General features: G+C 31.7%; 58 protein-coding genes and 2 other annotated features (2 of these 60 running past the window's edge). Of the genes, 12 read left to right on the top strand and 46 right to left on the bottom strand.

All coding sequences use genetic code 11. The features are described from left to right. From DMR38_RS10705 to DMR38_RS10650, 12 genes are all read right to left on the bottom strand, one after another. A protein-coding gene (locus DMR38_RS10705) for a DUF3006 domain-containing protein (protein WP_175412986.1) crosses the window boundary here: on the bottom strand, nucleotides 1-116 show its 5' portion. 97 nt of this gene lie to the left of the window's left edge; 116 of the gene's 213 nt are visible here — the first part of the coding sequence; the start codon lies at nucleotides 114-116; the stop codon falls past the left edge of the window. An 85-nt stretch (nucleotides 117-201) separates the two neighbouring features. After that, nucleotides 202-990, bottom strand: a complete 789-nt coding sequence (locus DMR38_RS10700; RefSeq protein ID WP_127721311.1) for an SDR family oxidoreductase — start codon at nucleotides 988-990, stop codon at nucleotides 202-204. Nucleotides 991-1223: 233 nt separating this feature from the next. Continuing rightward, nucleotides 1224-1430, bottom strand: coding sequence for a DUF1657 domain-containing protein (locus DMR38_RS10695; protein ID WP_127721310.1), 207 nt, complete (start codon nucleotides 1428-1430; stop codon nucleotides 1224-1226). Between the two features lie 20 nt (nucleotides 1431-1450). Then, nucleotides 1451-1804: a stage V sporulation protein AE gene (gene spoVAE / locus DMR38_RS10690; RefSeq protein WP_127721309.1), complete on the bottom strand. Its 354-nt coding sequence runs from the start codon at nucleotides 1802-1804 to the stop codon at nucleotides 1451-1453. Nucleotides 1805-1821: 17 nt separating this feature from the next. Further along, entirely contained in the window at nucleotides 1822-2820 is a 999-nt protein-coding gene (spoVAD, locus tag DMR38_RS10685; RefSeq protein ID WP_127721308.1) for a stage V sporulation protein AD, read from the bottom strand. Further along, nucleotides 2821-3300 (bottom strand): stage V sporulation protein AC, encoded by a 480-nt coding sequence (gene spoVAC / locus DMR38_RS10680; protein ID WP_127721307.1) that lies wholly within the window; start codon nucleotides 3298-3300, stop codon nucleotides 2821-2823. 11 nt (nucleotides 3301-3311) lie between these two features. Then, a complete protein-coding gene (locus DMR38_RS10675; protein ID WP_127721306.1) occupies nucleotides 3312-4172 on the bottom strand; it encodes a YetF domain-containing protein in 861 nt (286 codons plus the stop codon). A 16-nt stretch (nucleotides 4173-4188) separates the two neighbouring features. Continuing rightward, complete coding sequence (locus tag DMR38_RS10670) at nucleotides 4189-4395, bottom strand: DUF1657 domain-containing protein (RefSeq protein WP_127721305.1); 207 nt, start codon at nucleotides 4393-4395, stop codon at nucleotides 4189-4191. A 183-nt stretch (nucleotides 4396-4578) separates the two neighbouring features. Then, nucleotides 4579-5208, bottom strand: coding sequence for a HutD family protein (locus tag DMR38_RS10665; RefSeq protein ID WP_127721304.1), 630 nt, complete (start codon nucleotides 5206-5208; stop codon nucleotides 4579-4581). Nucleotides 5209-5275: 67 nt separating this feature from the next. After that, nucleotides 5276-6166, bottom strand: a complete 891-nt coding sequence (locus DMR38_RS10660; RefSeq protein WP_127721303.1) for a potassium channel family protein — start codon at nucleotides 6164-6166, stop codon at nucleotides 5276-5278. Nucleotides 6167-6250: 84 nt separating this feature from the next. Beyond that, nucleotides 6251-7666, bottom strand: a complete 1416-nt coding sequence (gene cysS, locus DMR38_RS10655; RefSeq protein WP_127721302.1) for a cysteine--tRNA ligase — start codon at nucleotides 7664-7666, stop codon at nucleotides 6251-6253. A 93-nt stretch (nucleotides 7667-7759) separates the two neighbouring features. Then, nucleotides 7760-8677: a patatin-like phospholipase family protein gene (locus DMR38_RS10650; RefSeq protein ID WP_127721301.1), complete on the bottom strand. Its 918-nt coding sequence runs from the start codon at nucleotides 8675-8677 to the stop codon at nucleotides 7760-7762. A gap of 141 nt (nucleotides 8678-8818) precedes the next feature. Between DMR38_RS10650 and DMR38_RS10645 the strand changes: the two genes are divergently transcribed. After that, nucleotides 8819-9214, top strand: coding sequence for a hypothetical protein (locus tag DMR38_RS10645; RefSeq protein WP_127721300.1), 396 nt, complete (start codon nucleotides 8819-8821; stop codon nucleotides 9212-9214). 88 nt (nucleotides 9215-9302) lie between these two features. Here DMR38_RS10645 and DMR38_RS10640 read toward each other — a convergent pair whose 3' ends face one another. From DMR38_RS10640 to DMR38_RS10630, 3 genes are all read right to left on the bottom strand, one after another. Further along, the gene (locus tag DMR38_RS10640) at nucleotides 9303-9692 is read right to left on the bottom strand and encodes a hypothetical protein (RefSeq protein ID WP_127721299.1); all 390 of its coding nucleotides are present in this window, start codon (nucleotides 9690-9692) and stop codon (nucleotides 9303-9305) included. A 131-nt stretch (nucleotides 9693-9823) separates the two neighbouring features. Further along, complete coding sequence (locus tag DMR38_RS10635; RefSeq protein WP_127721298.1) at nucleotides 9824-10783, bottom strand: ROK family protein; 960 nt, start codon at nucleotides 10781-10783, stop codon at nucleotides 9824-9826. A gap of 264 nt (nucleotides 10784-11047) precedes the next feature. Beyond that, a complete protein-coding gene (locus DMR38_RS10630) occupies nucleotides 11048-12364 on the bottom strand; it encodes a cation:dicarboxylase symporter family transporter (RefSeq protein ID WP_127721297.1) in 1317 nt (438 codons plus the stop codon). A 306-nt stretch (nucleotides 12365-12670) separates the two neighbouring features. Between DMR38_RS10630 and DMR38_RS10625 the strand changes: the two genes are divergently transcribed. Both DMR38_RS10625 and DMR38_RS10620 read left to right on the top strand, forming a co-directional pair. After that, a complete protein-coding gene (locus DMR38_RS10625) occupies nucleotides 12671-13975 on the top strand; it encodes a sensor histidine kinase (RefSeq protein WP_243124282.1) in 1305 nt (434 codons plus the stop codon). 7 nt (nucleotides 13976-13982) lie between these two features. After that, the gene (locus DMR38_RS10620; RefSeq protein ID WP_127721295.1) at nucleotides 13983-14909 is read left to right on the top strand and encodes a response regulator; all 927 of its coding nucleotides are present in this window, start codon (nucleotides 13983-13985) and stop codon (nucleotides 14907-14909) included. Nucleotides 14910-14970: 61 nt separating this feature from the next. Here DMR38_RS10620 and infC read toward each other — a convergent pair whose 3' ends face one another. From infC to DMR38_RS10605, 3 genes are all read right to left on the bottom strand, one after another. Beyond that, nucleotides 14971-15489, bottom strand: a complete 519-nt coding sequence (gene infC / locus DMR38_RS10615; protein ID WP_063557173.1) for a translation initiation factor IF-3 — start codon at nucleotides 15487-15489, stop codon at nucleotides 14971-14973. A gap of 131 nt (nucleotides 15490-15620) precedes the next feature. Continuing rightward, nucleotides 15621-16466, bottom strand: a complete 846-nt coding sequence (locus DMR38_RS10610) for a purine-nucleoside phosphorylase (RefSeq protein WP_127721294.1) — start codon at nucleotides 16464-16466, stop codon at nucleotides 15621-15623. 45 nt (nucleotides 16467-16511) lie between these two features. Then, on the bottom strand, nucleotides 16512-17147 hold the full coding sequence (locus DMR38_RS10605; protein WP_127721293.1) for a cobalamin-dependent protein: 636 nt from the start codon (nucleotides 17145-17147) through the stop codon (nucleotides 16512-16514). 189 nt (nucleotides 17148-17336) lie between these two features. Here DMR38_RS10605 and DMR38_RS10600 point away from each other — a divergent pair, with 189 nt between their 5' ends. Both DMR38_RS10600 and DMR38_RS10595 read left to right on the top strand, forming a co-directional pair. Continuing rightward, a complete protein-coding gene (locus DMR38_RS10600; RefSeq protein ID WP_127721292.1) occupies nucleotides 17337-18890 on the top strand; it encodes a helix-turn-helix domain-containing protein in 1554 nt (517 codons plus the stop codon). Between the two features lie 49 nt (nucleotides 18891-18939). Then, on the top strand, nucleotides 18940-20793 hold the full coding sequence (locus DMR38_RS10595) for an ASKHA domain-containing protein (protein WP_127721291.1): 1854 nt from the start codon (nucleotides 18940-18942) through the stop codon (nucleotides 20791-20793). Between the two features lie 46 nt (nucleotides 20794-20839). Here DMR38_RS10595 and DMR38_RS10590 read toward each other — a convergent pair whose 3' ends face one another. The 10 genes from DMR38_RS10590 to DMR38_RS10545 all read right to left on the bottom strand — a co-directional run bounded on the left by DMR38_RS10590 (nucleotide 20840) and on the right by DMR38_RS10545 (nucleotide 27646). Beyond that, nucleotides 20840-21952, bottom strand: a complete 1113-nt coding sequence (locus DMR38_RS10590; RefSeq protein ID WP_127721290.1) for a uroporphyrinogen decarboxylase family protein — start codon at nucleotides 21950-21952, stop codon at nucleotides 20840-20842. 1 nt (nucleotide 21953) lies between these two features. Continuing rightward, nucleotides 21954-22580: a cobalamin-dependent protein gene (locus DMR38_RS10585; protein ID WP_127721289.1), complete on the bottom strand. Its 627-nt coding sequence runs from the start codon at nucleotides 22578-22580 to the stop codon at nucleotides 21954-21956. 111 nt (nucleotides 22581-22691) lie between these two features. Continuing rightward, entirely contained in the window at nucleotides 22692-23489 is a 798-nt protein-coding gene (locus DMR38_RS10580; protein WP_127721288.1) for a methyltetrahydrofolate cobalamin methyltransferase, read from the bottom strand. 94 nt (nucleotides 23490-23583) lie between these two features. After that, nucleotides 23584-23802, bottom strand: coding sequence for a uroporphyrinogen decarboxylase family protein (locus DMR38_RS22295; protein ID WP_243124549.1), 219 nt, complete (start codon nucleotides 23800-23802; stop codon nucleotides 23584-23586). Nucleotide 23803: 1 nt separating this feature from the next. Continuing rightward, entirely contained in the window at nucleotides 23804-24430 is a 627-nt protein-coding gene (locus tag DMR38_RS10570) for a cobalamin-dependent protein (protein WP_127721287.1), read from the bottom strand. A 50-nt stretch (nucleotides 24431-24480) separates the two neighbouring features. Further along, nucleotides 24481-25035 (bottom strand): DUF2284 domain-containing protein, encoded by a 555-nt coding sequence (locus tag DMR38_RS10565; RefSeq protein WP_127721286.1) that lies wholly within the window; start codon nucleotides 25033-25035, stop codon nucleotides 24481-24483. A 39-nt stretch (nucleotides 25036-25074) separates the two neighbouring features. Next, the gene (locus DMR38_RS10560) at nucleotides 25075-25527 is read right to left on the bottom strand and encodes a hypothetical protein (RefSeq protein ID WP_127721285.1); all 453 of its coding nucleotides are present in this window, start codon (nucleotides 25525-25527) and stop codon (nucleotides 25075-25077) included. Then, nucleotides 25520-26128: a GTP-binding protein gene (locus DMR38_RS10555; RefSeq protein ID WP_127721284.1), complete on the bottom strand. Its 609-nt coding sequence runs from the start codon at nucleotides 26126-26128 to the stop codon at nucleotides 25520-25522. Before DMR38_RS10555 ends, DMR38_RS10560 begins: the two co-directional genes overlap by 8 nt. Next, nucleotides 26125-26856 carry a DUF1638 domain-containing protein gene (locus DMR38_RS10550; protein ID WP_175412984.1) on the bottom strand — a complete coding sequence of 244 codons (732 nt, stop codon included), beginning with the start codon at nucleotides 26854-26856 and terminating at the stop codon, nucleotides 26125-26127. The genes DMR38_RS10555 and DMR38_RS10550 overlap by 4 nt, the downstream gene beginning before the upstream one ends. After that, entirely contained in the window at nucleotides 26849-27646 is a 798-nt protein-coding gene (locus tag DMR38_RS10545) for a methyltetrahydrofolate cobalamin methyltransferase (protein WP_127721283.1), read from the bottom strand. Before DMR38_RS10545 ends, DMR38_RS10550 begins: the two co-directional genes overlap by 8 nt. A gap of 423 nt (nucleotides 27647-28069) precedes the next feature. Between DMR38_RS10545 and DMR38_RS10540 the strand changes: the two genes are divergently transcribed. The 3 genes from DMR38_RS10540 to DMR38_RS10530 all read left to right on the top strand — a co-directional run bounded on the left by DMR38_RS10540 (nucleotide 28070) and on the right by DMR38_RS10530 (nucleotide 31924). Next, nucleotides 28070-28819, top strand: a complete 750-nt coding sequence (locus tag DMR38_RS10540; RefSeq protein WP_127721282.1) for a DeoR/GlpR family DNA-binding transcription regulator — start codon at nucleotides 28070-28072, stop codon at nucleotides 28817-28819. Continuing rightward, a complete protein-coding gene (gene pfkB, locus DMR38_RS10535; protein WP_127721281.1) occupies nucleotides 28819-29724 on the top strand; it encodes a 1-phosphofructokinase in 906 nt (301 codons plus the stop codon). The genes DMR38_RS10540 and pfkB overlap by 1 nt, the downstream gene beginning before the upstream one ends. A 310-nt stretch (nucleotides 29725-30034) precedes the next feature. After that, on the top strand, nucleotides 30035-31924 hold the full coding sequence (locus DMR38_RS10530) for a PTS fructose transporter subunit IIABC (protein ID WP_127721280.1): 1890 nt from the start codon (nucleotides 30035-30037) through the stop codon (nucleotides 31922-31924). An 89-nt stretch (nucleotides 31925-32013) separates the two neighbouring features. On the opposite strand, the gene DMR38_RS10525 is transcribed toward DMR38_RS10530, so the two are convergent. The 6 genes from DMR38_RS10525 to DMR38_RS10500 form a co-directional block, all read right to left on the bottom strand. After that, the gene (locus tag DMR38_RS10525) at nucleotides 32014-33156 is read right to left on the bottom strand and encodes a uroporphyrinogen decarboxylase family protein (protein ID WP_127721279.1); all 1143 of its coding nucleotides are present in this window, start codon (nucleotides 33154-33156) and stop codon (nucleotides 32014-32016) included. Between the two features lie 244 nt (nucleotides 33157-33400). Next, on the bottom strand, nucleotides 33401-34510 hold the full coding sequence (locus DMR38_RS10520; protein ID WP_127721278.1) for a uroporphyrinogen decarboxylase family protein: 1110 nt from the start codon (nucleotides 34508-34510) through the stop codon (nucleotides 33401-33403). Between the two features lie 4 nt (nucleotides 34511-34514). After that, nucleotides 34515-35138, bottom strand: coding sequence for a cobalamin-dependent protein (locus DMR38_RS10515; RefSeq protein WP_127721277.1), 624 nt, complete (start codon nucleotides 35136-35138; stop codon nucleotides 34515-34517). A gap of 236 nt (nucleotides 35139-35374) precedes the next feature. Then, a complete protein-coding gene (locus tag DMR38_RS10510; RefSeq protein ID WP_127721276.1) occupies nucleotides 35375-36736 on the bottom strand; it encodes a glycoside-pentoside-hexuronide (GPH):cation symporter in 1362 nt (453 codons plus the stop codon). Then, nucleotides 36721-37020 carry a hypothetical protein gene (locus DMR38_RS10505; RefSeq protein WP_243124547.1) on the bottom strand — a complete coding sequence of 100 codons (300 nt, stop codon included), beginning with the start codon at nucleotides 37018-37020 and terminating at the stop codon, nucleotides 36721-36723. The genes DMR38_RS10510 and DMR38_RS10505 overlap by 16 nt, the downstream gene beginning before the upstream one ends. Nucleotides 37021-37240: 220 nt before the next feature. Continuing rightward, nucleotides 37241-37759 carry a DUF2284 domain-containing protein gene (locus tag DMR38_RS10500; RefSeq protein WP_207670784.1) on the bottom strand — a complete coding sequence of 173 codons (519 nt, stop codon included), beginning with the start codon at nucleotides 37757-37759 and terminating at the stop codon, nucleotides 37241-37243. 311 nt (nucleotides 37760-38070) lie between these two features. Between DMR38_RS10500 and putP the strand changes: the two genes are divergently transcribed. From putP to DMR38_RS10485, 3 genes are all read left to right on the top strand, one after another. Beyond that, the gene (gene putP, locus DMR38_RS10495; RefSeq protein WP_127721275.1) at nucleotides 38071-39543 is read left to right on the top strand and encodes a sodium/proline symporter PutP; all 1473 of its coding nucleotides are present in this window, start codon (nucleotides 38071-38073) and stop codon (nucleotides 39541-39543) included. A 160-nt stretch (nucleotides 39544-39703) separates the two neighbouring features. Continuing rightward, complete coding sequence (locus DMR38_RS10490) at nucleotides 39704-40066, top strand: BlaI/MecI/CopY family transcriptional regulator (protein WP_127721274.1); 363 nt, start codon at nucleotides 39704-39706, stop codon at nucleotides 40064-40066. A gap of 2 nt (nucleotides 40067-40068) precedes the next feature. Beyond that, entirely contained in the window at nucleotides 40069-42153 is a 2085-nt protein-coding gene (locus DMR38_RS10485; RefSeq protein WP_127721273.1) for a M56 family metallopeptidase, read from the top strand. 50 nt (nucleotides 42154-42203) lie between these two features. On the opposite strand, the gene DMR38_RS10480 is transcribed toward DMR38_RS10485, so the two are convergent. The 7 genes from DMR38_RS10480 to DMR38_RS10450 form a co-directional block, all read right to left on the bottom strand. Further along, entirely contained in the window at nucleotides 42204-42695 is a 492-nt protein-coding gene (locus tag DMR38_RS10480) for a DUF1097 domain-containing protein (protein WP_127721272.1), read from the bottom strand. Nucleotides 42696-42709: 14 nt separating this feature from the next. Continuing rightward, entirely contained in the window at nucleotides 42710-43477 is a 768-nt protein-coding gene (locus tag DMR38_RS10475) for a 5-oxoprolinase subunit PxpA (RefSeq protein ID WP_127721271.1), read from the bottom strand. A gap of 15 nt (nucleotides 43478-43492) precedes the next feature. Beyond that, on the bottom strand, nucleotides 43493-43711 hold the full coding sequence (locus tag DMR38_RS10470; RefSeq protein WP_127721270.1) for an acetyl-CoA carboxylase biotin carboxyl carrier protein subunit: 219 nt from the start codon (nucleotides 43709-43711) through the stop codon (nucleotides 43493-43495). 33 nt (nucleotides 43712-43744) lie between these two features. Further along, nucleotides 43745-44728, bottom strand: coding sequence for a biotin-dependent carboxyltransferase family protein (locus tag DMR38_RS10465; RefSeq protein WP_127721269.1), 984 nt, complete (start codon nucleotides 44726-44728; stop codon nucleotides 43745-43747). Nucleotides 44729-44756: 28 nt separating this feature from the next. Then, nucleotides 44757-45740 carry a carboxyltransferase domain-containing protein gene (locus tag DMR38_RS10460; RefSeq protein ID WP_127721268.1) on the bottom strand — a complete coding sequence of 328 codons (984 nt, stop codon included), beginning with the start codon at nucleotides 45738-45740 and terminating at the stop codon, nucleotides 44757-44759. Between the two features lie 70 nt (nucleotides 45741-45810). Next, nucleotides 45811-47169, bottom strand: coding sequence for an aspartate aminotransferase family protein (locus DMR38_RS10455; RefSeq protein WP_127721267.1), 1359 nt, complete (start codon nucleotides 47167-47169; stop codon nucleotides 45811-45813). Between the two features lie 611 nt (nucleotides 47170-47780). Further along, nucleotides 47781-48932, bottom strand: coding sequence for a PucR family transcriptional regulator (locus DMR38_RS10450; RefSeq protein WP_127721266.1), 1152 nt, complete (start codon nucleotides 48930-48932; stop codon nucleotides 47781-47783). Between the two features lie 244 nt (nucleotides 48933-49176). On the opposite strand from DMR38_RS10450, the gene DMR38_RS10445 reads away from it, so the two are divergent. Then, a complete protein-coding gene (locus DMR38_RS10445; RefSeq protein ID WP_127721265.1) occupies nucleotides 49177-51138 on the top strand; it encodes a cytidylate kinase family protein in 1962 nt (653 codons plus the stop codon). Between the two features lie 60 nt (nucleotides 51139-51198). Here the strand turns inward: DMR38_RS10445 and DMR38_RS10440 are convergent, their stop codons facing one another. From DMR38_RS10440 to ilvC, 5 genes are all read right to left on the bottom strand, one after another. Then, entirely contained in the window at nucleotides 51199-51465 is a 267-nt protein-coding gene (locus tag DMR38_RS10440; RefSeq protein ID WP_127721264.1) for a hypothetical protein, read from the bottom strand. 248 nt (nucleotides 51466-51713) lie between these two features. Beyond that, nucleotides 51714-52205 carry an acetolactate synthase small subunit gene (gene ilvN / locus DMR38_RS10435; protein WP_207670790.1) on the bottom strand — a complete coding sequence of 164 codons (492 nt, stop codon included), beginning with the start codon at nucleotides 52203-52205 and terminating at the stop codon, nucleotides 51714-51716. A 15-nt stretch (nucleotides 52206-52220) separates the two neighbouring features. Further along, nucleotides 52221-53831: a biosynthetic-type acetolactate synthase large subunit gene (gene ilvB, locus DMR38_RS10430; protein WP_127721262.1), complete on the bottom strand. Its 1611-nt coding sequence runs from the start codon at nucleotides 53829-53831 to the stop codon at nucleotides 52221-52223. Nucleotides 53832-53891: 60 nt separating this feature from the next. Next, nucleotides 53892-54088, bottom strand: a binding site (T-box leader). 172 nt (nucleotides 54089-54260) lie between these two features. Continuing rightward, nucleotides 54261-54459 (bottom strand) — a binding site (T-box leader). 349 nt (nucleotides 54460-54808) lie between these two features. Continuing rightward, complete coding sequence (ilvD, locus tag DMR38_RS10425) at nucleotides 54809-56467, bottom strand: dihydroxy-acid dehydratase (protein ID WP_127721261.1); 1659 nt, start codon at nucleotides 56465-56467, stop codon at nucleotides 54809-54811. 518 nt (nucleotides 56468-56985) lie between these two features. Next, nucleotides 56986-57671, bottom strand: partial view of a ketol-acid reductoisomerase gene (ilvC, locus tag DMR38_RS10420; RefSeq protein WP_127721260.1) — the 3' portion only. Its footprint extends 328 nt past the window's final position; the window shows 686 of its 1014 coding nt (coding positions 329-1014); its start codon lies off the right edge, out of view; it ends in the stop codon at nucleotides 56986-56988.

Here is a 57671-nt window from a genome sequence, read left to right as displayed (position 1 = left end):
ACATATCCCTCTTTTACATCAATGGGTAAATTTATTCGTTTTATATCCATCATAGTTTTATCTTCTTTTTCACAAACGGCATAAGGTCCCTCAAACCTATCTATTATAACTTTCATAAAAATAATCCCCCATTTCATAGTATTATACATTCCCATTATATTACTATTATACTACCTATTTTTTAACTTTAAAGTATTTATTTCAAAAATTTTTAGTTGCATTTTCCTGTATTTTTCTAACAATGGCCGCAGAAACCTTACCTGGCGATAGCTTACAAAATAAAACAGCTATTTTATTAAAAAATCCTGGTATTATAACAGATTTATTTTTCATAAATCCTTTATAAGCTATCTTAGCAGTTTTTTCAGCATTCATAGCAGTTTTTATATCTTTTTTACCTGCATTTTTAGAAAATCCAGTTCTAGTAGCTCCTGGGCACAGAGTACATACTTTTATGCCATAGGGCTTTAGCTCATTTTCAAGGGCTTGAGAAAAGGACAAGACATATGCTTTAGATGCATAATATACCGCAATATAAGGTCCTGGCTCATAAGAACCTGTAGATGCTACATTTAGTATGCTCCCCTTTCTTAACTTTATCATCTCTTTTGAAAATAATTTAGTTAAATAAGTAATAGCTTCAATGTTTAACCCTATTATTTCTTCATCTTTGTCTATACCAATTTCATGAAAAAGTCCACAGTAACCTGCACCGGCATTATTAACAAGAGTAGTTACCCTTATTCCTAGTTGTTGTACTTTTAAAAATAGATCTTTTACACATTCTCGTTTTGAAAGATCTTCTTTTATTATATGTACATTAACATTACATTTTTTTTTTAAATCTTTTGCTATTTCTGTTAATTTGTTTTCATTCCTAGCTACAAGTATTAAATTATATCCATCCTTAGAAAATAGTTTTGTAAGTTCAAGTCCTATTCCATTTGAAGCTCCTGTAATTAGAACAGTCTTTTCATTATTTGAAGTCATAATAAATCTCCATTTTGTTTATTGTTAGTTTATACTTTTTATTTTAAGTAGTTTTGTTTATATTTACAACTGTTGTTTGTTGCTATTTTTAGTTTACTTTATTTTTAATTTACATAATATTTATTATTTAAACATTATACATTGCATTACATTTTTGTTTAAATAAAAGTCATAATTATCATATTAATTGATAATTATGACTTTTAAGTCTTTTCTTAATTATATTTTTATTATTAACATTGTTTATACTGTGGTTCCTCTTGCTGTATGAACTTTTGTCTTCCTTGAAGTATTTGAAGAGCATCATCCAAATTTGCTGCTATTTGGTGGAAATCTTTTTTAGCACTTTTGTCCTGTGTCTCCAGTTCAAATGTCTTCATAGTTGCAGCCGCACTTTGAATTCCTGCTATTGCTTGCTGCATTTGAGTTCCAACTGTCATTTATTATCACCTCCTTTAAATTATCCTTTGGGTTTAAATATTAAAGCCCCTATAAATCCAAAAATCACAGCAGCAGAAATACCAGCACTAGTAATCTCAAAAATTCCTGTTAGCACGCCTATTATTCCATATTCATCTGCTTCCATCATAGCTCCTTTAACTAATGAATTTCCAAAACTACTTATTGGTATAGAAGCACCAGCACCAGCAAATTTTACTAAAGGATCATATAATCCCAATCCTCCAAGAACAGCTCCAACTACTACAAGAGTAGTTGTTGTATGTGCCGGTGTGAGTTTAAATACGTCCATCATTATCTGACCTATTACACATATTCCTCCACCTACTAAAAATGCCCAAAGAAATTTTTCCATATGAATGCACCTCTTTTCTATGCTTCTATAGATACTGCATGAGCCACAGATGGTATACTCTCTTTTTGTTGATATGACATAGGTGACATAAGTGCTCCTGTTGCCACTACTAATATTTTATTTAACTTTTTTTTCTTCATTTCTTTAAAAAAATGTCCATAAGTTACTGTAGCAGAACATGCACATCCGCTGCCACCTGAAAATACAGGTTGATCTTTGTTATATATTAGCTTTCCACAGTCTTTAAATACTCCTTCTTGAAACTTAAATCCATCCTTTTTTAAAATTTCTTCTGCTATATCATGACCTATTTTTCCCAAATCTCCCGTAGCTATTATGTCATAATAAGAAGGATCTCTATTTAAATCTCTAAAATGAGCTTCTATTGTATCTACTGCCGCTGGTGCCATAGCAGCACCCATATTAAATGGATCCGAAATTCCCATATCTACTACTTTACCTACAGTAGCTGATGTAACTTTAGGTCCAGTACCCTTTCCAACTACTGCAGCTCCTGCTCCTGTTACCGTCCATTGAGCTGTAGGAGGCTTCTGCCCTCCATACTCTGTAGGGTATCTAAACTGTTTTTCTGTAGCAGCATTATGGCTGGATGTTCCACAAAGAACGTATTCTGCTGCACCATTATCTACAAGCAAAGACGATATAGCTAACCCTTCCATAGAACTTGAGCAAGCTCCAAATATACCTAAATACGGTATACCTAAAGTTCTAGCAGCAAAACTACTGATAACTATCTGATTCATAAGATCTCCACTTATGAAAAAATTTATACTTTCTTTTTTCACTTTTGCATTTTTTATAGCAATCTGACAGGCTTCCTCCAATAACTTTTTTTCAGATTTCTCGAAGCTATCCTGTCCAAGCCATATATCTTCATGAAGCAAATCAAAATCTTTAGCTAAAGCACCTTTTGCTTCAAACGGTCCTCCTACTGCACCACATCCAAGTATAGCCGGTTTAGATTCAAATACCCATGATTGATGACCTTGAATCATTTACATCCCACCTAACCATTTAATAATTACTTTTATAGTAGCAACTACAAAAGCAGAAAAAACTCCAAAAGTTATTACAGGACCTGCAATTTTAAACATATTTCCTCCTACACCAAGAACGAATCCTTCGCTTCTATGTTCTATAGCAGCGGATGCAATGGAATTTGCAAAACCAGTAACAGGAATAGATGTTCCTGCACCAGCCCATTGTGCAATGTGATCAAATACTCCAAACCCTGTAAGTAATACAGCAATTATTATTATAACTGCAGATGTCGGATTACCAGCATTGGCCTCTGTAAACTTAAAATACTTTATAAATATAATTTGAAGTACCTGACCAAAAGCACAAATACTCCCGCCAACCAAAAATGCTTTCAGACTATTTTTAAGAACATTTCTTTTTGTCTCTTTTGCTTTAGCCAAATTTTGATACTCTTGTTGTGCAGGAGTCAGCTTTTTATTTTTTTTATTGGACATTTTATCACCTTCTATTTCAATAAATAGGGTTTTAACTTTATTAATACATTCTTTAAAACATCAGAATCCTTTTTATACATATCTTTTACCTTTTTATCCTCAGTTTCAAGGGTAAATGACATCAAATCTGCCTGAGCCTTTTCCAGATTGGCATAGAGAATTTTTCTAACATTTGATTGGGGAGTTTGAATTAAATCATCAAATAAATCTATGTAGAGTTCGCCTTTTGAATTAACCTGACCTATAAATACATTATCCAAAGATACACCTTTAGATTCTAACTGTACATCAAGCCATCCTTGATTTAGTCCTAAATTGCTCAAGGATTCATTTATAATATTTCCGTCCAATATTACAGTCTGAGGCGCCCCTTCTTGAGACACTTCTATCTGAAGATCATTTGGAGTAAGTGGCCTTTTATCTGATTTCATGAGTATATTTATATCTCCTGTAGACTCCATCATGGCAAATTCCACATCTGCTAAATTAAATACATTTTTTGAGCGAAGTTCCCTTAATAAGTCTTCACCGCTGCATCCAATTTTACTTAAATTTTCTTCCATTACTTTTCCTTCTTTTACAACTACGACTCCTTTACCCTTTAGCAAATTGCATATAAACTTACTTTTCATAGAAGCATATTCTAAAATTAATGGAAGTAACATCCATACAGCTATGGCCAGAATACCAATTACCCAGTTATATATAACATTCGTGCACGTTAGTGCTATTAAAACCGCTATTACACTATAGTTTATAAAATTAAAAGGAGATATCTTCCTGGGATGCTTTTTTCCCTCTATTGTTATAAAAAACAAGGTAACAAAAAATAATACTGTAGATTTTAACAAAATTATAATCCAAATTTTCATATATTATTCCCCCAAATCAGTTCTGTTTATATTGAGGCTCTTCATATTCTAAATACTTTAATCTATCATTTAGATTTTTTGTAATACCATCTACAGCATCCAGTGCCTCTTTGTACACATTCTTTACTTTTTTATTCTGTTCTTGAAGAGAATATACTCTCAAAGTACTTTCAGCACCTTTAAGAACAGCCAGTGTCTGTTTTACTTGAGATCCTACAGTCAATTTATTAAGCCCTCCCTCATATTTCTTATAAAATTACTAACCAACTTTTCTAATATAGTTTTACCCTGTTTAAATAGAATTATTACATATAATTTATGTAACTTATATGTAAATTTTTTAAATAAAAAAAGACCTAAAAAACAATAATATTTTCAAAGGTCTTTTTCTACTTACTACATATAACTAATATGCTATTTCTGTCTTTATAACTTTAATGTTTTCTTCACCTTTATTGGAAAATTTAATATTAAAAGGATCACCATTAAGCAAAGTGGTTACAGCTAATGTATCTTTATTGTTAAGATACACCTTCATACCGCTAATATAAGTTTCAACTTTTTCACCCAAAATATAAAATACGTATGTAATTTGTTTTATATTCTTTTGCCTATTAATATATTCACCTGGATTAAGTTTTTCTTCATATACTTTTTTACCTTCAAAAGTGTATGTCTTCATTTTTCCCTGGCATCCAGCAGCCATCATTAAGTTAAAATCTGTTACCTTTCCAAAACTTTTAGTATTCCAATCACCCATAAAACTATCCTGTTCAAAAGGCTTTAAATTCTTTTCATAGTGTCCCTCATGATGGAGAGTTAACTTTCCATCTATGCTCATTATGATTCTAGCAATTCCAGGTAAATGAGTGAATACAGATTCTTCATCTATAACCCTAGCGGAGCTTAATCTCCATTTAAAATTTCTATCAGCATATTTTGCTTCATAAGGATATATTAAAAGCTCTGTAGTAGTCCCTCCCGACCATCTGCTTGTCTTATATTCATCCGACCTTATAATTTTTACTGTATTCATCACATTACACATCTCCTCATACGTATAGATTTAATTCTAGGTAAATTATATCACAAAAAATTTTATTTTAATTTCTATTCCAGAATAAACAAGAAGTAAATGTGCCTACTATTATTATTCCTAGTATGGTCTCCATAATTACCATAAAACGCACTATAATAGAATTAGGCAAAATATCACCATATCCCAATGTGGTTATAGTTACAGCACTAAAATATATAAAATTTCCTATTGGATATTTGAAATTTCCACAAACCACTGATTTAAGTACTAGAGGACTATTATCCAAAAATGATATGGAATTTTCAACAAGCTTTGAAAAATAAAAGTTTAGTGGATAATAATAGTATTCTTCTTTAAGAAATTTACTTTTAAGCATAGTATAGTCATTTACCCACATATATTTAGTATCCACTTTTCTTAACTGATTTGCTTGATTTTTTTTATAGCAATTAAAACTTTTATACATTCCATTTTTATTTACTGTATAAAAGCATATTTTCAATTTACAACTGTTAAACTTACTATTAACCCTATCTTCTCCCATATCTTCTAGGCTTATATGGGTTACGCCCTTATCTTTTAACAATGTACTATAATAGTTCGCCCATAATTTTCCTAAAGATTTATCAAAGGAAAATACCTTTATAGAAGAACCTGAATCGTCTACGATTTCTAAATTTGCAAAAGGTCTTTTGTATTCATCAGAACTTATTAAATCTTCCACAGTGTTTTTCAATTCTCTGCTTTTAATTTTAATGTTTAGATTTTTTTTAAATGCATCTACTTTGGTAGTCATATTTACATCTTTTTGAAATACAAAAAAATCTCCCCTAGAAGTATTTGCAATGCTCCAATAGATAAGCCCGAATAGAAATAATACAGTTACATAGGAAAATGCCAATGCAGACAAAATGGTTTTCTTTTTAATTTTATATATACTAATAAACTTCTTCATAAACATACCTCTATCTATTGTATATATATTTATACTTTTCGAAAAAGTTTATTATCACATTTTCCTATTAATTTTCACCATAATCTAACTGTTTCTAACCTTCAACTTAGTCCCTTCTTTTGAATCTATTAAATCTATTCCCATAGATTTAAGTTCATCCCTAATTACATCTGCCTTATGCCAATCCTTGTGGTTTCTTGCATCATTTCTCTCACATATGAGTCTTTTGATATCTTCTGAATCCAACTTTTCTAAATTATGATTGTTGGACTTTAAAAGATCCATTGAAAAAACAGTATCAAAACTTTCTATAAGTAAGCTTTTTTCCTTGTTTGTTAATTCATCATCTTTTATAACTTCAAATAACACGGTAAATGCATTTGGTATATTCAAATCATCACTTATCTTTTCCTGAAACTTATTTTTATAATTATTAACAAGTTCCTCATCTGCCCTTTCATTTTCTTTTACATTTGAAACTATATCTGCAACTTTATCCTTTAATTTTTTATAAGCTAGCTGTGCCTGTCTTAATGCATCAAAACTGAACATAAGCTGTTTTCTATACCTAGATTGAAGACAAAAGTATCTATAATCCATAGGTGAGAAGCCTTCCTTTTCAATTTTAGAAAGGGTTAAAAAATCACCTTTTGATTTAGACATTTTGCCATCAGATAATACCAAAAATTCTCCATGCATCCAATAATTCACCCATTTGTGTCCAAGTGCCGCTTCTGATTCAGCTATTTCATTCGTATGATGTACCGGAATATGGTCTACTCCACCGCAGTGTATATCTATTTTATCTCCTAAGTATTTTATTGACATAGCAGAACATTCTATATGCCAACCAGGAAAGCCTTTTCCCCAAGGAGAATTCCACTGCATTATTTGATCTTTAAATTTAGAATTTGTAAACCAAAGTACAAAATCCAGTGGATTTTTCTTATTCTCATCCACATCTATTCTAGCTCCTGCTTCTAATTCTTCCATACTTAAATTGGCTAGTTTATTATAATCTTTAAACTTATCAATTTCATAATACACATTTCCCTTTGATGTGTAGGTATATCCCTTTTCCTCCAGTGTCTTAATTATATCTATCATATCTTGAATATGATCTGTAGCCTTACAAACTATATCAGGTTTTCTTATATTGAGTTTATGACAATCCTTAAAAAAAGCATTCTCATAAAATTTAGCAATTTCCCATACAGTTTTATTTTCACGTTCAGCCCCTATTTGCATCTTATCTTCACCTGTATCTGCATCAGATTGCAAATGTCCTACATCAGTTATATTCATAACATGCTTAACTTTGTAGTGACCATATTCAAAAGCTTTCTTTAATATATCCTCAAAAATATATGTTCTTAAATTTCCTATATGAGCATAATTATAAACTGTAGGACCGCAGGTATAAATTCCAACTTTCCCTTCATTTACAGGGACAAATTTTTCTTTTTTTCTACTCATTGTATTATAAACGTAAAAATCCATAGTATATCTCCCCTTACCATGCATGAACTGTTAAAATTGTATTATAGATAAATATTATCACAATTTTAATATAATTCAATAATCTGACATGTTCTATTTTACATAATCCCTTATATAATTGTTAAAATTCCAAAGATGTAAAAACCTTTCTGAACTACTATATCCTGATTGAAAAAGTTTCATTCTCATTTTACTGGATATATTAAATTCTGTACTTCTAACTCCTAATGTTGGAATAAATACAGTTCTAACTGCATATTTATCCTTCACATACACTTCCTCATTTTTATCTATCATGGTCCCAAATATATCAAATAAGTAAGAAATAAAATCCATCTTTTTTGATTCTCCATAGCTTATATCCTCTTCCGCTAATTTAAACCCTATTGTAGGAAACTCTGGGATATTTTCCGTATCAAATATCCATATTGGGAAATTACTGAGTATACCCCCATCAACTATATAGCTGCATTCCCCTTTATAATGAAATTTTACCGGTTTAAAATAAAGAGGGATACTTATACTCATTCGAACTGCTTCTGCTATTTCAAACTTCATAGGATCTATACCGTATTCTTTTAAATCATCTGGTAGTATTAGCATTCTCTTTTTAGTTATATCTGATGCTACTATTTTAAGAGGTGACTTTCCATCTACACTTATATCTCCAAAAGTTCTTTTTCCTTTTTTAGATATGAGTTCTCCAATATATTTTTTTACAGCATCTGAAGAATATATTCCCTTATCTTTAAAAAGTGTAAAAGATTTTTTAATTAAGGAAAGTTCTCTTATCCATTTTTTTTTAAAAAATGCATCTCGGTTTAGATTCATAGCTATATCTTTCAATTCTTCTCCACTATACCCTACTGCTAAAAGTGAAGCTATTACCGCTCCAGCAGAAGTCCCCGCAAACTTGTTCCACTTATATCCCATTTTTTCAAAACAACATACTGCGCCTATAAGTCCTATTCCCTTCATACCTCCACCTTCAAATACAGCATTTGCTATCATAAAATCACCTCAATATATAAATATGTAAATATTTATATATTGGATACTTAAAAATCAATTATAGAATATTATTCAAAATAAGTGGGAAACTATAATTATAATTATTGATGTTATATTAAAGAAAGAAGGGAGATTGTCAAAATGCGAATTGAAATTTACTATAAAGGCATTAAAAACGCCAATGAAGCTGTAAAGGAACTTAAAAGTGAAGGATTTAGCCATACCGCTGTGGATTTAAATGACAATTATATAGACCCCTTAAGTTCTAATTCAGATTTTGGTATAAATTTTTCAAATGTAATAAATTCCTCAGGAGTTTCCTATACTTCATCTGGAAGGACTCTTCCATCTACAAGTCCCATGATAAGTGGTTTTGGTAGTTTTAGCGACCTTGAGAACACATCTTATAAAGTAATTGTAAATTCTAATTCTGTAGATAATGAAAATTTGAAAGAAATCATAAAAAAAACTGGTGGGGAAATTAAAAATCATATTTTAAATAGTGAAAGTAAAATTGAAGATAATAATTTACTTTAATTTTAAGTAAACATAATAATTTTTACGTTAATTAAAAACCTCACATAAGTGTCTTAAAATTTTAAGACACTTATGTGAGGTTTTCTTTTTAAATTTTCTCAATATTATTATGTGCAATTTTATCTTTGTCCTTATTTATCTCACCTGCAACAGATTGTCTTAATTGTTCTATTTGAGCAGCAGTCAAATCAGGCAATATTTTTAATATTTCTCCTTCAAATTTTTTTTGTTTGTTAGAAATAGTACTTTCTATGTTTGAATTTATCCTAAAATATTCATCTACAACCCTCCATACTTCTCTGGCAACTTGCAGGCATCCATTATATCTATTAATACGTATTTTTTGTATAACCTCCTCTTTTCTTTTCTCAACTAATACTACAATGGCATCTCCAATAGCTTTAATTGCAGCAACTAACACACCTACTATGACAGTTATAGCTATAGGAACAATTTCATTAATAATACTCTGTAACATTTACAAGTTCCCCCTCAAATTTACTTCAAATATCTGTTACCAATTAGTTTATTAATATAACGTACGTAATGTTCCTATTTATTGTATACGTAAACATATATGTTGATAAAAAATAAGGCAGTTAGCTGCATCTAATTTTCATAACAACTTTCCATAATAGCAAGAGCTGCAGCTCCTATAGCTCCAGAATCTTCTCCTAAACGAGCAGAAAGTATCTTAGTATTTTCACTTATAGATTGAAAACACCTTTTTTGCACAACTTGTTTTACTTTACTTAAAACTATACTTCCACCTTTGCATACTCCTCCACCTATCACAACTACTTCCGGATCAAAGCAAGTGACTACATTTGCAACACATATTCCAAGGTAATTTAAAGCTCTGTCCAATATATTTTTAGATACTCCATCTCCAAGTTCTGCCTCTTTAAATACTTCTTTTGAAGTTATATTCTTATATTTAGAAAGAGAAGTACATTCTCCTATTTTTATTGCTCTTTTTGCTTCTCGTGCTATAGCAGTACCAGATGCAAGTACCTCTGCACATCCATAATTTCCACAGTTACACAGGGGACCTTCTTTTTCTAAAGTCATATGCCCTACTTCCAGTGCATTTTTAGTATTACCTCTATATATTCTACCATTTAATACAGCTCCTCCCCCTATTCCTGTAGAAACTGTTATGAATACCATGTTTTTACTGCCCTTGCCTGCACCAAACATATATTCTCCTAATGCCGCTGCATTTGCATCATTATCCAAATATACTGGAATCTCAAAATTATCCTTTATGGGTTTTACAATACTAAAATTTCTAAAAGGCAAATTTGGGGTACATATTATCTCACCTTTATCTATATCAAGCGGACCTGGAGATCCGATTCCCACGCCTACTATTTTTTTTCTGTCAACTTTACACTCCTCCATTACCTTATCAATAATCTCTATCATTCTATTTAATATGAAGTTTTCCCCTTTTTCCGCTTTCGTTGGCAAAGTAACCTTACATATTACTTGTCCCATGAAGTTTACAACAGCAGCACAAATTTTGGTACCGCCTAAATCAACTCCAACTACATATTTATCTTTCAAGTTATCTTCTCTCCTCTCCATATAATATTTCCATCAAAATATAATATATCACATATTTATATCATTAACTAATTTTTATAAATTTGTATAATTCCTATTGCAAGTTTAAATAAAGCAACATTAAACACTTTACAATATGCTAGGAATATAACACCAGATGTAATAGCTTCAAATGTATCCATTGATAAAACTTCTATAGAAAAACATTAGGTGCCTGTCACCTAATGGGAATATTTTTGTCCCGCTCGGTGACAGGCACCATTACTATGCCTCTACACTTTTTAATTTATCTTTATGATCTTTATGATCTATAATGGATTGGTAATACTTTTCACCCTTTTCTTTGTCATATACATGTTCCCAGTTGGCAACAAATATACTAGCTAAAGAATTTCCAACAACATTTACTACCGTTCTTCCCATATCTAAAAGACGATCAATTCCAGCTATAAAAGCAAGACCTTCTATTGGAATACCACAAGTTCCAAGTGTAGCTAGCAGTACTACAAAAGAAGCTCCTGGGACACCTGCTATTCCCTTTGAAGTTATCATAAGTACTATTACTAAGCTTATTTGAGCTCCAATGGAAAGATGCATACCATATAACTGTGCTATAAATATAGCTGCCATAGATTCATAAAGTGTAGAACCATCAAGATTAAAAGTATAACCTGTAGGAACTACAAAAGATACTGTAGCACTTGGGCACCCGTACTTCTCCATTTTTGTCATCAACCTAGGAAGTACTGTTTCTGAACTAGCTGTACTAAAAGCAAGCAAAAGCTCATCTTTTAATATTCTTATTAATTTGAATATACTATTTCCAACCAATTTTGCTGCTATTCCCATAAATACAAGTATAAAGAAAATCATACCCGCATAAACTAATATCATTAACTTTCCTAACGGAATAAGGGATTTAAGCCCAAAATTGCATACAGTGCAGCCAATTAATGCAAATACACCTATAGGTGCAGTTTTCATAATCTGGTTAGTTACCCAGAACATTGTATCTGCTACACCCTGAAAAAAGTTTAATATAGGTTTTCCTTTTTCTCCAATAGATGCAACTCCAAGTCCAAACATAACAGAGAAGAATATAATTGGAAGCATATCTCCTTTACTTAAAGAATCCATAATATTCGTAGGGAAAATATTTATTATAGTATCTACAAATCCCTTATTAGTAGCCTTTTTTGCAGTGTCAACGTAACTAGCAATGTTTGTCTTAGTCAAGCTGCTCATATTTACACCCGTACCTGGATGGAATACGTTTGAAAATAAAAGTCCAACAATTAATGCAATAGTAGTCATTATTTCAAAATATATTATAGTCTTTAATGCAAGAGCTCCTACCTTCTTCATATCACCTACTCCTGCAACACCTACTATAAGACATGATACTACAATAGGTATAACTATCATTTTAATCAGCCTTAAAAAGATAGTTCCAAAAGGTTGAAGATATTTAGGTAGATTTGGATTACCATAAAAAATAGCACCAACTATAACTCCAAGTATAAGACCAATTAAAATTTGAGTGGCTAGTCCACCTTTAAGTTTTCTTTTCTTCTTTTCCATTCTAATCCCCTTCCCATATTTCAAATAATTATACTGTTATTTTGTAAACGATTAATATATGCACATATTACCAACACCTAAATATTACAACTTAACATACAAAAAACTATATTATTATACTGAAATATATAAAAAATTTTTTATCAATTTTATAAATAAAGAATATATTTGAATACACTAATTTAAATTTCAAACTAATTTAAATATATAATTAATAATATTTTTGTAGAAGTTTGTCAATCTCATTTATTTAATTTATAATATATGGGGTTTTATTTTTATATAATTAAAATGAGGTGTGTTTACTTGAAAAATACTACATCTGCCTTAAAAGAAGATTTATTTATTTTAATATTAATAATAATTTCAGTACCAATAGTTGGAGAATTTAAATTTTTCCCACTAAATAGTACTTTTCGTGTTAGCTTTAGTCCTGTACTATTTTTGTTTTTCTCGTTTTGGGTTAAAAAGATTCCTATACCCATATACGGAATCGTAGCTGGTATATCTACCGTTATATTTAGAATTGTTCTCGACTGCGTACTTCAAAATGGATTTGAATTTCATCAAGCTTTTTTAATAAATTCTCCTGCATTTTTTTACTATTTAGTTTTTTCATGTTTATTTTATTTAACAAAAATAAATAACTTACACAATAATCCTCTTTTGATGGGTATTTTAGCTGCCTGTATAGACATACTTTCCTCAACTTGTGAACTTATAGTAAGGTTTTTAGTACTCAGAAATTCTATTTCAGTTTATGCCTTTGGATTGGTTTCCGTAATTGCAATTATACGATCTTTTTTTGTACTCGGGTTTTTCAACATAATACAATTAAATGAAATAAGAACAGCCGCTACCCAACAAAAAGATCAAAATAGATATATGCTGCTGCTTATTTCAAACCTGTATGCAGAATCTGTACAATTAAAGAAATCACTAACCTTTGCTGAAAGTATTACGAGAGACTGCTATAATTTATATGAATCTCTAAAAAACAATTATTCAAAATTAAATAAAACTGAATTGTCACAAAAATTATTAAAAATTGCAGGTCAAGTGCATGAAATCAAAAAGGACAACCAAAGAATATATTCTGGACTTTCTAAAATGATTTTATCTGAAAATTCTAAGGACTATATGAATGTTGAGGAAATTGGGAATATAATATTAGATACAAATAAAAAATATTCTATAGCTCTTGGAAAAAGCATTGATTTTTCAATAAATATAGCATCTGGCGACATTCCTGATCTTCATATTTATACTGTACTGTCACTTATAAATAATTTAGTATCAAATTCTGTAGAATCCATAGAAAATGCCGGTACTATAAAAATCTATATAGGCAAAATAGAAAACTTAATTAAATTTCAGGTCTCTGACAATGGCATAGGAATACCTGAAAAGAAAAAGGATCTTATTTTTAAACCTGGCTATACAACAAAATATAATAAGCTAGGGAAACCGTCAACAGGAATAGGTCTTTCTTATGTAAAACAAACAGTTACAAATTTAAAAGGACGAATCCTGCTTGAAAGCACATATAGTTCAGGTGAAACTACTTTTACTATTGAGCTTCCAATTAAAAGTTTGATAAAGGAAGGATGATACAAACATGAGATTTTTTATTGTAGACGATGACGAAGCTATTCGTTCAATGTTATCTGAAATAATTGAAGACTACAATTTAGGAGAAGTTGTTGGTGAAGCAGCAAATGGTGTTCCCATATCAACTAGATTTCTATGTAATAAAAAAATAGATATACTTATAATTGATCTTTTAATGCCAATTAAAGATGGTCTTCAAACTATAAGCGAACTTGACCCTTCTTTTAAAGGTAAATCAATAATGTTATCCCAAGTAGAGAACAAAGAAATGATAGGAAAAGCTTATTCTTTAGGCGTACAGTACTATATTACAAAACCAATAAACAGACTTGAAGTAATTGGCATTATAAAAAAGGTAATTGAACAAATAAAGATTGAAAAGTCCATAAATTATATTCGAGACACCTTAAACTTTTTAAAGACGGATACACTTGATAATAAAAATAGTTCAAAATCAAATAAAGGTATTTTAGAATACAGTGAATTTATATTAAGCCAATTAGGTATAATTGCTGAAAGCGGTAGTAAAGATCTACTGTCCATTGTAGAATACTTATATACTCGTGAAAACGAAAAAACTGTTGAAAAGGATTTCCCATCTTTAAAGGAAATATTTATTAAAACCTCTGAAAAAAAACTTGGACAAAATTCTTCTTCAATTGATATAAAAAAAGAGATAAAGGCGTCAGAACAAAGAGTTAGGAGGGCAGTACTTCAGTCACTAAATTATATAGCCTCCCTTGGTCTTACAGATTATTCTAACCCCAAATTTGAAGAATATGCTGCTGAATTTTTCGATTTTACGGAAGTAAGGAAAAAAATGTTGGAACTAAAAAATAATACTCCTCTTAGTCAACCTATACATATAAATGTTAAAAAGTTTATCAAGGTTTTATATATAAAATCAAAAAATTACAAAAGCAATGATATATAAAAAATAGTATCAGAACTTTTACTAAAATTCTGATACTATTGTTCTATTTTTACTAAGTACTCTATTTCTTAGGGGCTAAAATCATAAACATATTATTCCCTTCTAATTTAGGCGCTCTTTCTACTACTGAGCTTTCATCTAATTTACTTAAAAATGTGTCGAAAACTTTCCTACCTAAACTTGTATAATTATTTTGTCTCCCCCTAAACCTTATAGAAACCTTCACTTTATTTCCCTTGGTCAAAAATTTTCTCGCATTATTTGCTTTGATTTCTATATCATTTTCCTCAATAGTAGCACTTAATCTAACTTCCTTTAATTCTACAATTTTTTGATTCTTTTTAGCTTGTTTTGCTTTTTTAGATTGCTCATAAAGAAATTTACTATAATTCATTATCTTGCAAACAGGTGGTTTAGCTTGCGGTGAAACTGCTACTAAATCCATACCCTGCTCTCTTGCCATATTTAAAGCATCTTTAGTATTTACAATCTCACTTTCTTTTTCTCCTACCAATCTAATCTTGTCTGCCCTAATTTCTTCATTTAAGTTATTTTTTTTATTAATAGTATACACCTCCACAAATTAAAGTTTACCTATTTACTATTATATATAAGCATTCAGTCTTGTGCAACCACAAAATATGGTTATTCATCTCATTTTCTCAATATTTTTCAATTATAATAATAAATATGTGTTTTAGTTTCCCCAATCTATATATTTTCTATTATTGCTTTAATCAGTTTTGTAAATTTTTCACTGGCATAGAGGGAATTTTTTATAACTTCTTCATGATTTAGAGCATGTTTCAATATTCCTGCTGCCATATTAGTTATGCAAGATATTCCAATAATTCTCATATCACTGTGATTTGCCACAATGACCTCAGGAACTGTGGACATTCCCACTGCATCCCCTCCTAATACACTTAACATCTTTATTTCAGCTGGCGTTTCATAGCTTGGCCCACTCATGTAAGCATATACTCCTTCTTGAATTGGTATGTGCAATTCGCCTGCCACCCTTTTTACCATTTCTCTAAGACGACTATCATATGCCTCAGACATATCTGGAAATCTAGGCCCAAATTTTTCTAAGTTCTGTCCTATTAAAGGATTTTGTCCTGACAGATTTAGATGGTCCCTTATAAGCATCAGATCTCCACTTCTATAACTTTTATTTATTCCCCCTGCAGCATTAGTTACTATTAGATTTTGAATTCCCAACATTTTCATAACTCTAATAGGAAAAGTCACTTCTTTCATTGAATATCCTTCATAATAATGAAACCTGCCCTGCATTGCAGCTACTACCTTACCTTGAAGCTTTCCTATAACAAGACAGCTTTTATGACCTTCCACTGTAGAAATAGGAAAGTTTGGTATTTCACTATAAGGATATATCTTTTTGTCTTCAATTTCATCTGCAATATGTCCAAGACCCGATCCAAGTATAAGTGCTATCTCTGGTTTTACCTTTATTCCAGAGTTTATATAAATTGCAGCCTCCTCTATATTTGAGTTTAAATTCGTACCATTTTGTTTAAACATTAAATGCATTTCACTTCCTCTCTGCTAAAATTTATTATAGCACAAAATTTTCAACTATTTTATAGATTTCACCCCATATATTTCTTTACAGTATTGTACTGTTTCATGAATTGTTCTAGGAAAAAAGTCTGCCTTTACATATTCACAAACCTGTTTATCCAATACTCCCCCTCCAATTAATATCTTAATTTCTTTTCCAAACTCTGTATTTCTTATAGATTGTATACATTCCTTTAAATTTTCAAAGCAATTCGTCAAAAGACATGAAATGGCTACAACCTTAGGATGGTATTCTTTAATTGCCTTAATAAATTTCTCAGTTGATACATCCGTTCCTAGATCAATTACTTTAAAATCATTACTGCTCATGGCAGTACATACTATGTTTTTACCTACATCATGTATATCTCCATAAATAGTTCCCATAACAAATACTCCATAGTTAGCTGTGCCGGAAGGCATTAAATCTTTAAGTATTTGTGAAACTTCTTTAAATATTTCTCCTGATATAATAAGTTCAGACATAAAGTATCTTTTTTCTTGAAATCTTTTTCCTACAATTTCAATACCCTTTTGCAAATAACCTACAATGTCCATTATAGGTACATTTGCTTTTATAAGAGCATTTACTTCTTCAATGACTAAATCTTCATCAAGTTCTGCCATTGCGTCTATAAGTACTTTGCTCATAAAAAATATCCCCCTCATAATTTATACTTATGTATATAAACTATCATAAATACATCCATAAAGCATCATACAATATGAAGAAATTTTAACGTAAAAGTATACAATATGTATAATATGCTTTTCTAATAACAAATTAGCCCTTTTATTATGTCAAATAATAGGTTATTATGATATTGTGAGGTGTTTAATATGGGAATGAATCTACGTACTTTCCTAGGCAAAATAAAAAATTATAATCCTAGGTTATATATTTCACAAATAGAAGGAATAACAATTAAATATGTTAAACTCCTTGAAGAAAATCAAACTTTATTTGAACCAGACCATTTATATGTATGCGAAACCTTTAATTTTAAAAAAATCCCGTCACAAAAAGGTGCTGTAAATATACTTTGTATTAAAACTGACGATCTTCAATATAAGCCAGATAAAAATTCCATAGTAAATTTAATAGTGTTGAATACTGATATGGATATATTTAAAACTTTCAACGAAATACAAAGCATCTTAATAAAGCATCAGGAATTTAGTATAGCTTCAACAAAATTATTAGATGCTTTAATAAGTGGAAAGGGGCTTGAACATATAGTAAATACGGGATGTGAGATTCTTAAAAACCCTATATGTATCCTAGATCTTAGCTTTAAGCTCATTGCATCTTCTAAAGATATTAAAGTAGAGGATCCCGTATGGATTGAACTTTTAACTAAAGGCTACTGTTCCTACAACTTTGTACCTATGTCAAATGTTCGAAATTTTATTGATGTAGTACACAAAAGCAGTTCTCCTATTTTTATAGGAAAAGATAAATTTAGAATTCCACGTATAATATCAAATATTAAAATTAACGATAAAGTAGTTGGATATGTAACTGCCTTAGAGTGTCAAAAACCATTTTCTAGAAATGACATAGAATTTATCTTTCTTTTATGTAAAGTAGTTGCTTCTGAAATGCAAAAAAACAGTTCCCTGCAAAACATAAAAGGATTGAAATATGAAAATTTTATCATGGATTTACTCAATGGAAAAGAAACCGATACACGAGTTATTGAAGAAAGGTCAAAATTTTTAGATTTACATTTCAAACATAATCTCTATATACTTGTAGTAAATGTACCTCAAAATAATTTTGTAAACATTCCTCTTCACAGAGTAAGAGATGCTATTGAATATATGCTAGTAGGAAGTAAATCTGTCATATATGAAAACTCTGTTGTCATACTAATAAGTCAAAAAAATAAAATATCAGATATTGAGCACAGTTTTAGTAAAGTCATAGACTTCTTTAAAAAAAATAATATACATGGTGGTTTAAGTAGATGTTTTCACGATCTAGCTAATACAAGAAAATACTATGAGCAATCTTTAAAGGCTATTACACTTGGTATGGGACTGAAAATAAATAAGTTTCTTTTTTTCTATGAAGATTTAGCAATATACCACTTATTAGAAACATGTTCGTCAAAAAGTGATTTAAAAAATTTTTGTCATGATTCAATATTTAACTTAATGAGATATGATAAATCCCATAATACCAAATATTTAAAGTGTCTTCGTTTTTATTTATTAAATGAAAAAAATCAGTTGAAAACATCAAAAACTTTAAATATTTGCAGAAGTACTTTAGTTCATCGTATAGAAAAAATTCAAGAAATTATGGGCGTTAATTTAAATGATGTAAAAATTACATTTCGTCTTAATTTAAGTTTTATCATACTTGAATATATTGATGAATTTAAATAAGTTGTTTATATTTATCAATATAAATTTTATATTATTGGGGGTATATTAAATGAACAATTACACAGTTACTTTTAAACCTGAAAACCGCAAAATATCTGTCTGTGAGGGAACTACACTTAAAGAAGCTATCACAGCTGAAGGATTAGATTTTGATTTTCCCTGCGGTGGAATGGGCACCTGTGGTAAATGTAGAATTAAAATATTAGATAAAAACTTAAAGGCTACAGAAAAGGAACTTAAATTTTTAGAAGAAAAAGAACTTAAAGAAGGTATACACCTTGCTTGTGAAATCAAAGTATACAGCGATATAACTGTTCAACTAAATCAAAAGAAAAATGAAGTATATAATATACTACAATCATCCACAGAAAGGACTTTTGCTATTAAACCTCTTATTGAAAAAGTTTACGTAGAAGTAGACTTGCCTTCTTTAGACAAACAGAAATCTGATTTAAAACGTTTAAAAGAAAAATTAGTGCAAAAAAAACCAAATTATAAAAACATTAAAATGAATATTTCTGTTTTAAGGGAACTGCCCGTGAAACTTCGTGAAGCAAACCACCATATAACTGCAGTTATCTATGGCAATGAGATTATTGGTATTGAAATGGGAAACACTGAAAAGAGTATGCTTGGTATAGCTTTTGATATTGGTACTACTACTATTGTAGCTTATCTAATGGATCTATATACTGGAAAGAAACTTGCTGTTTCTTCAGCAATGAACTCTCAAATAAAATTTGGAGCAGACGTAATCTCACGTACAACTTTTGCCAATCAAAATGAAAATGGTGTTAAATTAATGCAATCTACTCTCTTGGATGTATTAAATAAATTAATTGAAGATAGTGTACATAAAGCAAACATGTTAAAGGAAAACATATATGCAATTACCATTGTAGGAAATACCTGCATGCACCATCTATTTCTAGGTCTTACTCCAAAATATATTGCATATATACCTTATGTTCCCGTAATAAGCGAAACACTAGAAGTAAAATCATCAGATCTTAACCTTCACATTAATCCATCAGGTAAGGTATTTGTGCTTCCAAATATCGCTGGGTTTGTAGGCGCAGATACTGTAGGTGTAATTTTAGCCTCAGAAATGGATAAAAGTAAGGATATAAAGCTGGCCATCGACATAGGCACTAATGGCGAAATAGTCCTAGGGTCTTCAAAGAAACTTGTCTCCTGTTCTGCTGCAGCAGGTCCTGCTTTTGAAGGAGCTCAAATAAGCAGCGGTATGAGAGGCGCAAAAGGCGCTATAGATCATGTAAGCTTTGGAGAATCTCTAACCTACACTGTTATAGGGAATGAAACACCTGAAGGTATTTGCGGGTCTGCCCTACTTGATATTGTGGCAGGACTTGTGAGACTTGGAATAATAAATAAAAGAGGAAAGCTTTTATCACCTGCCAACTTTATAAATCCAAATGCACTTCCATTTAAAAATAATATAGTAACTTATGAAGGTGCAAATGCCTTCTTAATAGTTCCTCCATCGGAAACAGCACATGGACGTGCTATCATGCTTACTCAAAATGATATAACTTCACTTCAATTAGCAAAAGGAGCTATATCTGCAGGTATAAACATACTTATAAAAAAGTGTAATATAACTACAACTGATATAAAAGAAGTAATTTTAGCCGGTGCTTTCGGTAACTATATGAATCCACATAGTGCCTGCACAATAGGTTTAATTCCACCAGAGCTTGAAAATAAGATACGGTTAGTGGGAAATGCTGCTGGTACAGGCTCAATGCTTGCACTATTGTCAAATGACGAATATGAGCATTCTAATGCTATAGCTAGTAAAGTAACTTACATTGAATTAGGAGCGCAAAAAGATTTTAACAGGGAATTTGCTCATGGAATGCAATTTCAGTATTATAAATAGAATAAAAAATTCACCAGTTTAATTTAACTGGTGAATTTTTTTATTTCTATCTGCCTGTAGCTGCAGAAATCATTGCTTTTACATTTTCAACTTTTGCATTTGGAGGTATTGAACATCCACTTGCTAAAATAAATCCATCCCCCATATCTTTAACAAGTTTAGAAGCATAATCATACACTTCATCAGGAGTACCAAGAACAAGTTTTCCAGCAGGTACATCTCCTTTAATGCACATATGATCTCCAAGCTTTTCTTTTATTTTATAAATATCTGTTACACCATCTGTTTCAAATACAATCTTTCCTTTTGGAAAATCTTTAAAGTAGTCAAGGTCACGCTCCCAGTTTCCATCAATGTGGATGCTACATATTGTACCTTCTTCTATAACCGCATCTGCTGTCTCCTTAATATATTTCCATACAAAACGCTCCCATAACTTAGGAGAATAGAATTCACTAGCTCCACGTGCTGGAGAAAGGAAAAGTACATCTGGTTTAGTAGCTCTTATTTGCTTTCTTATACCTTCAACTACTTCTGCCTGAATAACATCCAAAGTTTCCCCAACTTTATCAGGCATTCTAAATAAATCCCTCATAAATTTTACCATAGAACGTCCACCACTCAAATATTCATTTACAGTTATAACTGCAGCAGGACTATATACTACAAACCCAGCATCTTTGACATTTTGATCGGCTTGTGGAGCATAAGCTGCATCTGCCATAATTTCATCAACATTAATTCCCAATCTATCTTTTAAGTAACCAGGCATAAAATTGTTCCAGCCTTTATTTATAATGGTATCATAATCTTCTGGCTTCATCATTTCTGCTTCATCAATCTGCCAAAGCATATCATCGGAAAGCTCTCGTCCTGGAAGCTTAACTCTTGACATAAATTCTAATGGAAATAAAGGTCCTACAGAGTAGGATGAATTAACTCCATCCACATCTCCCAAATCTTTTAGAGAATCTATTATAACTTTATTCGATACTTTGACACTATCTTTTCCACAAATATCTGCCAACTTCAATCCCATATGTCTAGCGGCAAAAGAATCATTCATAAGTATAACAGGTGTTCTATCTGTTTTTTCTAATGCTAATGTTTTTCTAAATCTATCTAAACGTTCATTGTATAATTGTTGTGTTGTTTTCATATTAATTTACCCCCATAGCTTTTTTACAGAAATCTACTGTCTGCTGTGCATCTTTGCAAACTAAATCTGCACCCATGTATTTTCCTGCCGCCTCGTCTACAGGACCCCCTCCAACTAGAATCTTTAAATCCTTTCTAAGTCCTGCATCTTCTATTTCCTTTATGCATTGTTTTACATTATCAAAGCAAGTAGTCAAAAGGCATGATATTCCTATTACCTTAGGTCTATATTGTTCTATAGCTTCAATATATTTTGATGTAGGTACATCAACTCCAAGGTCTTTTACGTCAAAGCCATTGCTTTTCATTACAGTAGTTACAATATTTTTCCCTATATCATGTATATCATCATAAATAGTTCCCATTACAAATATTCCATTATTTGGTCCTGCAGCTTCTCCTAATCCTCCAATGATCTCTGATGCCTCATTAAACACTTCTGCTGACATAATAAGTTCAGATAAAAAATATTCCTTTTTTTCAAATCTGTTTCCTACAATTCCCATACCTTCCTGTAAATCTGCTATTATATCTAATACTGGTGTTCCGTTTTCCTTTTGTGCTTTTACCTCTGCTAAAACAACATCTTCATCCAAATCTGCCATTGCATCAACTAATTTTTTACTCATTTTCATATCCTCCCATTAATGCTAAAATAAATATAAGTTTCACTAATTGCCCTATTCAATTATTATTAACTATCCTGTATGCCGCCACAACAGTTTTTATATTACTCATAATTACTCATATAATCCCTCACGGAATGCTTTAATAAACTTTCTTGAGAACCTATCTTGTCCAAGTAATGTTTGTGATGCAAGCAAGGCACCTCTCATTTCTTTGTTTGTCGGATCCATAATGTATGAGTCCATTCCACGAGCCATAGTTTGAACCATAAATAATCTGTTCAATACTTTTCTTGCTGGCAAACTATAGGATATATTACTTAATCCGCAGGTAGTATGTACCCCTGGATAACTTTCCATTATTTTTTGTATTGCAGACAGTACTTCTATTCCATTATTTTGTCCTGCACTTATTGGCTTTATAAGTGGATCTATATATATATCATCAAGAGCTATTCCTTCTCCAGTAAGTTTTGTTATAAGGGAGTGTGCTATTCTAAGCCTGTCTTCCTGTGTCTTTGGCATTCCTGTGTTGTCAATACAAAGAGCTATTATTTTAGAATTAAACTTTTTTACCAGTGGTAGTATTGTATTCCACCTTTCATCCTCTCCTGTTATGGAATTGATCATTGGTTTCCCATTTTTTACTTTTTTTAATCCGGCTTCTAGCGCTAGAGGGTTAGGACTATCTATACATAATGGAAGGTCTGTTGCCTGAAGAATATTTTCAACCAGCCATTCCATGGTTTCCACTTCAGTTTGCATAAATGTTCCACAGTTTACATCTATATAAGTTGCCCCTGCTTCTTCTTGTTTTTTTGCAATTTCCTGTATGTAGTTTCCATCTTTTTTTTCTACAGCTTCACGTATAAGCTTCCTGCTTGTATTTATTAATTCTCCTATTATTAACATATTTTAATCTCCTTTTATTTTACATGATTTTCATAATTTTCTAGCAAACAATTTAATTAAAACATTTACAATTTAACTTATAATAATTATTTTTTTACCTGTCTGTAGCTGCAGAAATCATAGCTTTTACATTTCCAACTTTTGCATTTGGAGGTATTAAGCATCCACTAGCTAGAATAAATCCTGTACCCATATCATCAATAAGCTTTTTACTATAACTATACCTACCATCAGGAAGTTCTCGTCCATGGAGCTTAACTCTTGACATAAATACTAATGGGTCAACATCTCCCAAATCCTTTAATGAATCCAACTTACTTTACCCCCATAGCTTTTTTACAAAAATCTACAGTCTGCTGTGCATCTTTACAAACTAAATCTGCACCCATGTATTTTCCTGCCGCCTCGTCTACAGGACCCCCTCCAACTAGAATCTTTAAATCCTTTCTAAGTCCTGCATCTTCTATTTCCTTTATGCATTGTTTTACATTATCAAAGCAAGTAGTCAAAAGACATGATATTCCTATTACCTTAGGTTTATATTGCTTTATAGCTTCAATATATTTTGATGTAGGTACATCAACTCCAAGGTCTTTTACGTCAAAGCCATTGCTTTTCATTACAGTAGTTACAATATTTTTCCCTATATCATGTATATCATCATAAATAGTTCCCATTACAAATATTCCGTTATTTGGTCCTGCAGCTTCTCCTAATCCTCCAATGATCTCTGATGCCTCATTAAACACTTCTGCTGACATAATAAGTTCAGATAAAAAATATTCCTTTTTTTCAAATCTGTTTCCTACAATTCCCATGCCTTCCTGTAAATCCGCTATTATATCTAATACTGGTGTTCCATTTTCCTTTTGTGCTTTTACCTCTGCTAAAACAACATCTTCATCCAAATCTGCCATTGCATCAACTAACTTTTTATTCATTTTCATATCCTCCCTTTAATTCAAATTGAATATAATATCTTTTAAATAAATCATCCATTAAAAAGTATAAGTCCTACATAAGAAAGTGTATTTAAGCCATTATAATATGGAATTTCTGCCCCTTTTTCAAGTGCCATAACATCAATTCCATAAGCTTCAACAGATGAAAGTGCTTTATCTGGGTATCTGCACTCTTTTCCATCAAGATAGGTACATCTTTTACACACTGTACAACATCCTGCATTTAGAGGTAGAATATCCTCAAACTCATATTTGTCTTTTATACTGTTAACAATATTTCTAAATATTTTTTCATGAACATCTTTAGAAGCAGCCATACCTCTCCAGTCAAAAGAATTAGACAATTTATGAACTGTCTGTATTAAAAGTCCTTTTCTATACTGTTTAACTTTTTCCATTAATTCTGATATAGGGCCAATAGCTGGTGGGCCCATCCAATTGGTGTCATAATTGCCACAAATATTTTTCTCACAGGCTTTTCTGTAATCTTCATGAAATTTAATTTTTGATGTGTCTATAACTGCTGCGTAACTTGCATCTAACTCAAGTACATCTTTGACCAAATCGTCAGAATTAATTTTCATATATTAGTTCCTCCTAAACTATAAAATATTAAAATATGTTTAATTCATATAGCACAAAAGCTCTTCATCTAATTTTTTTAACACTACAGATTTTAAAGTTTCTTCATCAGTCCCAAAAACAATAGCTGTCATATTCACTGTAATATTTTTTATATCATAATCATTATTTTCAGAAAAGGTTTTAAGATTAATCTTCTTTCCTGTAGTAGCAACCCATAGATTAAAATCCTTTTCATCCTTTACAAAGATTTTAATATGACCTATAAAATGTTTATTTTCTATGGACCACTTTCTTAAACTTTCGATCCAATGTACAAAAGATTCCTGTAACTTATCTGCTTTAGCTTCTTTTTTAAGTTCAAAGGACTCTGTATATGAAAAAACAGCTGGTACTTCATTCAATTCTCCATATAAACCTTCTTCAGTTTCATCACAATGATGATGGTGGTGATGTTCCTCACAATGGGAATGGTCATGTTCATGATTATTCATTACTTTTAGCCACCTCTTTCCATATACTATCATTTATATTTTTATTTGCAGATACCTTATATAAGCTAGCCTTTGGATTAACTTCTTTTACAGAATGTTCTATATTTTTTAATTGCTTATCTGTAACTAGATCTATCTTATTTACAAGAATTGTATTTCCATCTGATATCTGTGATTTTATAAGTACCGGTGCTATTTCAGTAAGTTCTTCAAATCGTTCTGCATCAACTACACTTACAATCCGTATGCTTTCTATTCCCTTACCATATTTATTAAGTGTACCTAAAATCTTGCTAGGATAAGCTAGTCCTGTAGTTTCAATAATTACCCATTCGGGATCAACTTTTTCACGAAGATCATTTAAAGTAATTATGAGGTCAGATGAAAGCTGACAACAAATACACCCAGAAAATAATTCTTTTACACTTAATCCTTTACTTTTAAGCACTTTGTCATCAATGCCCGTTTCTCCAACTTCATTTTCAATTATTACAAGATTTTGCTTATTGGGACTTTGCTTTTCAACTAAAAAATGTGCTAGTGATAATATTAAACTTGTTTTACCAGAACCAAGAAATCCTCCAAAAATAATTAAATTCATTTAATTACACCATCCTTTTCATTGGAACTAGAGTTCAAATTATTTTTTTGAGCTTCAGATATACCATATATATGTTCCATTGATACCGTTTCATAGGGGTTAATTACTACAAATTCATCATTATTCCAAGGACCAGTTAAAAGCTTTTTAATATAACTAATTGTTCCAGGAATTACTTCCTGTTTTAATTTTAAATCTGCTGCAACCTGATGAGTTATTTTTATAAAGTCTTCTGATTCATCAGTTTCTGTTTCAATAACTCCAAGTCTTTCATAATTTCCTAGCATTATTTTATATACCTTATCTGCTTTAGCTTTCCCAAATTTTTTTACTGTATCCTTGTACTCAACCCATATGTTTCTTTCAGAATTCAGCCATCCTTTAGTGAGAAAATAAGTTTCCTTTTCTTTTGAAATATTTTTTCGTCTTTCACTAGAACCAAGCAATAAAGTAATACAATCATCTACTCGTGGAAAAATAACTTTATAATCTAATGATTTTAATCCGATGACGGCATTTCCGCAGTAACCAAAAGCTAAAAGCACCTGATCTACATTTGATATACTATCTAATTTTTCTTGTAGACACTTTCTTAATTCCCCTGTATTAAGGTGCAGCCCTGATTCTATCCATAATATAGGATAATCACAATGAATTTCATTAATTACCCTTTCTAATTCCTCTTTAATAGTCCTGCATGCCACCACGACAGTTCTTATATTACTCATATAATCCCTCACGGAATGCTTTAATGAACTTTCTTGAAAATCTATCTTGTCCAAGTAATGTTTGTGATGCAAGTAAAGCACCCCTCATTTCCTTGTTTGTTGGATCCATAATGTATGAGTCCATTCCACGAGCCATAGTTTGAACCATAAATAATCTATTCAATACTTTTCTTGCTGGCAAGCTATAGGATATATTACTTAATCCGCAGGTAGTATGTACTCCTGGATAGCTTTCCATTATTTTTTGTATTGCAGATAATACTTCTATTCCATTGTTTTGTCCTGCACTTATTGGTTTTATAAGTGGATCTATATATATATCATCAAGAGCTATTCCTTCTCCAGTAAGTTTTGTTATAAGGGAATCTGCTATTCTAAGCCTGTCTTCCTGTGTCTTTGGCATTCCTGTGTTGTCAATACAAAGTGCTATTATTTTAGAATTAAACTTTTTTACCAGTGGAAGTATTGTATTCCACCTTTCATTCTCTCCTGTTATGGAATTAATCATTGGTTTTCCACTTTTTACTTTTTTTAATCCAGCTTCTAGCGCTAGAGGGTTAGGACTATCTATACATAATGGAAGGTCTGTTGCCTGAAGAATATTTTCAACCAGCCATTCCATGGTTTCCACTTCAGTTTGCATAAATGTTCCACAGTTTACGTCTATATAAGTTGCCCCTGCTTCTTCTTGTTTTTTTGCAATTTCCTGTATATAGTTTCCATCTTTTTTTTCTACAGCTTCACGTATAAGCTTCCTGCTTGTATTTATTAATTCTCCTATTATTAACATATTTTAACCTCCTCCTATTTTTACCTCATTTTCATAATTTTCTAATAAACAATTTAATTAAAACATTTACAATTTAGGTTATAATTATTATTTCTTTTAATATTAAATAGATGCTTATAAATCATTTATTAAATATAGAATAGCACATATTTTTTTGAAATTCATCTTACATAATGCAGAATTTGACATTGCTAATTTATACACACTGTGTACATACTTAGTTTTCTAGGTAAAAATAATTCATCCTTATTAAATTTGGAGGAAGAATTTCTCTATATGATTGATCTTGAAGTATTTATGAACTATTTTGAATGTTTTTGAACTAAAATGATTGTTTTTTAGAAAATTTTATATTATAATGTTTACATAAAATACATTCAATGATTAATAATAAATTTTATCTAGGAAAGAAGGTGAGCAATTTTGCTAACAGAACAGCGCCATAAGATAATATTAGAGAAATTAAAGCAAAATGGGATTGTAAAGGTTAACGATTTAGTAAACCTTTTAAATACATCTGAATCTACTATAAGACGTGATTTAACTTATCTTGAAAATACAAATGTACTAAAGAGAATTCATGGTGGTGCTACCATGCCAAAAGGCCGTCTCATAGAACCAACTTATAACGAAAAACAAATTCAAAATGTAGAACAAAAAAGAAAAATAGCAAAATTTGCAGCATCTTGTATAGAAGAAGGAGATTGTATATATTTAGATGCAGGAACTTCTACTTTTGAAATGATTCAATATATAAACAAAAAATCTTTGATAGTAGTAACTAATGGATTAAATCATATAAATGCTATTATTGAAAACAATATAAATGGATATATACTAGGAGGAAAAGTTAAAAATAGTACAAAAGCTGTTATAGGATGTGATGCACTTAAAAGTATTGAAAAATTTAGATTTGACAAATGCTTTTTAGGTATAAACGGTATTCATCTAAAATACGGATTTACTACTCCCGACTCTGAAGAAGCTATACTTAAAGAAAATGCCATTAAACATTCAGATCAAAGCTACATCCTTGCAGATGAGAGTAAATTTGGAGAAGTAAGTTTTGTAAAGGTAGGAAATTTAGATCAGGCTTCTATAATTACAGACTGTAAAATAGAAAATTATGAAAAATATATACAAAAAACTAAAGTAAAGGTTGTGACAGATTAATGATATATACAGTAACCTTAAATCCTTCAATAGACTATGTTATACAAACTGATAACTTAATTTTAGGCTCCATAAATAGAGTTGTAAATGAAAAAAAATATGCCGGTGGAAAAGGAATAAATGTGTCCAGAGTTCTAAGCAATCTTGGAACACCAAGTAAAGCATTGGGATTCATAGGTGGATTTACTGGCAAGTTTATAGAGGATTTTCTTAAAGATTCTGGCATTCTTACAGATTTTATACAAGTTAGTGAAGATACAAGAATAAATATAAAACTTAAATCCAATCAAGAAACTGAAATAAATGCTGCAGGACCACATATAGATAGTTGCAATTTAAATGAACTATTCAAAAAAATAGAAAATTTAAAACCGGAAGATTTTATAGTACTTGCAGGAAATGTACAAAAATCTATACCATCCAATATATATTCTATAATTCAAGAAAAATGTAAAAACAGTAAAGTTATAGTAGATACTACCGGAGGTGCTCTTACTTCTACATTAAAATATAAACCATTTCTAATAAAACCTAATATACATGAACTTGGAGACATATTTGATGTAGAAATTAAAGATATGAAAAATTGTATTTATTATGCCAATAAATTAAAAGATATGGGTGCCCAAAACATAATAATTTCAATGGGAAAGCATGGTGCTCTGCTTTTATGTGATGAAGGCATTTACACTGCTTCTGCACCAAAAGGAGAAGTAAGAAATTCCGTAGGTGCTGGTGATTCCGTTGTAGCTGGTTTTCTTGCCCAATATACAAAAAGTTTTAACATAGTTGAAAGTTTTAGATATGGTGCTGCTTCCGGAAGTGCAACTGCTTTTTCTAAAGATTTATGTAAAAAAGAGGATGTTGAGAATTTACTTTCTAATGTACAAATAGCTAAACTTTAACAGTTTAAAAGCTTTGCAAAGCTTCGTAAGTTAAAAATTAAGAATGAAAAATTAATAGTGAAGGATGATTTTTAGCTGTCGCAAAAAATCTTTAAATTTATATAAATAAGCAATGTTTCGCTTTAGCAAAACGAGTGATGAAAAGCTTAATCAAAGATTTTTTGTAGTGTAACGGAAAAAAATCCACCTTCACTGCCCACTATCAATTGTCAATTTTCAACTAATTAAATTGTTTCACAATTTTTTATATTAAACCAAAATTTTTATATGTGCAAAAGTTGAAATATTAATTTACAATGGAGGTAAAATTATGAAAATCACTGAACTTTTAGAAGAAAGTACAATAAAACTTAAATTAGAATCAAATAGCAAATTAGAAGTAATAGACGAACTTATAAGTATACTCGATTCAGCTGGGAAATTAAACAATAAAGAGGAATATAAAAAACAGATACTTAAAAGAGAATCTGAGTTCTCTACAGGAATAGGAGAAGGTATAGCAATTCCCCACGCAAAAACAGCAGCCGTAAAAATTCCTTCCTTAGCTTTTGGAATAAAAAAAGAAGGATTAGACTACGAATCCTTAGATGGAACCGATGCCCAATTATTTTTTATGATAGCAGCAAGCGAAGGTGCCGATAATGAACATTTAGATACCCTTGCCAGATTATCCAGTATGCTTATGAATGAAGAATTCAAAAACAAACTTATAAATGCAAAATCTAAAGATGAAGTATTAAATCTCATAGATAAACAAGAAGCTGAATATGTAAAATCTAAAAATCATAGCACTACATCTAAAGAAAACAATATAAGTAAATCACCTAGTAAATTAGTATTAGCAGTTACAGCTTGTCCTACAGGCATAGCACATACATATATGGCGGCAGATGCTTTAAATAACAAAGCTAAAGATATGGGAATTGAAATTAAGGTAGAAACAAATGGATCTACTGGTGTAAAAAATAAGCTTACTGATGAAGACATACAAAAGGCAGATGGCATAATTGTAGCTGCAGATAAGCAAGTTGAAATGACAAGATTTAATGGCAAAAAATTAATCCAGGTATCCGTATCTGATGCAATTAAAGATCCTGAAGGACTTATAAATAAAGCTTTAAGAGATGATCTTCCTACATATCATTCAGATAAAAAAGTTGAAGGATCTAAATTAGATAAAAAACAGCGAACAGGTTTTTATAAACATCTGATGAATGGTGTTTCAAATATGCTTCCCTTCGTCGTAGGTGGAGGTATACTTATAGCTATATCATTTATGTTTGGCATTAAAAGCTTTGATCCTAAAGATCCGTCTTTTAATGTTGTGGCCAAGCTATTACATGATATAGGCGGTACTTACGCATTTTCTCTTATGGTACCTGTACTTGCTGGTTTTATTGGAATGAGTATAGCAGATAGACCTGGTTTTGCACCTGCTATGGTTGGAGGTTTTATAGCAGCTAATAATGGAGCTGGATTTCTAGGTGGATTAATTGCTGGATTTTTAGGTGGTTATGTTGTTATATTACTAAAGAAAGTCTTTTCTGGACTACCTGCTTCACTTGAAGGTATAAAGCCTGTACTTCTATATCCCTTATTTGGAATATTAATTACCGGAGCCATAATGCTTTTGTTTATTGTAAATCCTGTAAAAGCTATAAATACAGCTCTAGAACAATGGCTTGGATCAATGGGAACAACCAATAAAGTTATTTTAGGAATTATATTAGGTGGAATGATGGCTGTAGACATGGGAGGCCCTGTAAATAAAGCAGCTTATACTTTTGGAATAGCCATGATAGCTGCAGGTAAATTCACCCCTCATGCTGCAATAATGGCAGGTGGAATGGTTCCTCCTCTTGGAATTGCTATTGCTACTACATTTTTTAAACATAAGTTTACAAGAGAAGAAAGAGATGCAGGAAAAACTTGTTATATAATGGGAGCTACTTTTATAACCGAAGGTGCTATACCATTTGCAGCTTCAGACCCTGCAAGAGTAATCCCTGCATCTGTAGTGGGAGCTGCTGTTGCTGGAGGATTATCCATGATGTTCAACATAGGACTTCCTGCACCTCACGGCGGCATATTCGTAATACCAATAGTTAGCGGTAATCCACTCTTATATGTATTTGCTATATTAATAGGTTCTTTTATAACCGCATCCTTATTAGGCTTTATGAAAAAAACCTTGGATTAAAAATTACAATTATTATTTTTTATAGAAGATGTTTCTGGGAACCTCCCAGAAACATCTTCTATTTTTAAAATTAAATATTCTAATTCAAATTACTTACCAAGAGTTGCTAAAATAACAGCTTCTATATTTTTTCGTTTTGCATTAGGTGGAACACTGCAAGCTGAGTTCATAATAAAGCCATCATGATCTTTAAATAATTCCACAAGATCCTTAGCATACTTGTAACAGTCTTCAGGTGTACCAACTGATGTAAATGCTGGAGGCACGTTGCCGGTAATACACATCTTGTCTCCCAGTATTTCTTTAATTTTTCGAATATCAGTTACATGATCAGGATCCCATATACACTGAGCTTTAGGGAATTCCCTAAAGTAAGGTAAAAATGCTTCCCAGTTACCGTCCATATGGAACCACGTTTTTACATTATTTTCCTGCATTACAGGCACTAGCTTTTGATGATATGTGAAATAGAATTTCTCAAAAATTTTGGGTGATATAAAGTCACATCCGCATCGGCTTCCACCTATGAATCCATATACACCAGGAATAGCTTTCATAGCTTTAACCGTATTTTTTAATTCTGCCTCTTCCATAACATCTAATGCTGCCCTAACTTTGTCAGGCATACGATATAAATCCCTAAAGAACTTAGACAATTTACGTGCACCACTTAAAGTTTCAAATGGTGGTATAGGTAATAATCCACCGGACATGCCAACCGTTGTTTTTCCAAGAGAAGCTATTCTTTTTTGAAGTTTTCCAACATACCCCATATCCATTTGAGGAAGCTCTTCTGGATGATATCCAATTCTATTATAGAGTTCTTTCTTCATATATTCCCAGCCTTTGTCTATAATTGTATCATAGTCTTCTTCTGTCATAGGTCCTTGTTCATCAATCTGCCATAGTACATTATCACCTAATTCACGTCCAGGCACTTTCATCTTTGCAAACCACATAGCTGCAAAACTTTGCAGAAAAGTTTCCATAGGTATTCCTGTACATGTGGGAGCTGAATCCATTTCATCGAGTATAGGAAGCTCTGCAGCCTCTATAAGTTTTTCATCCACTAATTCAGGTCTTCTCCAATAATCAGCAATAGTCATTGTAGGATCTATAAAATTATAATACATCTGTCCAGAAAGAAATATTGGAATTCTATCTGTTTTCTCCATATTAAGTGCAGCCATAACCCTTTTATTACGTATTTCAGTCATTTTTTGTGGTATCATTTTATTACACCCCCATATTTTTTACATTTCATATACAATTAGTTGTTCATTATTTTTCATTTCAATTGACTCTATTATAATTTTAGTTATTGACACATTTAATTTACTTTGAGTATAATTTATCTGAGTACTTTAACTGATATTATTAATTTAGAATAAGTCTGGCAGGATTTATACCAAATCGTATCAGTATGTACTCTTTTTTAATAACATTTGTATATAAAACACATCCCTATCTTTTGTATTATTTTCCACAAGTTGCAGAAAGCATAGCTTTTACATTTTCTACTTTAGCATTTGCAGGAAGCATACACCCTGCAGCCATAATAAATCCGTCAGGACCAATTTCTTTCATAAGGCGCATACAGTAAGCATGTACTTCATCTGCTGTACCTAACGTTAAAAGCGATGGAGAAACATCTCCCATAATACACATATGACCATCTAAAACTTTTTTTGCCTTAAATATATCTGTTGTACTATCCGGTGAAAAAATGCACTTAGCTTTTGGAAGTTCCAAAAAGTAATCCAGAAAACGATCCCAACACATATCTAAATGGAGATATGCAAATGATCCTTCATCCACTACTACTTCTACTATCTTTTTAAGGTATGGCCACATAAATCTGTCAAATAATTTTAATGACAAAAAATCTCCAGCTGCACGAGCTGCTCCAACAAACACTGTCAAAGGCTTAACCTCACGTATCTGTTGTCTTAAACTCTCCAAAGTATCTTCTAAAATTACATCAAGGGCAGCTTGTACTTTATCAGGCATCCTATATAGATCCCTCATAAACTTTGATATGGAACGTGCTCCGCTTATAGTTTCAAAAGGAGGTAGAGCTACAGCTTCCGTTAAAATTACATATCCCTCATCCACAATTTTTTTATTCAACTTAGGAGCAAGTGGCATAAAATATTCAATATCTTTATAAAGGTTTCCCAACCTTTCCTTTATAAATTTTTGTGAAAAATAATTCCATCCTTTATCTATAATCGTGTCATAATCTTCTTCTGTCATAAGACCTTTTTCATCAATTTGCCATAAAGTATCACAAGGAAGTTCTCTACCTGGAAGCTTAGTTGGCGAAAGGTACACTGTACCCATCATAGGTGGAAAGTCTGCTCCACCTTGTATACAATCTACTACTCCAAGAGATTTTACCGCCTTCAAAATTAAGGAGTTTCCATATTCTACATTAGTAACCATATCGGATAATTTTCCACCTGCATATTTAACACAAAAGGCAGATGAATTCATAGAAAAAGGAGGTCTATCATTTTTTTGCAATGTTATGGCTGCCTTTATTCTATTTAAACGTTCACTATACAGTTCTTCTGTAGTTTTCATTTTATTACACCCCCATGGCTTTTTTACAAAAATCTACAGTTTGCTGTGCATCCTTACAAACTAAATCTGCACCCATATATTTTCCTGCCGCATCGTCTACAGGGCCACCTCCAACTAGAATCTTTAAATCTTTTCTAAGTCCTGCATCTTCTATTTCCTTTATGCACTGTTTTACATTGTCAAAGCAAGTAGTCAAAAGGCAGGATATTCCTATTACCTTTGGCTTATATTGCTTTATAGCCTCAATGTATTTTGATGTAGGCACATCAACACCTAAATCCTTTACATCAAACCCATTACTTTTCATTACCGTAGTTACTATATTCTTTCCTATATCGTGTATATCATCGTAAATAGTTCCCATTACAAATATGCCATTGCTTGATCCAGTGGACTCTCCCAATCCTCCAATGATTTCTGAAGCTTCATTAAAAACTTCTGCCGACATAATGAGTTCAGATAAAAAATATTCCTTTTTTTCAAATCTGTTTCCTACAATCCCCATTCCTTCCTGTAAATCTGCTATTATATCTAATACTGGTGTTCCATTTTCTTTTTGTGCCTTTACCTCTGATAAGACAACGTCTTCATCTAAGTCAGCCATTGCATCAACTAACTTTTTACTCATAACATTTCCCCCTTTAATATAAAGTAATTACTTGTTCAATAACAGGATAACATATATATTATGGAAATTCACCCTGCATAATGAATAAATATAGCATATTTATTTATACATTATGAGTATTTTCAATAAGCAGCCATCAGATAAAAATATGCTTCCTTGAAATAAACAGTTTTGTTGTTTTAACTATTCATCACAAAGGAAGCATATAGAGATTTTAATTTTCTACTTTTCTTATTCTAATTTTTTCTTGCTTTAATTTCTTCTTGCATCTTTTCAAGACTATCAGGTGTAATTTTATAAAGTAACACAATGAAAATCAATCCTACTATCATGATAATTGCTGGAATTAATGCCATTCCATTCTTTATACCTGATACTAATTGGGCTGTAGGCTTCATATTTGCAACATATCCTGCACCCACAAGGACAGCTGTTATAATAACACTTCTTAAAAATATTGCAATTTTAATTGGGAAACTTATTAATGACATAATAAATCCTCGTGCATTTTTTCCAGTTTTCCATTCTCCATATTCCACAGTGGATGAATACATAGCAACACCTAACGCATCAGGGATTCCATATCCTAAATATGCTACAAGCATCAATACTATAAATGACATATAATTCATTGGTAAAGCCCATACAATAAGTAATCCAACTATAAATATTACAAGTGATAAAATATAAGTATTTCTTTCTCCAATTTTTTTAGCAAGCGGATTTGTAATAACAGCACCCAAAAGGCATACTATACTAAGACCTGTAAAAAATACAGTAACTACTGCCAAATTATTAACAACATATTTAAAATAATAAAACGCCATTCCAAAAATAATAAACCTTCCTAAATATCTTCCAAGTTCACCTAATAACAATCCTATAAGAGGAGGATTTACTACTATTTGTTTTAGCATCTCACCTATAGACATTTTTTCTTCTGATTTACCTGTTTGAGTTGAAACTCCAGCATTTGCATAGTCTTTAGTCATAAAAAATAATATATAATAGCATCCCATCATAAGAATACCTGCAATTGCAACGGTAAAAGTATATCCACCTGCAGGATTGCCGATAGCTTTACCTATCATCAATATTAAAGGCATACTTAACAAAGAAAAGCAAATATTGCCTAATGAATTAAACATACCTCTGTTTGATGCCATAGCAATTCTTTCTTCCCTTACTTCTGTCATAGAAGAGTTCATTGCTATATGTCCTGCATAAAAAACATTCCAAATTAAATGACTTACTATAAATCCTATTGAAATTATAACTGCATTTACCCCTGCAGAACCTATCTTGGAAAATTGTAAAATATAAAATAGTACTGCAAAAGGAGGTCCTACTAATAGCCATGAACGATATTTCCCCCACTTCAAGTTGGTTTTTTCCAAGATAACTCCTGCAGTAGGAACCCATACAAGATCAAATATACTTGTAATCATCAACACAGTTCCTGCTAGAGCTGCGGATATTTTTGCGTAATCAGTTAAAAATGCAGCAAAATAATAGATTTCCACATTTACAAATAACTGAAACCCAAAGGATGGTACACCATAAAAATTAATAATAGATTTTTTCAATTTCTTTTCCATAATATTCTCCTTTCATAATATATTTTAGAAAATCCTATTGCCTTTGGTTTATATTGTTTTATAACCTCAATGTACTTTGATGTAGGTACATCAACGCCTAAATCCTTTACATCAGACCTATTGTTCTCCATTACTGTAGTTACTATACTCTTTCCTATATCATCATAAATAATTTCCATTTCTTTCTGTAGATCTACTATTATATCTAATATTGGTGTACCATTTTTTTCTGTACCTTTACCTCTGATAAGATAACGTTTCCATCTAAGTCTTCCATTTATCAACTAGTTTTTTACTCACAATACTTCCCCCCTTTAATAAAAAATAATATTGATGTTAACTTATGCTAATATTAGCATATCATGTATATTTATATAATTCAACTTATATAATGTTTAAATTCATCAAATTTATTTATAATTGTGAATATTCCTTTTAGATATTATTTTCAGTAAATTATAAAAATACATGATATAAATAAGAGGAACTATTAAAAATAGCCCCTTATTCAATCAATATCAATCCATAACAATTTATTTCATTTTTACTTTCACTTTTTTCACCTTTCAATACCTCTATAGGGAAACCACTTTCCCTTACAGTTGCAAATACATCTATACCACAAGCTTCCATAGAAGGTCTAGCTTCCTGTGGATGTGCACAATGTTCCATATTGCATTTCTCACACAATCTGCAAGGCCCTGCACCAAATCCAAATGCCTTATAATAACCTGAAAGGAAAATTTCATTTTCCAATTTATTTATAATTTTTGTAGTAGCTTCAAGATCTAATTTAGATTGTACTATCAATCCAGTACTATAACAATCGATTATATTTTGAGTTTCCTTATAAGAAGGAGTCTTTGGAGGACAACAATAACTTGTATTATAATTTTTACAACCATACTTACACTTTAATATTGTCCATGCCCCTGTTTTTATAGTATCTGTACTTATTATTTTAGCATTATATGCCCCAAGTTCTTTTGCTTTTTCCACATATTTTATCATGTCACTTTTCATTTCAAATTTCCCCTTTCCCATAAATATGATTTTTATATATTTATTATAACATTTTACAATTAGTGTGGTTAATTTGTCTTAATATCTAATACCGCCTTTTTGCATAAAATGCTTTTAAAAATTCATATTCAAAATTTTCATGTACATTCTTATGTATAAGTTAGTTCCATATTCTTAGCCATGTACTTTAAAATCATATAATAATTTAAAATTCACTTAGAATGTGATATTATACTTATATGACATTCTACTGATTTAAAAATTCATAAATCAATTTTAACAAAACTTAAATTATAAAAAGGAGAATTTATATGAAATACTATTCACTTATGGCTATCGGGTTGTATATACTTATCTTGCTTTTAATCGGATATTATTCTTACCGGAAAACCCATGATATTTCAGACTATATGCTTGGAAGTAGAAGTCTAAGCCCTATGGTTACAGCATTATCTGCTGGTGCAAGTGATATGAGCGGCTGGATGCTTATGGGGCTTCCCGGTGCTGTATATACTACAGGTATTTCCAGTATGTGGCTTGGAATTGGTTTAACTATAGGAGCTTATTTTAATTATCTACTATTAGCCCCACGATTTAGAATTTACACGGAAGTATCAAATGACTCTTTAACCGTGCCAGATTATTTACAAAACAGATTTAAGGATAATGCTAATATGCTGAGGCTTGTATCAGGAATAATAATTCTCGTTTTCTTCACTTTATACGTTTCTTCAGGTATCGTAGCCGGCGGAAAATTATTTAGGGACATCTTTGGATTTACATATACATCAGGAGTAATAGTTACACTGTCTATAGTTGTAATATATACATATTTTGGTGGTTTTTTAGCAGTAAGTCTCACTGACTTTTTCCAGGGAAGTATTATGTTTGTAGTTCTCATCATGGTACCTATAGTTGCATACATGAATATAGGAGTAGATCCAGGGACCTTTGTAAGTAAAGTAAAACATATCAATCCAGCGCTATTTGATATACTTAGAGGAACAAGTTTTTCTACTATTATTGGATTTTTAGCCTGGGGACTTGGTTACTTTGGACAACCTCATATTATTGTACGTTTTATGGCAATAAAATCTGCAAAAGAATTAAAATCTGCAAGGAGAATAGGCATAAGCTGGATGACTATTGGCCTTTTAGGTGCAATAAGCAGTGGACTTATAGGTCTTGTATATTTTACAATGCACAATCAACCTCTAAAAGATCCTGAAATGGTATTCCTGCGTCTTGGTGATATATTATTCCATCCATTTATTACAGGTATAATACTATCTGCAGTACTTGCTGCTATTATGAGTACTATTTCTTCCCAGCTTTTAGTTTGCTCCAGTTCTATTACAAAAGATTTTTATCTTACATTTTTAAATAAGGAAGCACCTGAACACACTCAGGTATTTATAGGAAGAATATCTGTACTTGTCGTTGCAGCTGCTGCAGTTTTATTTGCTTATGTTCCAAATAAAACTATCCTAAGTATAGTAGGACAGGCATGGGCAGGTTTTGGTTCTGCTTTTGGTCCAACTCTTTTAATAAGTCTCTACTGGAAGAGAATGACCAAATGGGGAGCTTTATCTGGAATGGTTGTAGGTGGCTTAACTGTTATAATATGGATTGTATCAGGGTTATCTGCCCATTTATATGAGATGATTCCTGGCTTTACCTTATCTCTAATATCCATCATAGTTGTAAGTCTTTTGACTAAAAAACCTGATGAAGCTGTAAATAAAGAATTTAAATCTATGGAAGAAAAGTTGAACTTGATGTAATTATTTAAATAAGAGATACTTACTATTATAAAGTTGGGTATCTCTTATTTTATTACCATCATACTCATAATGTGGTACTATTTATGTTGACATTGTTGGTCTATAGTGATAGACTCGGAATATAGCAAGTCTATTACTATAGACCGAAAGGAGATATATCGTGGAACAGTTCAACCTTTGTGAAAGTGAATATCGTTTTGCAAGTATTGTTTGGGAAAATGAGCCTCTTGGCTCCGGTGAGCTTGTAAAACTTTGCAAGCAAATTCTTGGCTGGAAAAAATCTACAACATATACAGTTTTGAAAAAATTATGCTGTCGCAAAATATTGAAGAATGAGAATGCAATAGTAACATCAGTGATAAAACAAAAAGAAGTACAAAAATTTGAAAGCGAGCAATTTATAAATAGAACCTTTAACGGTTCACTTCCTCAATTTATAACAGCATTTATGAATGATAAAAAATTAAGTAAGAAAGAAGCTGATGAGCTTAAAAATTTAATCGACAGTTATGAGGAGGAGTAAAAATGGAACTTTTACTACAAAGGTTATTTGTTGATGTAATCAACATGAGTCTTACAGCAAGTTATGCTATCTTATTTGTTCTTGCTGCCAGACTAATTTTAAAAAGAGCTCCTAAAATCTTTTCCTACGTCTTATGGATAGTTGTACTATTTCGGCTCATCTGTCCTTTTTCCTTTTCCTCCGTTTTCAGCTTTTTACAAGGAGCAAGTTTAGATTCAGGCAAAATGGAGTATATTTCTTCAAATATTGTAATGACTCCTCAACCACAGATTGACAATGGAACAGAAATGGTGAATTCGTCCATTAACACCACTCTACCTGCTGGTATAAGTCATGCCAGTAATGATTCCATTCATATAGTTCTATTTGCCTTCTCAGTTATTTGGTTTTTAGGTATCTTACTACTAATTATTTACAATATAGTATTCTATGTGAGGTTGAAGCATAAAATTTATACTGCAGTACTTGTAAAAAATAATATATTTGAATGTGAAACTATTTTATCTCCCTTTGTACTTGGATTTATAAAACCTAAAATATATCTGCCTATAGGCCTTAACAAAATAGAACAAAGCTATATTCTAAAGCATGAGCAAATACATATAAAAAGATATGATTATATAATAAAACTTATTGCCTTTTTAGCATTGTGCCTTCACTGGTTCAATCCTCTTGTATGGCTTAGTTTTATGCTCATGAGTAAAGACATGGAAATGTCCTGTGACGAGCAAGTTCTAAAAGAACTAGGTACGGGTATAAAAAAGGATTACAGTACGTCCCTATTATCTATGTCGATAAATAATAGGGCTATAAAAGGAATCCCTATTGCTTTTGGAGAAAATAATACAAAAGCAAGAATTAAGAACGTTCTTAATTACAAAAAACCTGTTTTTTGGGTACTCTTAACTGCAGTAATTGCTGTTATATGTGTCAGCATTGGACTTATGACCAATCCAAGAAATATTCAGGGATCTCAAAACGACTTTGCCAAAAAAATATATGAATACCAGACTCCCTACACGGGGGATAACAGCAAAGTAGTTACTATAGTAAAAAATTTGCTTATACCAGAAATATTAACCTATAAAAAAGTACAACTTTTTACAGATAAGGAGCCCTACACTATACAGATAACTTATGAAACCACCCGCCAGGCCAAACGATGTTTTTTAACAAAAGATAATCAAACTGTTTTTGATCAAAATGCTGCTTTAATTTTTGCTTTGATAGGTAACGTAAAGCAAGTAAATTTCATCTTAAGTAATGAGGGTGATTATGATCAAACGATCCAGCGAACTAGAACCTGGGCAAATAGCACTATGACTAAAGATGTATATGGAACCTCTTCTACACTTGAAGGATTCATTACTTTATACAAAAATATTATGAATAAGTTTATAACATATAATTCTCTTCCGACTTTACTTGAAAGTGGTAAAGAAATAAATATTAAAAGTATGAATAATATTTCACAAGCATCCAATTACAATAAAGTAGAAGTAAATAATCAATTCTACTTTATGTATAAAAAAGATGGAAAATATTATATAGAAAAGCCTCACAAATTTATTAATGAACTCACAGAAGAAACATATAAAAAGATTTATGCACTAATTGTCTCCCAACACCGCTATGAAAATATTAAACATGAACTACTTCTGGATTCAAGAAAATACTCTATGCAAAATACCCTTAAAGACAGTTGTATTCTTGATGGCGATGGCTGTATTAATTCTGGTAGTAAAATAGCAAATAAATTTATTTCTGATACTCAAAAGGGAAAAAAATCATCCCTTAAAATTGTTCACACCATGGGAAATGGTTATACAATATTCACCAAAATAATTTATGATGGTAAAAGCTATTATGGAGTTGAGTATAGTTTAATGAATTCATTTGCAGGTAACCACAGCTGCTATTACGAATTTAACTATAAATATCTAAAAACATTTGACTTTTCAGGCTATAAATATACCTATTTACTGCAAGATAATAATGTAACATTTAGAAATATAGATAAAAGTATATCCTCAAAAAATTCCAATGACTGGATAGATTTCCATTCCCTTTGTTCTTTTATAAAATAAATACGGGGTTGTTACACTAAAATCTAATGTAACAACCCCATCATTTAACTTCAATTTTTTTTAAATGTTGTAAATTTAATACTCATCCACCCAAAAATCAATCCAATGAAATTTGCTCCTGTAATCCAAATTGCTGCATTAAGTAGAGCAGGCATTCCTTTAATTGCCATATATGCTCCTGCACCATAACCTATGAACATACATGAATAAGCATTAAATGACATGAGCGAAATATTTAAGGCAGGTATTTTTAGTGATATCATTAATAAAAATACTGTAATAAAAACTGAAACTACCGTAGCTGCCATAGCTGGCATAAATCCCGTAAATACATTGATAAGAACAAATGCTAAAATTGCAAGTACTGATCCGGTAATCATCGGTGGTATTCCCTTTGCAATAAGATCTGGAGTTGCTCCTAAACTAAAGTACCATGCCCAGCCTATAAACAAAGCCCAAACAGGAACTTTTATATACATAAAGAGACATGATACTGCTGCTAAAATTGCTACCGATACATCTAATGCTTCAATTTTTTTCATCTCTACTCCTCCTCCTATGTTTGTCCAAAGTATCCATTCAGGTCTGTAACTGTTACACCACTGCTTTCTAATGATTTTTTAACTGCAGTTGCCACCTCAAGGGCATTAGGTGAATCACCATGAATACATACTGTGCATCCATCAACATCAATTAGTTTTCCATCAATAGTATCAATTTTTCTCTCCTTTGCAACCTTAACAGCCCTATCAGCTACTTGCTGAGGTGAACGTGCTTTCTTAACTCTTTCAAGCATCCAGTTTCCATTTTCATCATAGCCAAGATCAATCAATACCTCTGGTGCTGTCTTTAAGCCTCTCTTTTCTGCACGTTTTAAAGCCTCGCATCCTGTATGAAGCATGATATAAAGATCTTTATTATATTCTTCAATGGTATCAAGAAAAGTATCAATATACTTCTCCTGCTCACCAACCATACGATACAATATCCCATGAGGTTTTACATGCTGCATTTTAAGATCATGCAATTTTAAAAATGCATCCATTGCTCCTAACTGGTATAACATGTCAGATCTAAGTTCTTCAGCTGAAATGTCCATCTGCCTTCTTCCAAATCCTTGCCTATCAGGAAGACCTATATGTGCACCTATTGCCACTCCATACTTTTTTGCCCATTTTACGGTACGTTCCAAAACAAGTGGATCGCCGGCATGAAAGCATGTTGCAATATTTGCAGATGTTACATAAGGCATAAGTGCTTCATCATCTCCAAGGATATAACGTCCGAAGCTTTCGCCCATATCAACATTAATATCTATCTTCATACTGCTTCACCTCCATTAAGCTTCTAAAATAATCATAGGAGATCCTATATCCATTTCATCCCATTCAGCAACAAGAACTTTCTTTACTACACCTGCTTTTTCTGTCTGGCAGCTCATTTCCGTTTTCATACAATTAATAACTGCAAGCTCCTGTCCTTCTTCAACTTTGTCACCAACATTTACTACTACTCGAGCTACAAGCCCAGGCATATGTGCTTTTAATGTATATTCCATAATTTTATCCTCCATTTTCATTTTTTATTTTTATTAATCAATCACTAAATCAACTGCTTCAAACATTGCTTCTCTTTCTTTACGTGCTTTTATTGCATCTTCTACAGTAACCAGTTTAAGTTTTACTTTATCCCTTGCAGGTATCCCCTGACCAATTTTCCACAAGTCTGCATTAATAACATTTGCAACGCATACAAACCCACCTAATGTAGGTCCATCTGCAATAAGCAAAGAAGGAGTATTTCCAGTTACATTAACTGCGCCGCGCATATTGTAACCATGATCAACAATATTTGAAGGGTGGCTTCCGCCTTTTCCACCATCCTCACGTGCCCAAAAATAATCTGGTACTTCCTGCAAACGATAAGCCGCTCTGTTTGCATTATGTGAGATTTTCATTGGTGTACTAAACAAATAATCCATTCCATTTTCCGTTACATAGTCAGGTACTGAATTAGGTCCTGGAATAGTTCTTAATTCCCATTCATTCACGTATTCAGGTATATACTTAGGATTTAATTTTTTGCCAGCAATTCCTGAAGCATCTTTTTTATTCACCTTTATAACGTCATCTTTTGCAAGCTTGCGCCCTTCAAAACCACCATAGCTTCCAAAAAGACAAGTTGATTTACTTCCAAGATATTCTGGGACATCAATTCCTCCTGCTATACACACATAAGCTCTAAAACCAGCTTCTCCAAAGTGTGAAAATTTAAGTATGTCACCTGCTTTAACTGCAATTGCTTGCCACGTTGGTACATCACTTTCATTAATTGTAGGTCTCATGTCACTTCCTGTTATTGCAATAACTCCGTCTTCTATAATTTCAAACTGACAATAACCGCCGGCAATTTCTAAAGCTGCATCACCTTTTTTATTTCCTAAAATCAAGTTTCCAAGCTGTAATGCAAGATTATCCATTGCACCTGCAGCAGCCATTCCAAGTCCCATGTATCCAAGTCTTCCTGGCCAATCTTCTACCAAAACTTCAATTCCACCGTTTATAACTTTAATCATATTTTTTACCTCCTTCTTATATTATTTATTAGAGCTTAGGTGCTATTTTGGATCCTTGTTCCTGGCGCTTTGCAAATTCTTCGGCACCTTTAACAACTTCTGGTTTTGCAAGGAATTCCAGATAATCCTTAACAACAATTTGGCTTTCCTGGATATCATATACATAATCTGTTTTCTCATGGACATGATCATATATATCTAATATTTCTTTTTCTGAAACTTCTACGAATTTTATGCGATCCCCTGATGGACGATATAAAAATGGTCCGTCTTTAAATTGTGGATGTTTCATTGATAACTGGAATGTAGGAATAGTACGTCCAAATAATTGATACCCACCACCAGTTGCTGTAGTGTAAGTAAATAGGCAAGCTCCACCAATACCAACTGCTCCTTCTGGAGTCCATATACGCGGAGGATTGTATTTTGGTACAATCATTTTGCACCTTGGATCCATTGGCCAGAAAAATCCACCGCCCGGCCAGAAACCACATCCACTGTTATACCAATAAGTATCTAATAACATATGTTTAATATCATCTACAGTGCATCCATTACATAGGGCCATATAATCAAGATTATATCCATCCTTGCAGTTTGGTGCATCAGGACGAATCTGTTTTAAATACATTTCAACTGCCTTTTTAGTCTGGCTATCCTCGAAAGCAATTGGTAATGTAATGATTCTTGAATCAATTACCATATCATCAACACCAGCAATAGATTCTTCTGCATCTTTAATTTTGTCAATAAGTTCTTGTGGGGAAATAATGGTAGGATCAAAATGTATCATATTTGCTCTTAAACTTGGTAATGTCTCAATTAATCCCTTGATATTCATTTTCTTAACCTTTGAATCTACTGCCAGAATTCTAAAGGAATCCAGCAGTTCCACCCTCTGTTCATAACCATATTCTACTTGAATAAAGCCATCACCTGCCTGACGGAATAATATTTCAATTCTGTCACCTTTAGCAGGAAGAGTATCAATAATAACATCATACTTGCTCATACTTTTTCCTCCCTTTTTATATTTAATTATTTGATTCAATTGTGTAATTTATTTATAATAGAAAAATAACTTACTTTTGCATGCACTTACAAATTGCTTTTTCAAAAATATCTAATCCTGCTTCAAGCTGCTTATCTGTAATTACAAGTGGTGCTAAAAAGCGGATAACATTTCCATAAACACCCGAGTTCTCAATCATAAGTCCATTTTGGGCTGCTTCTTGAATAACTGCTGATACAATTTCAGGATTTGGATCTTTCTTTTCTTTATTTTTTATAAATTCTATTCCAACCATTCCGCCAAGTCCTCTTACATCTCCAACAATCTCATATTTTTTTTCCCATTCCATATAGCGTTTCATTACTTTCTTACCTATTTCCATAGAACGGTCAGCCAAATTATCTCTTTCCATAATTTCTATCACTTTTAATGCTGCTGCACATGCTACTGCATTTCCACAGAAGGTTCCTCCAATTGTTCCTGGTCTTACTGCCTCCATAATCTCTTCCCTTGCTGTTATTGCACTTAATGGCATACCAGCTGCAATAGATTTTGCAGTTGCTATTATATCTGGAGCTGCCCCTGCTTCCTTCCAATATTCAGAAGCAAACATTTTACCTGTACGGCAGAACCCACATTGTACCTCATCTGCAACAAGCAATATACCATATTTATCACAAATAGCTCTTACTGCTTTAACCCATTCAATTGGAGCTGGAATAAATCCGCCTTCACCCTGAAGTGGTTCTACTACTATAGCTGCTACATACTCTGGTGGTGAAGCTTGATCAAATACTTTTTTAATACTTTCTATATAATAATTAATGGTTTCACTTTCTGGCATTCCTTCAGGACTTCTATATAAATACGGAAATTCTGCACGGTATACACCGTCTGGAAAAGGTCCCATTCCATAGGCATAAGATTTTTTCGACGTCATTGCCATGGTCATAACTGTACGTCCATGAAATGCTCCTGAAAATACAATTATATTAGGTCTATTTGTAAAAGCTTTTGCTATTTTTACTGCATTTTCATCGGCCTCTGCTCCACTATTTGCGAAAAACGTTTTTTTCTTACTTCCCTTCACAGGAACAATGGAGTTCATTTTCTCTGCCAGCTTAACATATCCTTCGTGTGTAACAATGTTAAACATACCATGGAAATATTTTTCTGACTGTTCTTTCACAGCTTCAACCACTTCTGGATGGGAAAATCCAACGTTTAGTACGCCTACACCACCAGTCCAATCAAGAAAATAATTTCCGTCAACATCCTCAATCACCGCACCTTCTGCCCTTTTTATTACAACAGGATATATACATTTAATTGCAGAGGGTGCTGCATCTTCTCTTCTTCGTATTACTTCTGCTGCTTTCGGCCCCGGGATTTGATCAGTTATTATTTTGGGTAATTCTTCCTTTAACATTTTTAAGCCTCCTTAAACTAGTAACTAATTTTTTAAACATGGCATTTTGTATTTAATTATTCAATTATTTAATTGTTAATTTATCAATTTCAAATTATGTAAACTATTACAATTTTTTATAGTTATTTTTGCAAGAACTAAATTTTCAAAATTCAAAATAAAAATGAAAAGTGTAATATTTACTTTTTTTTCATCAATATTGAATAATTAAATACTACAATATTTCATTTTGTATAACAATAGCATATGAACACAAACTTTATTTGTCTAATTTGTGCTCAATATACATAAGGCGCATGCATAAAGCTTTCCCATATCCCTTTTTCTTTCATTTCGCATATTTTTTAAATAAAATATCACAAATTGCGTGATAAATTATCAAAAAAGCTAAATAACTATTTATGATTTGCTAATTTTATAAGGCTATATTTACGAATTATTGCTAATTTTAATTATCATATGCCTATTAAATTACTATTTGGAAAAATTTTTCATTAAAAATGTTCATTTTGACCTAATGTTTACCCTATATAACTTTTACAATAAAATAATAAGAACTATCTTATCTCTATTTTAATATTGATAAGATAGTTCTATATTTTATCGCGCATTTACAATCTCATATATTCTTTAATATAAAAGGCCATCCTTAGATTAAACTTATCTTCCGTTGATGTTAAATCTTTTTTTAATAGGCCATGTATTTTCTTCATACGGTAATTGATGGTATTGCGATGATTATATAGGAAATTTGCAGTTTCCTGAATGCTGCCGTCAAAATCCAAATATACTTTTAAAGTTTTTAGCAGTTGAGTATTATTTTTCCTGTCATAATCTATTATAGGATCAAGCATTTCGAAATATATACTTTGAAGTAATTCTTTATTAGATACAGAACTCAATATACGAAATATACCAAGCTCATCAAAATACACACAGTCCTTATTCGAATCTTTAGCTGTTTCTAAAGCATAGGAAGCAGTAGAGTAGCTAAAATAAAGTTTTGATAATGAAGAAACTTTTTCACCTATTCCTATTTGAGGTCTTAATATTGATGAGTTTAAAACTATTTCATTATCAACTATTTCAAAATAGTTTTTCATAAGATTATTTAGCAATTTTTTTGAGCATTCCTTCAGAATCAAAATATAATAGTTGTTTTTTAAAAATATGTGATATTTTATTGACAAAAGATTAATACAATTTTGCAATTTCAGCGGTGAACTAATATTAATTATTTTAGCTGCATAGTAAGAAGATTCTGTAGGATAACCGTTTGAATTTAAAAGGGGAATATACTTTTCAATATTTTGTGAATCAAATATTACATTATAAAACAGCTTAGACAAAGTATTTTCCAGGTACTTATCCATAAATATCTTATTACAGTAATCCTGCATAATATCAGAAATATGTATTTCCCACGGCATTATAAAAAGAGGAAAATTTTCTGAATTGCATAGTTCAATAACTTCTCTAGAAATATCCTTAACAAGAATATATTTATCAGTATTTATTAACAAACCACTGCATTTTCGGTAAATTAATTCTCTAATTAATTCATAAATCCAATTTATTTTTGTTCCAGCTGACAAACCGGTAGTAATAACTAATTCATTTTCTCTTAGAAAATCTCCATTTTCTATATCTTCAGTAAGGTATACCCATGTCATATCATTTATGAGGCCTTTTTCGCCTGCAATTAACTTAATCTTATATATTTCTTTTGAAGATGAATAAAATTCAGATAAAAGATAACTCATATTTTGACTCCCTTTTACAATTTTAAATTGATTTTTTAATAGTATATCATAAATTTGTGTTGCTTACTGTTGTCATAAAACTTAAAATATGCTATAGTTTAATCTAACAAGGACATGGCAATGTATCTGTTATAGTTATTTTTGCCATGTCCTTGTTTTTTATCTGCATAATTGTAAACTGTTATAAATGGTTATTGTAGAACTTAATTAATAAAACAATAATTTATTGAAAAGGAGTGCTAACATGATAAAAAAAATTTTAATTGCAAATCGCGGTGAAATTGTAAACAGAATTATTCATACATGTAATAAACTTAAAATTGACACTGTTGTTGTATATTCAGACGCTGATAAAAATGCTGATTACATTAACAAAGCTGCAGAAAGCTATAATATTGGCCCCTCTGCACCTGTTAAAAGTTATTTAAATATTGATACACTTGTAGATGTTATTAAGCAATCAGGGGCAGATGCAGTACATCCCGGATATGGATTTTTATCAGAGGCAGCATCATTTGCTAATGCAGTTGCTACTGCAGGTGCAAAGTGGATCGGACCTGACCCTTCAATTCTAGAAAACATCGAATCCAAATGTTATTGCCGTATTATTGCCAATAAATTAGGAGTTCCGGTTACACCAGGAACAATAAATCCGATTTCCAGTGTAAAAGAAATTTATGATACTGCAGAAAAAGTTGGATTGCCTATTTTACTTAAACTGGATAAAGGCGGCGGAGGTAAGGGAATAGAAAAAATTACTTACTTTGAATCTGAAAAAGTTACACAGGCTATTTTTGAAAGCATGCAAAGAATAGGAAATATGGCATTTGCAAGTGGAGATATTTATATTGAAAAAGCAGTACTATCTCCAAGACACATAGAAGTACAGTTTATAGCAGATGACTATGGAAATGTAGTCTGCTTAGGAGAAAGAGAATGTTCTATTCAGAGAAGATATCAAAAAATTATTGAAGAATCACCGTCAGCTGTAGTTACTGAAGATGACAGAAAGAAACTTTATTCATATACACAAAAGATTATCAAGGAAATGAAATACTCTGGAGCAGGTACCATTGAATATTTAAGAGGTGCTGATGGAAACTATTATTTCATGGAAATAAATGCAAGACTTCAAGTAGAACATCCAGTATCTGAATATGTTGCAAATATAGATTTAGTAGAAAATCAAATTCGTGTTGCAAACGGAGAGAAATTGCCATTTAAACAGGAAGATATTAAACTAAAAGGTCACAGCATTGAATGCCGTATTTATGCAGAAGATCCCAAAACATTTAAACCTTCACCAGGTACAATTACAAGTTTATCATTTCCTGATACCTCAGATGGAACTGTTCGTATAGAACATGCTATTCACGAAGGATACAAGATTTCTCCATTTTATGATCCTATGCTCTGTAAACTTGTGGTTTGGGAAAAAGATAGAAATACCTGCATTGCCAATATGATAAAAGCATTAAAAAACTTTAAACTAGAAGGAGTTTCTACAACTATAAATACTGATATTGCAATAATGAGAAATAAAAACTTTGTCTCCGGCAATTTTACCACAGCTTTTCTAGAAAATGAAAAGGTAAATATCGGATTAGAGAATTATGTAATAACTATTTCCCGTCAATTCGGGAGTCTGGGACGTCCCATTGCTAAAAAAATGGCTGAATTGTTAGGTGTTGAATATTACGATAGGGATATCGTAGAAGAAACTGCAAAGAAGATGAATTTGCCTGTATCCACTATTGACAGCGGAGAAGAAATAAATAAAAATGAATATAAAAAAATGAAGTTTCCACTAGGAACTAGTGCAGAAAACGTACAGGAAGAAATATTTGAAGTCCAAAAGAAAATCATCTGTGATCTGGCAGATAAATCATCCTGTATATTTGTAGGAAGGTGTTCTGACTATATTTTAAGAAATCATTCAAATCATTTCAGCATATTTATCTATGCTCCCTATGAGATACGAAAGGAAAATTGCATCAATATACTTCATATAAATCCAGATGAAGCTGATAAGCTGATTAAAGAAGTTGATGAAGCCCGTCAGCTATACAGCCTAAGTTATGCAAAATCGTACAGTGATAATGTACTGTACAAAGACATCTTAATTAACAGCAGCCTGTTTGGTGGAATTGATGAGACAGCAAAAGTATTAGTCAATATGATTAGAAAGAAATTTAATCTTGCTTAAGGGAATGGGTATAGATTTGGTTTTTACACAAATCTATACCCATTCCCCTCATTTCATACTTTATACACACTCTTGTGATATATCACCTTCTATACTGCTTATGATTACAACTTGATCCGGCAAATCTTCAATTTCAATTTTAATTTCTGTAGATTCATCTACTATGCCTTTATTAAAATTTTTAAGATACTCATAAAGATTACAAGAATTAATATTGCTATTTTCACTTACATTCACAGTTAATTTTTTTACTCTCAAAAATTTTTTTGATTTACAGCATTCCATTAGACCCTGGGATATCTTACTCAATAATATGGTATTATCCATGTCTCTGTCCCTCCTCTAAATTTAATTTTCATACCACTCTTACAGCATTTCATCTATACTTTAAATAAGTTCTTTACTTCAAATATTAATTTTGTATTCCCATCTTTTAAAATATACTTTGTCTATATTAAGTATATAATTTATATTTGTTAATATTCCTATTTATAAGTAATACTAGCAAATAAAAAAATATCCCTTTGTCTTTAATATTTAAGACAAAAGAGATATTTTTTATTATGAGTTTGCATTTAGTCTTCCAGCTTACTTCCCCTTTGAAGTGCAGTAAGTCCAGTACGTATAATTTCCTTTATTCCATAAGGTTTCATTAGTTCAATAAAAGCAGATATCTTCTTTTCATTTCCGGTTATTTCAATTATCATACTTTTTTCATTCATATCTACTATTCTACCTCTAAAAGTATTTACGCTTTCCATAATTAGCAGTTTATTGTTGGATTCTGCACAAACTTTTATAAGAGATAACTCCCTATAAACAGATGCATCGGGGTCTAATTCTATTACTTTTATAACTTCAATCAATTTATTCAGCTGTTTACTTATCTGTTCAAACATATAGTCGTCTCCAATGGATACAATAGTCATTCGTGATATTTCAGGATCTCCTGTAACTCCTACAGTGAGACTGTGAATATTATATCCCCTTCTACTAAAAAGCCCGGCTACTTTACTTAAAACACCTGAATGATTTTCAACTAATACTGACATCACATACTTTTTTATAGTAATCACCTCTTTCTAAAAAGTTCTCTCATGAGGATCTACAATGCACTCTATCAGAAATGCCTTGCTTGAATCTAATGCTTCTCTAAAAACTCCGTTAAATTCAGAATCATTTTCTACTCTCTTAGCTGTCAATCCATAAGCTTCTGCAAGCTTTACAAAATCTGGATTAGTCCTAAAGTTTACTCCAAATTCACCAGAATATTTATTGTCTTGCATCTCCCTAACCATACCCAGTCCTGAGTTGTTAAACAAAACTATAATAATGTTTAGATTGTTTTCTGCAATAGTTCCAAGTTCAAAAAGACTCATTTGAAATCCACCATCACCTGCAAAAGCTATAACTTGTTTATCAGGACATGCAATTTTAGCACCAATAGCTGCTGGAAGAGAATATCCCATAGTTCCAAGGCCTCCAGAAGTTAAAAACTTTCTATTCCCTGCCATCCTAAAGTTACGAGCACACCATAACTGATTTTGTCCTACATCTGCTGTCAAAATAACCTCTTCTCCTAATGTATCAGAAACAGTTTTTAACACATATTTTGGATTAACTTTACCTGTAAGCTTTCTTTCTATATGCAAATCTTTCTTCCAATTTTTAATTTCTTCCATCCATTTTTCCGTCTGTGGAGCTACTATTTCTTTATTTAAATCCGATAAAACATTTCCACAATCACCAACTACTGGAATATAAGTGTTCAGAATTTTACCTATTTCAGCAGGATCAATATCTATATGAATTATATCTGCATCCTTTGCAAAATTTTTTACCCCACTGATAGTTCTATCTGAAGCTCTAGCTCCAATAAGTATTAGTGCATCTGCATTTTGTACAACTTTATTGGCATAAGCAAATCCATGAGTACCTATTAAACCTACATAATAATCACTATTTTCATTTATACATCCTTTTCCCATAAGAGTATGAACAACAGGTATATGTGATTTTCTAACAAATTGCTCCAGTTCTTTTTGTGCATTTGCCAGTATAACTCCGCCACCTGCACAAATAAGAGGTCTCTTGCTAACTTTGATTCTATCTATTATTTTCTTTATTTGACCAAAGTGTCCTTTAACAGTAGGTTTGTATCCTCTTATATTTACATTTTCAGGATATTCAAAATCAATATCTTCTTCCATTATATCCATAGGTATATCTACAAGCACAGGGCCTTTTCTACCAGTTTCAGCTATATAAAATGCTTCCTTTATGGTCTTAGGTATGGATTTAGCATCTCTTACAAGAAAATTATATTTTGTAAAAGATTCTGTAGCACCTGTGATATCTAATTCTTGAAATACATCCCTTCCGATTAATGTAGACTTAACCTGACCCGTAATAACAACAAGAGGAATGGAATCCATATATGCAGCAGCAATGGCAGTAATGAGATTAGTTGCGCCAGGTCCTGATGTAACTATACAGACTCCAACTTTTCCAGTTGACCTAGCATATCCACTAGCAGAGTGTCCTGCAGCTTGTTCCTGTCTTACTAATATATGCTTCACATCTGATTTTCTCAAAGCTTCATATATAGGAACCACTGCAGCACCAGGATACCCAAATACCATATTTACATTTTCTTTCTTTAAACATTGGATAACTGCTTCAGCAGCTTTCATAACCATCTCTCCTTGTAAATTCAATTTAATAGGATTTTTGAGTACAAAAAAACAGACTCCTTATGGGGTGAGAAGTCTGTTCACGGTACCACCCAATTTTATTACTCAATTTAATAACGGCAAAGCCGGCTCAGCCTACTAACTTCAGCTTACAGCTCAAGGGTGAGTTTCAATATTATATATCTGTGAGTTTACACCAAAACTCTCACTCTCTTTAAAATATTATAATATCTACTTATCCCTTTCAAAGCTTTCATATATTAATACATATTTTATACTTTCTAATTTACATTTACAAATAGTTTCTAAAAATTAATTTACTTAAATCAAATTTAAACTTGATACACACTAAATAGGATTCATTGATACTTCAAAGTAATTAATATAGGTAATTTTAGGTTAAAAATTAGCACAAAAAAACAGCCTTTCTCTTGAGGCGAGAAGTCTGTTCGCGGTACCACCCAATTTTATTACTTAATTCAATAACGATTCACACCGGCACAGCTTACTATAATTTCAGCTTACAGCTCAAGGGTGAGTTTCAATATGAAATATTTATGGGTTTACACCAGATCCCACTCGCTTTAAAATATACATCATATTTAATAGTCCCTGTCAAAGCTTTTATTATTTAAATATGTGTATATGTTACTATAAAACAATTCAAATGTCAATAGTTTATTCTGAATTTTTATTAAATAATATATTTACTCAACTTTCACATATATGAAGTCTTTTTAGTTGAAAGTTGAAAATTGAGAGTTGAGAGTGAAGACTGATTTTTAGGCATGGCAAAAAACTTTAAACTTATATGCATCATCAATGTTTCGCTCTAGCAAAATGAACCTTCAAAATTTAATCAAAGATTTTTTGTAGTATAACGGAAAAAATCCACATTAACTCTCCACTTTCCACTATCAATTATCAACTTAGCAAATTGCTTCGCAATTTACTTAAAGTACATTAAAAAACTCTGATTATTTAAGAACTGCACCTGTATTTGCAGAAGTAACCAATTTTGCATACCTTGATAAATATCCTGTTTTTATCTTAGGTTCAGGCTTTACATAGTTCTTTCTTCTCTTTTCAAGTTCTTCCTCACTTACTTTTAGCTCCAACTTTTTATTTGTAATATCTATAAATATAGTATCTCCTTCTTCTACAAGTCCTATTAGCCCACCTTCCATAGCTTCTGGTGATACATGTCCTATAGATGCACCTCTTGTAGCTCCTGAGAATCTTCCATCTGTTAAAAGTGCTACATCTTTATCTAAACCCATACCTGCTATAGCAGAAGTTGGTGAAAGCATTTCTCTCATTCCAGGTCCGCCTTTTGGTCCTTCGTATCTTATCACAATTACATCGCCTTTATTTATTTCATTGCCAAATATAGCCTTAACTGCTTCTTCTTCAGAATTATACACTCTAGCCGGTCCCTCATGTACCATCATTTCTTTTGAAACTGCAGATTCTTTAACTACCGCTCCATCTGGTGCCAAATTTCCTCTAAGTATTGCTATTCCGCCTTCACTGCTGTAAGCATTGTCTACACTTCTTATAACTTCATAATCAAGCACTTTAAAATCTTTTATAGTTTCGCCCACAGTTTTCCCGGTAACAGTAAGTGCATCTTCATTTATAAGACCTTTCTTAGAAAGTTCATTCATAAGAGCTGGTATTCCCCCTGCCAGATGAAGATCTTCCATATGATGTTTGCCACTTGGACTTAATTTTGTAAGACAAGGCGTATGTTTACTTATTTCATGAAATAAATCCAAATTAAGTTCTATACCTGCCTCATGAGCAATTGCTGGAAGATGAAGTACTGTATTTGTGGATCCTGCCATAGCCATATCTACCGTTATAGCATTTTTAAATGCATCTAAAGTTAGTATATCTCTTGGCCGTCTATTGTTCTTTACACAATCCATTACATACATTCCTGCATATTTTGCCAGCTGATTTCTCTCACCAGTTTGTGCAAGAGCACTTCCATTTAGAGGTAAACCCATTCCAAGTACTTCTGTAAGACTGTTCATACTGTTTGCTGTAAATAATCCTGAGCAGGAACCGCATCCAGGACAGGCTCTCTTAGCTTCTTCTTCAAGTTCTTCCTCTGTTACCTTTCCATCGCTGCAAGCTGCCACCTTTTCAATACAAGTGCTAAAATCAAGTGCTTTGTTATTTAGCTTACCTGCCCTCATAGGTCCTCCACTTACTACTACAGCTGGTATATTAAGTCTTGCAGCTGCCATAAGCATTCCAGGTACAATTTTGTCACAGTTAGGAATGAGTACCAATCCGTCAAAACCATGAGCTGTTGCCATCGCTTCAATTGAATCTGCTATTAATTCTCTTGAAGCAAGAGAATACTTCATTCCAACATGACCCATTGCAATTCCATCGCAAACTGCAATAGCAGGAAACTCTATAGGAGTACCCCCAGACATTGCTACTCCAAGTTTTGCAGCTTTTGCTATTTCATCTAAATGCATGTGACCTGCAACTATTTCGTTTTGTGAATTTACTATTCCTATAAGAGGTCTTTCAATCTCCTCTTTTGTATATCCCATTCCATACATAAGTGCTCTTGCTGGAGCTGCCTTAATTCCCTTTTTTACTGAATCACTTTTCATTTTTAGTATCCTCCTTAAATCTGGAAATTTTTTATAAAAAAATAACCGCCTGCCTAGGGTAAGAAGCTTTGCGGTACCACCCAATTTCTCATAATTCTAATAACGGTAATACCGACACAGCTTTCTAATTTCAGCTTGTAACTTAGGAGTGATTTTCAAAAGTTTCGTATTCATGGGTTTTCACCTTATCCCAATTCTCTAAAAACACTCCACTATTTACTCTTCTCCATCATAGTTTTTATAATACATATATATAATTTCGTAATAATTTTCGCACATTTTATATTTATAAGCCCTTTTTATTTATAAGTAATATCTACCTATAATAATTTTGCCCCTAAAAAGATAGATATTGATATTACAGGGATTAGGGAAAAAGTGCCTCCCCTATTTCTCCTGTAAACTTAACTCATCCGCTAAATGATAAGCCCCCTTATTCATAAGCGTTATTCATAGTAATTTTTTATTGATATACTGTTAAAATACTACCCCAATTTAACAAATATCCTACTTTTTAATTACTCATTATCAGGGTTTTCATTGATCCATGACATCATTGATCTAAGTTCTTTTCCAACCTTTTCTATTGGAGCATCTTTTTCCATTCTTCTTCTTGCTGTAAATCCTGGTCTTCCTGTTTGGTTCTCAAGAAGCCATTCTCTTGCAAATGTTCCATCTTGAATTTCATGAAGAACTTTTTTCATCTCAGCTCTAGTATTGTCATTTATTATTCTCTTTCCTATCTTATAATCTCCATATTCAGCAGTATCACTTACAGAATATCTCATTCTAGCTAATCCACCTTCATATATCAAGTCAACTATTAACTTCATCTCATGCAAGCATTCAAAATATGCATTTTCAGGAGCATATCCAGCTTCAACTAATGTATCAAAACCTGCTTTGATAAGTTCAGAAACTCCTCCGCAAAGTACTACCTGTTCACCGAATAAATCAGTTTCAGTTTCAACTTTAAATGTTGTAGTCATAACTCCTGCTCTAGTTCCGCCAATTCCTTTTCCATAAGCTAAAGCAATTTCTTTTCCTTTTCCACTGTAATCTTGATATACTGCATACAGACATGGAACTCCATTGCCTAATGTATATTCTCTTCTAACTATATGTCCCGGTCCTTTTGGAGCAATCATTAAAACATCTACAAACTTAGGTGGTACTATCTGATTAAAGTGAATATTGAATCCAT

This window comes from Clostridium sp. AWRP, from assembly GCF_004006395.2.
Taxonomy (GTDB): Bacteria; Bacillota; Clostridia; order Clostridiales; family Clostridiaceae; genus Clostridium_B.
This window is presented reverse-complemented; position numbering and strand designations above follow the sequence as displayed.

Coding starts and splice junctions, on each gene's coding strand:
- DMR38_RS10515 (WP_127721277.1), bottom strand. CDS start 35,138: ATGAGTAAAAAGTTAGTTGATGCAATGGCTGACTTAGATGAAGACGTT.
- DMR38_RS10460 (WP_127721268.1), bottom strand. CDS start 45,740: ATGAGCAAGTATGATGTTATTATTGATACTCTTCCTGCTAAAGGTGAC.
- DMR38_RS10565 (WP_127721286.1), bottom strand. CDS start 25,035: ATGAAAATTAATTCTGACGATTTGGTCAAAGATGTACTTGAGTTAGAT.
- spoVAC (WP_127721307.1), bottom strand. CDS start 3,300: ATGTCCAATAAAAAAAATAAAAAGCTGACTCCTGCACAACAAGAGTAT.
- DMR38_RS10665 (WP_127721304.1), bottom strand. CDS start 5,208: ATGAATACAGTAAAAATTATAAGGTCGGATGAATATAAGACAAGCAGA.
- DMR38_RS10650 (WP_127721301.1), bottom strand. CDS start 8,677: ATGATAGCAAATGCTGTATTTGAAGGTGGAGGTATGAAGGGAATAGGA.
- DMR38_RS10590 (WP_127721290.1), bottom strand. CDS start 21,952: ATGAAAACAACACAACAATTATACAATGAACGTTTAGATAGATTTAGA.
- ilvB (WP_127721262.1), bottom strand. CDS start 53,831: ATGAAAGCTGCTGAAGCAGTTATCCAATGTTTAAAGAAAGAAAATGTA.
- DMR38_RS10640 (WP_127721299.1), bottom strand. CDS start 9,692: ATGTTACAGAGTATTATTAATGAAATTGTTCCTATAGCTATAACTGTC.
- DMR38_RS10700 (WP_127721311.1), bottom strand. CDS start 990: ATGACTTCAAATAATGAAAAGACTGTTCTAATTACAGGAGCTTCAAAT.
- DMR38_RS10570 (WP_127721287.1), bottom strand. CDS start 24,430: ATGAATAAAAAGTTAGTTGATGCAATGGCAGATTTGGATGAAGATGTT.
- ilvD (WP_127721261.1), bottom strand. CDS start 56,467: ATGAAAAGTGATTCAGTAAAAAAGGGAATTAAGGCAGCTCCAGCAAGA.
- DMR38_RS10475 (WP_127721271.1), bottom strand. CDS start 43,477: ATGAAGATAGATATTAATGTTGATATGGGCGAAAGCTTCGGACGTTAT.
- cysS (WP_127721302.1), bottom strand. CDS start 7,666: ATGGATTTTTACGTTTATAATACAATGAGTAGAAAAAAAGAAAAATTT.
- DMR38_RS10480 (WP_127721272.1), bottom strand. CDS start 42,695: ATGAAAAAAATTGAAGCATTAGATGTATCGGTAGCAATTTTAGCAGCA.
- DMR38_RS10585 (WP_127721289.1), bottom strand. CDS start 22,580: ATGAGTAAAAAATTAGTTGATGCAATGGCAGATTTGGATGAAGATGTT.
- putP (WP_127721275.1), top strand. CDS start 38,071: ATGAAATACTATTCACTTATGGCTATCGGGTTGTATATACTTATCTTG.
- pfkB (WP_127721281.1), top strand. CDS start 28,819: ATGATATATACAGTAACCTTAAATCCTTCAATAGACTATGTTATACAA.
- DMR38_RS10630 (WP_127721297.1), bottom strand. CDS start 12,364: ATGGAAAAGAAGAAAAGAAAACTTAAAGGTGGACTAGCCACTCAAATT.
- DMR38_RS10675 (WP_127721306.1), bottom strand. CDS start 4,172: ATGAAAATTTGGATTATAATTTTGTTAAAATCTACAGTATTATTTTTT.
- DMR38_RS10500 (WP_207670784.1), bottom strand. CDS start 37,759: ATGAAAAGTGACATGATAAAATATGTGGAAAAAGCAAAAGAACTTGGG.
- DMR38_RS10605 (WP_127721293.1), bottom strand. CDS start 17,147: ATGAGCAAAGTACTTATAGACGCAATGGCAGAACTTGATGAAGATTTA.
- DMR38_RS10610 (WP_127721294.1), bottom strand. CDS start 16,466: ATGCATTTAATGTTTAAACAAAATGGTACGAATTTAAACTCAAATATA.
- DMR38_RS10455 (WP_127721267.1), bottom strand. CDS start 47,169: ATGTTAAAGGAAGAATTACCCAAAATAATAACTGATCAAATCCCGGGG.
- DMR38_RS10485 (WP_127721273.1), top strand. CDS start 40,069: ATGGAACTTTTACTACAAAGGTTATTTGTTGATGTAATCAACATGAGT.
- DMR38_RS10520 (WP_127721278.1), bottom strand. CDS start 34,510: ATGAAAACTACAGAAGAACTGTATAGTGAACGTTTAAATAGAATAAAG.
- DMR38_RS10645 (WP_127721300.1), top strand. CDS start 8,819: ATGCGAATTGAAATTTACTATAAAGGCATTAAAAACGCCAATGAAGCT.
- DMR38_RS10595 (WP_127721291.1), top strand. CDS start 18,940: ATGAACAATTACACAGTTACTTTTAAACCTGAAAACCGCAAAATATCT.
- DMR38_RS10545 (WP_127721283.1), bottom strand. CDS start 27,646: ATGTTAATAATAGGAGAATTAATAAATACAAGCAGGAAGCTTATACGT.
- DMR38_RS10465 (WP_127721269.1), bottom strand. CDS start 44,728: ATGATTAAAGTTATAAACGGTGGAATTGAAGTTTTGGTAGAAGATTGG.
- DMR38_RS10695 (WP_127721310.1), bottom strand. CDS start 1,430: ATGACAGTTGGAACTCAAATGCAGCAAGCAATAGCAGGAATTCAAAGT.
- DMR38_RS10560 (WP_127721285.1), bottom strand. CDS start 25,527: ATGAATAATCATGAACATGACCATTCCCATTGTGAGGAACATCACCAC.
- DMR38_RS10510 (WP_127721276.1), bottom strand. CDS start 36,736: ATGGAAAAGAAATTGAAAAAATCTATTATTAATTTTTATGGTGTACCA.
- DMR38_RS10555 (WP_127721284.1), bottom strand. CDS start 26,128: ATGAATTTAATTATTTTTGGAGGATTTCTTGGTTCTGGTAAAACAAGT.
- DMR38_RS10530 (WP_127721280.1), top strand. CDS start 30,035: ATGAAAATCACTGAACTTTTAGAAGAAAGTACAATAAAACTTAAATTA.
- DMR38_RS10450 (WP_127721266.1), bottom strand. CDS start 48,932: ATGAGTTATCTTTTATCTGAATTTTATTCATCTTCAAAAGAAATATAT.
- spoVAE (WP_127721309.1), bottom strand. CDS start 1,804: ATGGAAAAATTTCTTTGGGCATTTTTAGTAGGTGGAGGAATATGTGTA.
- DMR38_RS10620 (WP_127721295.1), top strand. CDS start 13,983: ATGAGATTTTTTATTGTAGACGATGACGAAGCTATTCGTTCAATGTTA.
- DMR38_RS10445 (WP_127721265.1), top strand. CDS start 49,177: ATGATAAAAAAAATTTTAATTGCAAATCGCGGTGAAATTGTAAACAGA.
- DMR38_RS10470 (WP_127721270.1), bottom strand. CDS start 43,711: ATGGAATATACATTAAAAGCACATATGCCTGGGCTTGTAGCTCGAGTA.
- DMR38_RS10550 (WP_175412984.1), bottom strand. CDS start 26,856: ATGAGTAATATAAGAACTGTCGTGGTGGCATGCAGGACTATTAAAGAG.
- DMR38_RS10660 (WP_127721303.1), bottom strand. CDS start 6,166: ATGAAGAAGTTTATTAGTATATATAAAATTAAAAAGAAAACCATTTTG.
- DMR38_RS10600 (WP_127721292.1), top strand. CDS start 17,337: ATGGGAATGAATCTACGTACTTTCCTAGGCAAAATAAAAAATTATAAT.
- spoVAD (WP_127721308.1), bottom strand. CDS start 2,820: ATGATTCAAGGTCATCAATCATGGGTATTTGAATCTAAACCGGCTATA.
- DMR38_RS10525 (WP_127721279.1), bottom strand. CDS start 33,156: ATGATACCACAAAAAATGACTGAAATACGTAATAAAAGGGTTATGGCT.
- DMR38_RS10440 (WP_127721264.1), bottom strand. CDS start 51,465: ATGGATAATACCATATTATTGAGTAAGATATCCCAGGGTCTAATGGAA.
- DMR38_RS10580 (WP_127721288.1), bottom strand. CDS start 23,489: ATGTTAATAATAGGAGAATTAATAAATACAAGCAGGAAGCTTATACGT.